Annotated in this window: 57 protein-coding genes and 1 tRNA gene (2 of these 58 cut by a window edge); 29 read left to right on the top strand and 29 right to left on the bottom strand. The window is 61.4% G+C overall.

What is annotated here, in order from left to right; all coding sequences use genetic code 11:
• Positions 1-951 carry the 5' portion of a glutamate-1-semialdehyde 2,1-aminomutase gene (hemL, locus tag P3T16_RS23325; protein WP_429344036.1) on the bottom strand. Its footprint begins 360 nt before the window's first position, so the window shows 951 of its 1,311 coding nt (coding positions 1-951); the start codon lies at positions 949-951; the stop codon falls past the left edge of the window.
• A 169-nt stretch (positions 952-1,120) separates the two neighbouring features.
• Entirely contained in the window at positions 1,121-1,627 is a 507-nt protein-coding gene (locus P3T16_RS23320) for a hypothetical protein (protein WP_429344035.1), read from the bottom strand.
• A 216-nt stretch (positions 1,628-1,843) separates the two neighbouring features.
• Here P3T16_RS23320 and P3T16_RS23315 point away from each other — a divergent pair, with 216 nt between their 5' ends.
• On the top strand, positions 1,844-3,067 hold the full coding sequence (locus P3T16_RS23315; protein WP_429344034.1) for a Bcr/CflA family multidrug efflux MFS transporter: 1,224 nt from the start codon (positions 1,844-1,846) through the stop codon (positions 3,065-3,067).
• A gap of 114 nt (positions 3,068-3,181) precedes the next feature.
• On the opposite strand, the gene P3T16_RS23310 is transcribed toward P3T16_RS23315, so the two are convergent.
• The 3 genes from P3T16_RS23310 to zwf form a co-directional block, all read right to left on the bottom strand.
• The gene (locus P3T16_RS23310) at positions 3,182-5,101 is read right to left on the bottom strand and encodes a bifunctional transcriptional regulator/glucokinase (protein ID WP_429344033.1); all 1,920 of its coding nucleotides are present in this window, start codon (positions 5,099-5,101) and stop codon (positions 3,182-3,184) included.
• Entirely contained in the window at positions 5,079-5,783 is a 705-nt protein-coding gene (gene pgl, locus P3T16_RS23305; protein ID WP_429344032.1) for a 6-phosphogluconolactonase, read from the bottom strand. Before pgl ends, P3T16_RS23310 begins: the two co-directional genes overlap by 23 nt.
• Positions 5,784-5,981: 198 nt before the next feature.
• Positions 5,982-7,445, bottom strand: a complete 1,464-nt coding sequence (gene zwf, locus P3T16_RS23300; protein WP_429254534.1) for a glucose-6-phosphate dehydrogenase — start codon at positions 7,443-7,445, stop codon at positions 5,982-5,984.
• Positions 7,446-7,961: 516 nt separating this feature from the next.
• Between zwf and P3T16_RS23295 the strand changes: the two genes are divergently transcribed.
• The 5 genes from P3T16_RS23295 (at position 7,962) to P3T16_RS23275 (ending at position 13,239) form a co-directional block, all read left to right on the top strand.
• The gene (locus P3T16_RS23295) at positions 7,962-9,209 is read left to right on the top strand and encodes an ABC transporter substrate-binding protein (RefSeq protein ID WP_429344031.1); all 1,248 of its coding nucleotides are present in this window, start codon (positions 7,962-7,964) and stop codon (positions 9,207-9,209) included.
• 171 nt (positions 9,210-9,380) lie between these two features.
• On the top strand, positions 9,381-10,322 hold the full coding sequence (locus tag P3T16_RS23290; RefSeq protein ID WP_429254532.1) for a carbohydrate ABC transporter permease: 942 nt from the start codon (positions 9,381-9,383) through the stop codon (positions 10,320-10,322).
• Positions 10,312-11,169 (top strand): carbohydrate ABC transporter permease, encoded by an 858-nt coding sequence (locus P3T16_RS23285; protein ID WP_429254531.1) that lies wholly within the window; start codon positions 10,312-10,314, stop codon positions 11,167-11,169. The genes P3T16_RS23290 and P3T16_RS23285 overlap by 11 nt, the downstream gene beginning before the upstream one ends.
• A gap of 132 nt (positions 11,170-11,301) precedes the next feature.
• On the top strand, positions 11,302-12,420 hold the full coding sequence (locus P3T16_RS23280) for an ABC transporter ATP-binding protein (protein WP_429254530.1): 1,119 nt from the start codon (positions 11,302-11,304) through the stop codon (positions 12,418-12,420).
• Positions 12,421-12,885: 465 nt separating this feature from the next.
• Positions 12,886-13,239, top strand: coding sequence for a hypothetical protein (locus P3T16_RS23275; protein WP_429344030.1), 354 nt, complete (start codon positions 12,886-12,888; stop codon positions 13,237-13,239).
• Between the two features lie 469 nt (positions 13,240-13,708).
• On the opposite strand, the gene P3T16_RS23270 is transcribed toward P3T16_RS23275, so the two are convergent.
• From P3T16_RS23270 to trxB, 6 genes are all read right to left on the bottom strand, one after another.
• On the bottom strand, positions 13,709-14,788 hold the full coding sequence (locus P3T16_RS23270) for a hypothetical protein (RefSeq protein WP_154562604.1): 1,080 nt from the start codon (positions 14,786-14,788) through the stop codon (positions 13,709-13,711).
• A 69-nt stretch (positions 14,789-14,857) separates the two neighbouring features.
• On the bottom strand, positions 14,858-16,033 hold the full coding sequence (locus P3T16_RS23265) for a porin (RefSeq protein ID WP_168435791.1): 1,176 nt from the start codon (positions 16,031-16,033) through the stop codon (positions 14,858-14,860).
• A gap of 412 nt (positions 16,034-16,445) precedes the next feature.
• A complete protein-coding gene (locus tag P3T16_RS23260) occupies positions 16,446-16,718 on the bottom strand; it encodes a hypothetical protein (RefSeq protein WP_154562600.1) in 273 nt (90 codons plus the stop codon).
• 185 nt (positions 16,719-16,903) lie between these two features.
• Positions 16,904-17,524 (bottom strand): trimeric intracellular cation channel family protein, encoded by a 621-nt coding sequence (locus tag P3T16_RS23255; RefSeq protein WP_429344029.1) that lies wholly within the window; start codon positions 17,522-17,524, stop codon positions 16,904-16,906.
• A gap of 13 nt (positions 17,525-17,537) precedes the next feature.
• Entirely contained in the window at positions 17,538-18,323 is a 786-nt protein-coding gene (locus tag P3T16_RS23250) for a Smr/MutS family protein (protein WP_429344028.1), read from the bottom strand.
• A 186-nt stretch (positions 18,324-18,509) separates the two neighbouring features.
• Positions 18,510-19,511 (bottom strand): thioredoxin-disulfide reductase, encoded by a 1,002-nt coding sequence (trxB, locus tag P3T16_RS23245; RefSeq protein WP_429344027.1) that lies wholly within the window; start codon positions 19,509-19,511, stop codon positions 18,510-18,512.
• A 336-nt stretch (positions 19,512-19,847) separates the two neighbouring features.
• Here trxB and P3T16_RS23240 point away from each other — a divergent pair, with 336 nt between their 5' ends.
• Complete coding sequence (locus P3T16_RS23240) at positions 19,848-22,163, top strand: DNA translocase FtsK (protein WP_429344026.1); 2,316 nt, start codon at positions 19,848-19,850, stop codon at positions 22,161-22,163.
• Between the two features lie 112 nt (positions 22,164-22,275).
• Positions 22,276-22,992, top strand: coding sequence for an outer membrane lipoprotein chaperone LolA (lolA, locus tag P3T16_RS23235; RefSeq protein WP_429259611.1), 717 nt, complete (start codon positions 22,276-22,278; stop codon positions 22,990-22,992).
• Here the strand turns inward: lolA and P3T16_RS23230 are convergent.
• The gene (locus P3T16_RS23230) at positions 22,982-23,911 is read right to left on the bottom strand and encodes a LysR family transcriptional regulator (RefSeq protein ID WP_429344025.1); all 930 of its coding nucleotides are present in this window, start codon (positions 23,909-23,911) and stop codon (positions 22,982-22,984) included. The genes lolA and P3T16_RS23230 overlap by 11 nt on opposite strands.
• A gap of 197 nt (positions 23,912-24,108) precedes the next feature.
• Here P3T16_RS23230 and speB point away from each other — a divergent pair, with 197 nt between their 5' ends.
• Positions 24,109-25,101 (top strand): agmatinase, encoded by a 993-nt coding sequence (speB, locus tag P3T16_RS23225; RefSeq protein ID WP_429259613.1) that lies wholly within the window; start codon positions 24,109-24,111, stop codon positions 25,099-25,101.
• A 147-nt stretch (positions 25,102-25,248) separates the two neighbouring features.
• Here the strand turns inward: speB and cytX are convergent, their stop codons facing one another.
• Positions 25,249-26,565, bottom strand: coding sequence for a putative hydroxymethylpyrimidine transporter CytX (cytX, locus tag P3T16_RS23220; RefSeq protein ID WP_429344024.1), 1,317 nt, complete (start codon positions 26,563-26,565; stop codon positions 25,249-25,251).
• Between the two features lie 246 nt (positions 26,566-26,811).
• On the opposite strand from cytX, the gene P3T16_RS23215 reads away from it, so the two are divergent.
• The 12 genes from P3T16_RS23215 (at position 26,812) to P3T16_RS23160 (ending at position 38,167) form a co-directional block, all read left to right on the top strand.
• The gene (locus P3T16_RS23215; RefSeq protein ID WP_429344023.1) at positions 26,812-28,125 is read left to right on the top strand and encodes a replication-associated recombination protein A; all 1,314 of its coding nucleotides are present in this window, start codon (positions 26,812-26,814) and stop codon (positions 28,123-28,125) included.
• A gap of 90 nt (positions 28,126-28,215) precedes the next feature.
• Positions 28,216-29,514, top strand: a complete 1,299-nt coding sequence (gene serS, locus P3T16_RS23210) for a serine--tRNA ligase (protein ID WP_429344022.1) — start codon at positions 28,216-28,218, stop codon at positions 29,512-29,514.
• A 154-nt stretch (positions 29,515-29,668) separates the two neighbouring features.
• Positions 29,669-29,759 (top strand) — tRNA-Ser (locus P3T16_RS23205).
• A gap of 232 nt (positions 29,760-29,991) precedes the next feature.
• Positions 29,992-32,346: an EAL domain-containing protein gene (locus P3T16_RS23200; RefSeq protein ID WP_429344021.1), complete on the top strand. Its 2,355-nt coding sequence runs from the start codon at positions 29,992-29,994 to the stop codon at positions 32,344-32,346.
• Between the two features lie 100 nt (positions 32,347-32,446).
• A complete protein-coding gene (locus P3T16_RS23195; RefSeq protein ID WP_429344020.1) occupies positions 32,447-33,550 on the top strand; it encodes a DUF2817 domain-containing protein in 1,104 nt (367 codons plus the stop codon).
• A gap of 328 nt (positions 33,551-33,878) precedes the next feature.
• A complete protein-coding gene (map, locus tag P3T16_RS23190; protein WP_429344019.1) occupies positions 33,879-34,664 on the top strand; it encodes a type I methionyl aminopeptidase in 786 nt (261 codons plus the stop codon).
• 119 nt (positions 34,665-34,783) lie between these two features.
• Entirely contained in the window at positions 34,784-35,317 is a 534-nt protein-coding gene (locus P3T16_RS23185) for a GNAT family N-acetyltransferase (RefSeq protein WP_429344018.1), read from the top strand.
• On the top strand, positions 35,314-35,508 hold the full coding sequence (locus P3T16_RS23180; protein ID WP_429259621.1) for a hypothetical protein: 195 nt from the start codon (positions 35,314-35,316) through the stop codon (positions 35,506-35,508). The genes P3T16_RS23185 and P3T16_RS23180 overlap by 4 nt, the downstream gene beginning before the upstream one ends.
• Complete coding sequence (minC, locus tag P3T16_RS23175) at positions 35,480-36,313, top strand: septum site-determining protein MinC (protein ID WP_429344017.1); 834 nt, start codon at positions 35,480-35,482, stop codon at positions 36,311-36,313. Before P3T16_RS23180 ends, minC begins: the two co-directional genes overlap by 29 nt.
• Positions 36,314-36,416: 103 nt before the next feature.
• Positions 36,417-37,232: a septum site-determining protein MinD gene (gene minD / locus P3T16_RS23170; RefSeq protein ID WP_429259623.1), complete on the top strand. Its 816-nt coding sequence runs from the start codon at positions 36,417-36,419 to the stop codon at positions 37,230-37,232.
• A 14-nt stretch (positions 37,233-37,246) separates the two neighbouring features.
• Entirely contained in the window at positions 37,247-37,501 is a 255-nt protein-coding gene (gene minE / locus P3T16_RS23165; RefSeq protein WP_228874964.1) for a cell division topological specificity factor MinE, read from the top strand.
• Between the two features lie 354 nt (positions 37,502-37,855).
• Positions 37,856-38,167, top strand: coding sequence for a YXWGXW repeat-containing protein (locus P3T16_RS23160; RefSeq protein ID WP_429259624.1), 312 nt, complete (start codon positions 37,856-37,858; stop codon positions 38,165-38,167).
• A gap of 246 nt (positions 38,168-38,413) precedes the next feature.
• On the opposite strand, the gene P3T16_RS23155 is transcribed toward P3T16_RS23160, so the two are convergent.
• Entirely contained in the window at positions 38,414-39,805 is a 1,392-nt protein-coding gene (locus P3T16_RS23155) for a chloride channel protein (protein WP_429344016.1), read from the bottom strand.
• Positions 39,806-40,005: 200 nt separating this feature from the next.
• Here P3T16_RS23155 and waaC point away from each other — a divergent pair, with 200 nt between their 5' ends.
• Both waaC and P3T16_RS23145 read left to right on the top strand, forming a co-directional pair.
• Positions 40,006-41,010 (top strand): lipopolysaccharide heptosyltransferase I, encoded by a 1,005-nt coding sequence (gene waaC, locus P3T16_RS23150; protein WP_429344015.1) that lies wholly within the window; start codon positions 40,006-40,008, stop codon positions 41,008-41,010.
• Positions 41,011-41,310: 300 nt separating this feature from the next.
• Complete coding sequence (locus P3T16_RS23145; RefSeq protein WP_429344014.1) at positions 41,311-41,454, top strand: hypothetical protein; 144 nt, start codon at positions 41,311-41,313, stop codon at positions 41,452-41,454.
• 92 nt (positions 41,455-41,546) lie between these two features.
• Here P3T16_RS23145 and P3T16_RS23140 read toward each other — a convergent pair whose 3' ends face one another.
• From P3T16_RS23140 to P3T16_RS23125, 4 genes are all read right to left on the bottom strand, one after another.
• Positions 41,547-41,726, bottom strand: coding sequence for a hypothetical protein (locus P3T16_RS23140; protein WP_429259628.1), 180 nt, complete (start codon positions 41,724-41,726; stop codon positions 41,547-41,549).
• 220 nt (positions 41,727-41,946) lie between these two features.
• A complete protein-coding gene (locus P3T16_RS23135) occupies positions 41,947-43,254 on the bottom strand; it encodes an MFS transporter (protein ID WP_429344013.1) in 1,308 nt (435 codons plus the stop codon).
• A 419-nt stretch (positions 43,255-43,673) separates the two neighbouring features.
• Positions 43,674-44,144 (bottom strand): energy transducer TonB family protein, encoded by a 471-nt coding sequence (locus P3T16_RS23130; RefSeq protein WP_429344060.1) that lies wholly within the window; start codon positions 44,142-44,144, stop codon positions 43,674-43,676.
• Positions 44,145-44,816: 672 nt separating this feature from the next.
• The gene (locus tag P3T16_RS23125) at positions 44,817-45,290 is read right to left on the bottom strand and encodes a hypothetical protein (protein ID WP_429259630.1); all 474 of its coding nucleotides are present in this window, start codon (positions 45,288-45,290) and stop codon (positions 44,817-44,819) included.
• Positions 45,291-45,899: 609 nt separating this feature from the next.
• Here P3T16_RS23125 and P3T16_RS23120 point away from each other — a divergent pair.
• From P3T16_RS23120 to P3T16_RS23105, 4 genes are all read left to right on the top strand, one after another.
• The gene (locus P3T16_RS23120; RefSeq protein WP_429344012.1) at positions 45,900-46,301 is read left to right on the top strand and encodes a DUF4145 domain-containing protein; all 402 of its coding nucleotides are present in this window, start codon (positions 45,900-45,902) and stop codon (positions 46,299-46,301) included.
• A 609-nt stretch (positions 46,302-46,910) separates the two neighbouring features.
• Positions 46,911-47,315, top strand: a complete 405-nt coding sequence (locus tag P3T16_RS23115; protein ID WP_429344061.1) for a hypothetical protein — start codon at positions 46,911-46,913, stop codon at positions 47,313-47,315.
• Positions 47,316-47,337: 22 nt separating this feature from the next.
• On the top strand, positions 47,338-47,799 hold the full coding sequence (locus tag P3T16_RS23110) for a helix-turn-helix domain-containing protein (RefSeq protein WP_429344059.1): 462 nt from the start codon (positions 47,338-47,340) through the stop codon (positions 47,797-47,799).
• Between the two features lie 29 nt (positions 47,800-47,828).
• The gene (locus P3T16_RS23105; RefSeq protein ID WP_429344011.1) at positions 47,829-48,143 is read left to right on the top strand and encodes a hypothetical protein; all 315 of its coding nucleotides are present in this window, start codon (positions 47,829-47,831) and stop codon (positions 48,141-48,143) included.
• Between the two features lie 153 nt (positions 48,144-48,296).
• Here the strand turns inward: P3T16_RS23105 and P3T16_RS23100 are convergent, their stop codons facing one another.
• Together P3T16_RS23100 and P3T16_RS23095 are read right to left on the bottom strand one after the other, a co-directional pair.
• The gene (locus P3T16_RS23100) at positions 48,297-48,551 is read right to left on the bottom strand and encodes a hypothetical protein (protein WP_429344010.1); all 255 of its coding nucleotides are present in this window, start codon (positions 48,549-48,551) and stop codon (positions 48,297-48,299) included.
• 18 nt (positions 48,552-48,569) lie between these two features.
• Positions 48,570-49,964: a glycine-rich domain-containing protein gene (locus P3T16_RS23095; protein ID WP_429344009.1), complete on the bottom strand. Its 1,395-nt coding sequence runs from the start codon at positions 49,962-49,964 to the stop codon at positions 48,570-48,572.
• Positions 49,965-50,002: 38 nt separating this feature from the next.
• Between P3T16_RS23095 and P3T16_RS23090 the strand changes: the two genes are divergently transcribed.
• Positions 50,003-50,680: a DUF2971 domain-containing protein gene (locus P3T16_RS23090; protein WP_429344008.1), complete on the top strand. Its 678-nt coding sequence runs from the start codon at positions 50,003-50,005 to the stop codon at positions 50,678-50,680.
• Positions 50,681-51,416: 736 nt separating this feature from the next.
• On the opposite strand, the gene P3T16_RS23085 is transcribed toward P3T16_RS23090, so the two are convergent.
• Complete coding sequence (locus tag P3T16_RS23085) at positions 51,417-51,644, bottom strand: hypothetical protein (RefSeq protein WP_429344007.1); 228 nt, start codon at positions 51,642-51,644, stop codon at positions 51,417-51,419.
• A gap of 562 nt (positions 51,645-52,206) precedes the next feature.
• On the opposite strand from P3T16_RS23085, the gene P3T16_RS23080 reads away from it, so the two are divergent.
• Positions 52,207-52,680, top strand: a complete 474-nt coding sequence (locus tag P3T16_RS23080; RefSeq protein ID WP_429344006.1) for a hypothetical protein — start codon at positions 52,207-52,209, stop codon at positions 52,678-52,680.
• 247 nt (positions 52,681-52,927) lie between these two features.
• On the opposite strand, the gene P3T16_RS23075 is transcribed toward P3T16_RS23080, so the two are convergent.
• The 8 genes from P3T16_RS23075 to P3T16_RS23040 all read right to left on the bottom strand — a co-directional run.
• A complete protein-coding gene (locus P3T16_RS23075; protein WP_429344005.1) occupies positions 52,928-53,038 on the bottom strand; it encodes an HNH endonuclease in 111 nt (36 codons plus the stop codon).
• 16 nt (positions 53,039-53,054) lie between these two features.
• The gene (locus P3T16_RS23070) at positions 53,055-53,252 is read right to left on the bottom strand and encodes a hypothetical protein (protein WP_429344004.1); all 198 of its coding nucleotides are present in this window, start codon (positions 53,250-53,252) and stop codon (positions 53,055-53,057) included.
• Between the two features lie 119 nt (positions 53,253-53,371).
• A complete protein-coding gene (locus P3T16_RS23065; RefSeq protein ID WP_429344003.1) occupies positions 53,372-54,028 on the bottom strand; it encodes a hypothetical protein in 657 nt (218 codons plus the stop codon).
• 11 nt (positions 54,029-54,039) lie between these two features.
• The gene (locus P3T16_RS23060; RefSeq protein ID WP_429344002.1) at positions 54,040-54,234 is read right to left on the bottom strand and encodes a hypothetical protein; all 195 of its coding nucleotides are present in this window, start codon (positions 54,232-54,234) and stop codon (positions 54,040-54,042) included.
• 2 nt (positions 54,235-54,236) lie between these two features.
• Positions 54,237-54,458 (bottom strand): hypothetical protein, encoded by a 222-nt coding sequence (locus tag P3T16_RS23055; protein WP_429344001.1) that lies wholly within the window; start codon positions 54,456-54,458, stop codon positions 54,237-54,239.
• Positions 54,459-54,637: 179 nt separating this feature from the next.
• The gene (locus P3T16_RS23050; protein ID WP_429344000.1) at positions 54,638-54,943 is read right to left on the bottom strand and encodes a hypothetical protein; all 306 of its coding nucleotides are present in this window, start codon (positions 54,941-54,943) and stop codon (positions 54,638-54,640) included.
• A complete protein-coding gene (locus tag P3T16_RS23045; protein WP_429343999.1) occupies positions 54,940-55,428 on the bottom strand; it encodes a hypothetical protein in 489 nt (162 codons plus the stop codon). Before P3T16_RS23045 ends, P3T16_RS23050 begins: the two co-directional genes overlap by 4 nt.
• Positions 55,425-55,560, bottom strand: partial view of an AAA family ATPase gene (locus tag P3T16_RS23040; RefSeq protein ID WP_429343998.1) — the final stretch only. It continues 2,234 nt past the right edge of the window; the window shows 136 of its 2,370 coding nt (coding positions 2,235-2,370); its start codon lies beyond the right edge, outside the window; it ends in the stop codon at positions 55,425-55,427. Before P3T16_RS23040 ends, P3T16_RS23045 begins: the two co-directional genes overlap by 4 nt.

The following is a 55,560-nucleotide window of genomic DNA, read 5'->3' as shown; positions in this document are numbered from 1 at the left end:
GCCCGCGGCAACCGCGATCGGATTACCCGACAGCGTGCCTGCCTGATACACGCCGCCGAGCGGCGCGAGGTGGGCCATGATGTCGCGGCGTCCGCCGAAAGCGGCCGCCGGCATGCCGCCGCCGATCACCTTGCCGAGACACGTGAGGTCCGGCGTGATGCCGTAGACCTCTTGCGCGCCACCGAGCGCCACGCGGAACCCGCACATCACTTCGTCGAAAATCAGCACGGCGCCGTATTCGGTACAGAGACGACGCAGCGCGGTCAGGAATTCGGGCGTCGCGCGCACGAGGTTCATGTTGCCCGCGACCGGCTCGACGATCACCGAAGCGATCTCGTTACCGAACGCCTTGAACGCCTCTTCGAGTTCAGCGACGTTGTTGTATTCGAGCACCGTGGTGTGCTTCGCGATATCGGCCGGCACGCCTGCCGACGTCGGATTGCCGAACGTCAGGAGACCCGAGCCGGCTTTCACGAGCAGGCTGTCCGCGTGGCCGTGATAGCAGCCTTCGAACTTGACGATGCGGCTGCGGTTCGTGAAGCCGCGCGCGAGGCGCAGCGCGCTCATCGTCGCTTCGGTGCCGCTCGACACCATGCGGACCTGTTCGATCGACGGCACCAGCTTGCAGATTTCTTCGGCGATTTCGATTTCGGATTCGGTGGGCGCGCCGAACGAAAAACCCTTTGCCAGCACGCGCTGCACGGCTTCGAGCACTTCAGGATGCACGTGACCGAGAATCATCGGTCCCCAGGAGCCGATGTAGTCGATGTAGCGCTGACCGTCAGCGTCCCAGAAGTACGCGCCTGCTGCGCGCTCGATGAAACGCGGCGTGCCGCCAACCGAGCGAAACGCGCGCACGGGCGAATTGACGCCGCCCGGGATGGTGCGCTGGGCGCGTTCGAAGAGCGTCTCGTTTCGGGAAGGGCTGGCGGTGCTGGATGCGCTGGACATGAACTTTGGACCCGCTGAAAGTGATCTGCCTGATCGTGAAGCACGGACGCGCGGTGCGGAAACGGCGACTTGCCCGCTCCGTGCTGGCGTCGCGGCGGCTGGATGGTTATGAAATTGTACCGGAGTCGGGCTTATCAAGCCTTGCGCGGGGGCAGGGCGGGGTATCGTCTCAGGACGCGCTGGCCTTGAGCTTCGACGAACGCGCGGGGCCTTTGGGCGTGGGCGGTTCTGGCCGCGGCCGTCTGCCGGTGAGTTCGGCCCAGCGCTTTTCCAGCGCGCCTTCGGCCATCGGCTTGATGGACGTGCCCGAACTTTGCGCGTCCCACGTCTGGACCGAAAAAGGATGCGTGCGCAACGCCTCGCGCGGGATCACGACACCTTGATGTGCGTCGACCAGCCAGTCGTAGACGAAATCGATGCACAGCCGGTAGCCGCGCTTTGTCGCCGGATCGGGGACTTCGTAGGGCGCGCGCATCACGTAGCCCGAGCCGAAGATGCCCTTCGGCTCCTGCGCCACCCGATGCAGGAAGACACGGTCGCCAGGCTGGATGCCGCGCGCGAAGCCGCAGCCCCAGACGTCCAGCACGGCTTCGCCGGCGGCGACCCGCTTCGCCACGCTGGGCAGTTCGGGCCACGGCCACTTTTTGGGGCTCCAGATCAGCAGGAAGGCGGTCATGGCGGATTGGGTTCAAAGGGGGCCGACGTGCTGGCCGGCGGGAAAGAAAGGCACTTTAACCGATCGCCGGCGCGGGCTGAATCCCGTACGTCGCGTCGATTGAGGGGCCGGACCGCGCACGGCGCTTTTAAGCGTCGCGTATAATGTTGAGACCCCTAACCCCGTCGTACCCGCTGTTCGCCGATTCCTGCGGCGAGCCGCTTCATCCGGATTCCCATGTCTCACGCTGCCAGAAGCGGGCACGATCGCCGGCTGATTCTGTTGCTCGGTGCGCTCGCCGCATGCGGGCCGATCTCCATCGACATGTATCTGCCGAGCCTGCCGTCGATCGCACACGCGTTCGCCGTCAGCGCGGGCGCTGCGCAGTCGACATTGACCAGTTTCATGCTGGGCTTTTCGATGGGCATGCTGCTGTATGGCCCGCTGTCGGATTCGTTCGGGCGGCGGCCGGTGCTGCTCGGCGGCATCGTGATGTACGTGCTCGCGAGCGTCGCCTGCGCGCTGTCGTTCTCGATCGGCTCGCTGATGACGTTCCGCTTCGTGCAGGCGCTGGGCGCGGGCGCTGCATCGGTGCTGGCGCGCGCGATTGCCCGCGATGCCCACGAGCCCACCGAAGCCGCGCGCGTGCTGTCGATGCTGGCTATCGTCACATCGATCGGGCCGCTGCTCGCGCCGCTGATCGGCGGGCAGTTGCTGCTGCTGGGCGGCTGGCGCGTCGTGTTCATCGCATTGACGACGTTCGGCACGGTGTGCGCGGTGATGGCGTTTCTGCGCGTGCCGGAAACCTGGCCGCGCGAGAAGCGTGCGAGTTCGGCGGTGCTGCAGTCGTTCGCGGCTTACGGCAAGCTGCTGCGCGATCCGGTCGCGTGGGGGCACATGCTGTGCGGCGGGATGGCGTTTGCTTCGATGTTCGCGTACATCACCGCGACGCCGTTTGTGTACATCGAGTACTTCCATGTATCGGCGCAGCATTACGGCTTTCTGTTCGGCCTGAACATCATCGGCATCATGTTCGGCAACTTCATGAATACGCGGCTCGTCGGACGGCTGGGGCCGCTGCCGATCATCTCGGTTGCCGCGGCTATCAGCTGTGGCGCGTCGCTGTTCGTTGCACTCGTATGTCTGACGGGGTGGGGCGGTTTGTGGTCGATCGTCGCCGGACTGTTCTTCGTGGTCGGCGTGGTGGGTGTGCTGTCGGCCAACTGCACGACTGAGTTGATGCATCGCTATCCGCGCAACGCGGGCGCGGCTGCGGCCGTGTTCGGCGCGATGCAGCTGGCGCTCGGCGCGCTGGCGAGTTTCGCGGTCGGACTCTGGCAGGGCGGCACGCCGAAGGGAATGGGCGTGACGATCGGCGTGACGGGGCTGCTGTGTTTTGCGGGCCGGTGGCTTGTGTTGCGCTGGCACGGACGGCCGTTGCCTGGTGTGCGCGCGGCCTGACATGCGAAGGCTGCGAGACAACACGACTCGCATCTCGAACGCACAATAAAAAACGCCGGTCTCTCACGAGACCGGCGTTTTTTCACATCGGCACCGAACGTGAACTGCTAAAAGTCAGTCCTTCGCCGAAGACGCCGCGCCGTGACTCAACCAGTCGAGCACAGCCGTCGAATCATCATCTGCACGCTCGCGTACCTTCGCGACCGCTTCGCTGACTTCAGGATTCGGCATTGCGCGACGGATCGCCACGCCCACCGCCAGAATATCGATCATCACCAGATGCAGGATGCGCGAGATCATCGACAGCTGCGATTCGCGGATCTCGATGTGATCGGTTTCCAGCGCCACCGTCGCGCGCTTCGCCAGAGGCGTGTTGCTCGACGTGATCGCGATCACCTGCGCGCCCGCCTGCATCGCCACGTCGAGCACACGCAGCAATTCAGGCGCGCGGCCCGACTTCGATACCGCGACGATCACATCGCCCTTACCCAGCAACGCAGCCGAAGCGGCCTGCATATACAGGTCGCCATAAGCGATCGTCGGAATGCCGAAGCGGAAGAACTTGTAGTGCGCGTCCTGCGCGACGATGTTCGAGTTGCCGAGGCCGTAGAACTCGATCCGTCGCGCGCCGTTGAGCAGATCGATCGCCTGTTCCACATGATCGAAGTTCAGATGCTCACGCAACTGAAGAATCGCCGACACGGTGTTATCCAGCACCTTCGCGCCGAAGTCCGTTGCCGTATCGCCGAGATGCACCTGGCTGTGGCTCACCGGAATCGTGCCGGTCAAACCCGTCGCGAGCTTCAGCTTGAAATCGGACAGACCCTGGCAGCCGAGCGAACGGCAGAAGCGGATCACCGTCGGCTGGCTCACGTCGGCCTTGCGCGCGATGTCGACAATCGGGTCGTTGATGATCGAACGCGGATGATTCAGCGCGAGATCAGCGACGCGGCGTTCAGCCGGCGTCAGCGCATCGCGCATCTGGCGAATACGCTCGAACACCGCCGACGAACTGCCGCCCGCGCGATTCGACAGTTGCTCCGCGAGAATCGCCGACACGCCGAGGAACGCCGGATACTGCGCCGTGATCACATACGTCGGCACATTCGCGAGATACGCCTCGAAGCGGCCTTTCGCCTCGAAGCGCTTGCGGAACGACGACTTTGCGAAGTGTTCGCCGAGGCGCGGCACAACGCCGCCGCCAATATAGATGCCGCCAAGCGCGCCGAGCGTCACCGCGATATTGCCGGCGAAGGTGCCGAGAATGCCGCAGAAGCAGTCTACCGTCTCAAGCGCGAGCGGTTCGTCGTCTTCGAGCGCGCGCCTCGTGATCTCGGGCGCATCGACCGATGCCGCGACGCGCTTCTTGTCGCGTGCCGCCAGCGCGCGATAGATCACTTCAAGACCCGGACCCGCGACGACCCGTTCAAACGACACATGCGGCCACTTCTTGCGTGCGTATTGCAGCACGATGTCTTCGCGTTCGTCGGCCGGGGAGAACGTCGTGTGGCCGCCTTCGCTGCCGAGCGCGATCCAGCGGTCATCCGCCGGAATCAGGCCGGATACGCCGAGGCCCGTACCCGGACCGAGCAGGCCGATCACGCTGTTCTGCCGACGCTGGCCGCCGCCCACCTGCACGCGTTGCGTGTCGGTGAGACCCGGCAGCGCCATCGCGAGCGCGGTGAAATCGTTGACGACGAGGAGCGTGTCGAAGCCGAGCGCGCGACGCGTCGCTTCGATCGAGAACGTCCAGTCGTGATTGGTCATGCTGACCTGGTCGCCATCGACCGGGTTCGCAATCGCGATCGCCGCATGGTTCACGCGGCCGATCTTCGTGTCCTTCAGATACTTCTTGATGACGTCGGCGACGCCCGGGTAATCCGCGCACGGATACACGAGCACCTGCGCGATCTCACCGGGACCGGTTTCAAGCGCGAAACGCGCGTTGGTGCCGCCGATGTCTGCGAGTAGCCTCGGTCCATCGGCGTGCTGACCCGCAACCGGGACAGCCTTAGTTTGCACACCAGTAGACATCGAGTTTCACTCCCTTGTCGTTTGCCAACTTCGAGATGGCATTTTTTTGTGGCGCAGCGGCGGCCTGTTGCAGCACGTCCAGCTTGCGCGGTCCGGCGATCAGCAGATACAGATGTCCCACCTGTTGCAGCGCGGAAAGCGACCAGCTCACGCGCGCGTGCGGCGCGTTGCCCGGATGCACGGCAACGAAGTGCTCAGTCGTCGTGATGGCGTGGTCCCACTCGGGCGCGTCGGCGAAGATCGAAGCCGTGTGGCCGTCTTCACCCATGCCGAGAATCGCGACATCCGGCACGCGACGAAGAGCGTCAGCGTTGAGCGCGGCGATGTGGGCCTCGAGCGTCTCTGTGGTGTCGACCAGCGGCCAGAACGTGGCGGCGGCCGCGGCGTTCTGCAGCAACGTCTCGTGCGCGAGGCGCGAGTTGCTGGCGGCGTCGGTTTCCGGCACCCAGCGGTCGTCGACCAGCGTCACATCGAAGTGCGCCCAGTCGAAAGGTTGTGTCGACAACGTCTGCAGGAACGGACGCGGACTGGAGCCGCCGGAAACTGCAAGCGTCGCGCGGCGCGCGCCGGTCTGGGGCGCGGTCGCCTGTGCGGCGAGTGACGCATGTAACGCGTCGCCCACCGCTTTCGCCAGCGCGTCGGATTGGGCGCGTTGGTCGTCGAAAGCGTGAAGCTCGATCACTTCTCCTCCATGCTGCTTTCTTGTAGGTTTGCAGGTCGTACAGCGACCGGTTTGATGCCGTCGCCCATGAGATGCGATGCATTGCGTCTCATGGGCGGCTGCACGGTCCGGTCAACCCGGTTCAATACTTCCCAAAATGCGGCGTTGCAACGGTAAAAGGCGCGTGGACCTCCACGCGCCTCTACCGGGAATGCGACGTCAGTTCTCTTCTTCCAGCCAGCACGTGCCATGCTGCGCGAGCATCGCGCTCGACGCCGCCGGTCCCCACGTGCCAGCCGCGTACGGCTTGGGCGGCTTGTTCGAGCTGCTCCACTCATTCAGGATAGGCTCCACCCAGCGCCATGCAGCTTCCTGTTCATCGCGACGCACGAAAAGGGCGAGGCGACCGTTGATCACATCGAGCAGCAGACGCTGATACGCCTCCATCTGGCCTTCGCGGAAGAACTGGTCGAACGCGAGGTCGAGGTGGACGCTGGCGAGGTTCATCCCTTCGCCCGGCTGCTTGGCAAGACAGTACAGACGAATCGTTTCGTTCGGTTGCAGGCGGATCACGAGACGGTTCGCGCCCGGACGCAGCGCCGACGAACCCAGCGCCGAATGCGGCACCGGCCTGAAGTTCACGACGATTTCCGCGACGCGATCCGCCAGCCGCTTTCCGGTACGCAGGAAGAACGGCACGCCCGCCCAGCGCCAGTTTTCGATTTCCACCTTAAGCGCCACAAACGTTTCCGTCGTGCTGTCCGGTTTCACGCCCGGCTCGGTTGCATAGGCCGGCACCGGCGTACCGCGGATACCGCCCGCATGATACTGGCCGCGCACGGCGACCTTGCCGATTTCGCGTTCATCGACCGGTTTGAGCGCGCGCAGCACGCGCAGCTTCTCATCACGGACCGAATCGGAATCCATCGAATGCGGCGGCTCCATCGCGACGATCGAAAGCAGCTGCAGCAAATGGTTCTGCACCATGTCGCGCAGCGCGCCGGTGTTGTCGTAGAAGTCGCCGCGCCCTTCGACGCCGAGTTCTTCAGCGATCGTGATCTGGATGCTCTCGACCCACTCACGACGCCACAGCGGTTCGAACAGCGCATTGCCGAAACGCAGCGCGAGCAGATTCTGCACCGGCTCTTTACCGAGGTAGTGGTCGATCCGGTAGATCTGTTCTTCAGCGAAGATCTCGCCGACTGCATCGTTGATCGCATTCGACGAACGCAGGTCATAGCCAAGCGGCTTCTCAAGGACGATGCGGGCGTTCGCGTTCAAGCCGACCGAAGCCAGCGCATGACAGATCGGCACGAAGAGCGACGGACCCGTCGCGAGATAGAACACGCGGATGCCGGGCAGGTCTTTCACCGCATCGCGCAGCAGCACGAAATCTTCGGGTTTGCCCAGGTCGAGCTTCACATAGTCGATGCGCGCAACGAAGCTCGCCCATGCGGCTTCATCGAGGCCATTCTTCGAGACGTACGGCTTGACGTGTTCGTTGACCCACTGCAGATAACCTTCACGGTCTTCCTCGTGACGCGCGACCGCCACGATCTTGCCACTCTCGGCCAGCATGCCACCTGCACGGTGCGCTTCATACAGTGCCGGCAGGATTTTTCGCATCGACAGATCGCCGGTTCCGCCGAAGAGAACGAAGGTGAAACTTGAATCGGTTTGCATGAGTCTCCGTCGATGTCATGGGGGCCGCCAGTGGTGCGAAAAGGGCGACCGTAGTCCGATAAAATTTTTTTTGACACTGAATTGTAGTTTAACTACAATCCAAATCAAGAGGTAACGCTAATTCGATAAAAAAAGCGTGCGCTGTCGAGAGAGATGCGCGTTTTCCCGAATAAGCGAAGCGTCCTTGCATGTTAACGGACATCGTGTTTTCGCATCGCCGGCCGGGCTTTCCTGGCGGGCTTGCGGCGGCGGATGTCCGAAGCCTTGCGCGGTCCGCCCTCGAGTCTGCAGCGCGCCACAGCGGGCAGGCAAAAATCAAAAGAGGAGACAGTCAGTTGCATCCCGAACCACTCATCTTCTGAGCGTCCAGCGGCCGGATACCGGCGCGCCGGCGATGTACAAACACATCGGCTGCCCGACGTTCGACCGCCCTGTTTTGCCTGTTTGACCAAACCACCGCACCCTGTCTCTACAGGGGCATTCGTTTTTTGTTCAGGTGTCTGGAGGAGATAAGCAATGAAATTTCGCGCGATCATGGGCGCTCTGTGCGCCGCAGGTCTGATGTGTGGCGTGTCGGCAGTTCAGGCGGCCGAGTCGGTCGAAGTTCTGCACTGGTGGACTTCGGGCGGCGAATCGAAAGCCGTTGGCGTCCTCAAGGACGACATGCAGAAGCAGGGTTACACGTGGAAGGACTTCGCGGTTGCGGGCGGCGCAGGTGCGGCTGCCATGACGGCACTCAAGACGCAGGTGATTTCGGGTAATGCGCCGAGCGCAGCCCAGATCAAGGGCCCGCTGATCCAGGACTGGGCCGCTCAAGGCGTGCTGGTACCGATCGACGCAGCGGCTGGCGACTGGAAGAAGAACCTGCCGCCCGAAATCGACAAGATCATGCACGCGGACGGCCACTATGTTGGCGCTCCGTTCTCGGTCCACCGCGTGAACTGGCTGTACATCAACAAGGCAGCGCTCGACAAGGCAGGCGGCAAGGCGCCGACCACGTGGCCGGAATTCTTCGCACTGGCTGACAAGATGAAGGCCGCGGGCATCCAGCCGATCGCGATGGGTGGTCAGCCGTGGCAAGACCTGACGCTGTGGGAAGACGTGGTGCTGTCGCAGGGCGCGGATTTCTACAGGAAGGCGATCGTCGACCTCGACGAGAAGACGCTGACGTCGGACAAGATGGTTGGCGTGTTCGATACGGTTCGCAAGATCCAGGGTTACTTTGACGCGGGCCGCACGGGCCGTGACTGGAACCTGGCAACGGCGATGGTCATCAACGGCAAGGCCGGCATGCAGTTCATGGGCGACTGGGCGAAGGGCGAATTTGCCAACGCCGGCAAGAAGTCGGGCACGGACTACGTCTGCGCCGCTGTGCCGGGTACGGAAAAGTCGTACACGTTCAACGTCGACTCGTTCGTGTTCTTTGCCCAGAAGGGCCAGAAGGCTGCAACGCCGGGTCAGGTGGCACTGGCGAAGACGATCATGTCGCCGGACTTCCAGGAACAGTTCAGCCTGAACAAGGGTTCCATCCCGGTTCGTCTGGGCGTGTCGATGGACAAGTTCGACGATTGCGCGAAGAAGTCGTACGCTGATGAACAGGTGTCGATCAAGTCGGGCGGCTATGTGCCTTCGCTGGCACACGGCATGGCTCAACCGGACGCAGCAGCAGGCGCGATCTCGGACGTCGTGACGAAGTTCATGAACTCGACGCAAGATTCGAAGAGCGCAGTTGCAGCGCTCGCGAAGGCAGCGAAGACGAAGTAAGCGAAGTGATGCGCCCGGTACCTGTCCACGCAGGCGCCGGGCGTATCCTTCTGTAGCACGGTTTGTGAGTGGTTTAGCTGTGCTTCACCCTGAGTCACCTCTATGCTTGCCAGACATCGCGCGTTGCCTGCGTGACGTACCCGGCGGCACAGTTTCAGCAGGAGTCGAGTAGTGACTGCTTCTATCAGCGGAAACGGAAAGAAGACGCCTTCCGTGACCCGCCGCACGTCGCCGATGGCGGCGCTGGCCGATCGCTATATTCCGAAGCTGGTGCTCGCACCCAGCGTCCTGATCAGCCTTGTTTTCGTCTACGGTTTTATCCTGATCACCGGCTTTCTGTCGCTGTCCAATTCGCGACTGATGCCACGCTACGAATTCGTCGGTCTTGACCGATACCGCGAACTGTTCGAGAACGACGTGTTCTGGACGTCGGCTGCGAATCTTGGCTGGTTCGGCATTCCGTTCATCGGTATCTGTATTGGACTCGGTCTCTTCCTCGCCATCCTGCTCGATCAGCAGATCCGCAACGAAGGCGCGCTGCGCGCCGTGTTCCTCTACCCGATGGCGCTGTCGTTCATCGTGACGGGTACCGCATGGCAATGGATCATGACGCCGAGCGTCGGCCTCGAAAAGGTGTTCCACGACTGGGGCTGGACGAGCTTCTCGTTCAGCTGGCTCGGCGATCCTGACAAGGCGATTTTCTGCGTCGTGGTGGCGGCGGTGTGGCAATCCACTGGGTTCGTGATGGCGCTGTTCCTGGCGGGTTTGCGTGGCGTTGACTCGGAAATCTTCAAGGCAGCGCAGATGGACGGCGCAGGCTTGCCCACCATCTATCGAAAGATCGTGATTCCGAGCATGCGTCCGGTGTTCTTCTCCGTGCTGCTGATTCTCTGCCACATCACGATCAAGACCTTCGACCTGGTCGTCGCGTTGACGGCGGGTGGCCCGGGTACTTCGTCGTCGTTGCCGGCTATTTTCATGTACACGTTTTCGTTCAATCGCGGGCAACTGGGCGTCGGCGCTGCGTCGTCGATGATGATGCTTGCGACTGTTGTGGCCGTGCTCGTGCCGCTGATGTATCTGGAATCGAGGAGCACCCGCAATGCAGCCTAAGATGACGATCAGCCGCGCCGTCATTTATGCGGCCCTGGTTCTGTTTGCCTTGTACTTCCTGTTCCCGCTGTACGTGATGCTGTCGACGTCGTTCAAGGACATCGACCAGCTGCGCACCGGCAACCTGCTGACGCCGCCGACCCACTGGACGATCGATCCGTGGATCAAGGCGTGGAGCGGCGCGTGTACCGGTGTGCGTTGCGACGGCATGCAACCGTTCTTCATGAACTCCGTGCGCATGGTGATTCCGGCCGTGCTGATCTCGTCGATCGTCGGTGCGTTCAACGGTTATGTGCTGACGCACTGGCGTTTCCGTGGTGCGGATCCGATCTTCACGATGCTGCTGGTCGGCTGTTTCATTCCGTTCCAGGCGATCTTGCTGCCGATGGCGCGTTTCGAAGGTTTCCTTGGCCTGTCGAATACGACGTCGGGTCTCGTGCTCGTGCACGTGATCTACGGTATCGCGTTCACGACGATGTTCTTCCGTAACTTCTACGTCAGCATTCCGGCTGAACTCGTGAAGGCGGCGCGGATTGACGGTGCGGGTTTCTTCACGATCTTCACGAAGATCCTGCTGCCGGTTTCGCTGCCGATTTTCATGGTCTGCCTGATCTGGCAATTCACGCAGATCTGGAATGACTTCCTGTTCGGTATCGTGTTCTCCGGCGTCGATTCGATGCCGATCACGGTGGCGCTGAACAACCTCGTGAATACGTCGACGGGTGTGAAGGAATATAACGTCGATATGGCGGGCGCGATCATCGCCGCGCTGCCTACGTTGCTCGTCTACATCGTCGCCGGCCGCTATTTTGTGCGCGGTCTGACGGCAGGTGCAGTGAAGGGCTGATCGATCGGGAATTATGCATGCTGCCTTTGCGCGCGTTGCGCGCGGGTGGCCCGAACAAGGCGTTTTGCCAGTGCAGTTTGAGTGGCTGGCGGGATGCACAGGACGCAGTACAGAGACTAGAGGATTCACAGCATGGCAAGCCTTTCTATCCGTGACGTGTTTAAGACCTACCCGAACGGGGTGCCGGTTCTGAAGGGTGTCAACATCGACATCGAAGACGGCCAGTTCCTGATTCTGGTGGGCGGCTCAGGCTGCGGGAAATCGACGCTGCTCAACATGATCGCCGGCCTCGAGACCGTGACGAAGGGCGAGATCCAGATCGACGGCAAGACGGTGAACAACCTGTCGCCGAAAGATCGCGACATCGCGATGGTGTTCCAGTCGTACGCGCTGTATCCGTCGATGACGGTGCGCGAGAATATTTCTTTCGGGTTGGGTATCCGGAAGGTGCCTAAGGCTGAGCAGACGCAGATTGTCGATCGTGTGGCTAATACGCTGCAGATTACGCATTTGCTGGATCGGAAGCCTGGGCAATTGTCCGGTGGTCAACGTCAGCGTGTGGCGATGGGGCGTGCGCTGGCTCGTGATCCGGTGATGTTCCTGTTCGATGAGCCTTTGTCGAACCTGGATGCGAAGCTGCGGATTGAGATGCGGTCTGAGATCAAGCTGCTACATCAACGTCTGGGTACCACCATCGTTTATGTGACGCATGATCAGATCGAAGCGATGACGCTTGGGGATCGGATTGCTGTCATGAAGGATGGCGTGGTGCAGCAGTTTGGCGCGCCGCAGGAAATTTATGATTCGCCTTCTAACCTGTTTGTTGCCGGGTTCATTGGCGCGCCGCCGATGAACTTCATTCAAGGCAAGCTGGTTGAGAATGGTTCGGGTATGGGCATCGAGCTTGATACCGGCGCGACGCGCGGTGTGCTGAATCTGCCGTTTGATTCAGGTAAGGTCAAATCGCACGTTGGGCGTGAGGTTATTTTGGGCTTGCGCCCCGAGCGCATTACCGACGCCCGTCACGCGCATAACCTCGAAGGTGGGAAGCTGCAGCCTATCGAAGTTAAGGTTGATGTTATTGAGCCTACGGGTCCGGATACGCTGGTGTTTGCTCAGGTGAACGGCAAGCGGATTGTTAGCCGCGTGCATCCGGCTTCGAATCCGCAGCCGATGGCTAATACGACGTTGTTGTTTGATGTTTCGAAGGCCGTGTTGTTTGATCCTTCGAATGAAGAGCGGATTGCCTAAGTAACGGCTATCGCTTCAAGCTTTCGCGAGAAGTAAGCACAACCCCGATGCGTTCCAAGGCGCATCGGGGTTGTGTCTTTTTGGGTTAGGCGTTTGTTTGGTGACGTGGGTTGAAATGGGGATAGCTCCTTGCGTTGGCAGACGTTTTGGGGCCTTTGCTTTTGGTCAAGGGTTGGTCGATTTAGCTTGTGCGGGCGAACGGTGGTCTGCGGCGCGTATTTATACTTTTGATGCCATCGACACAGCGATGGCCGGGTTTGACAGCCTGAGCTAACCTTACCGGCGCACGGACGTAAGTAGCCTTCGTGTGTCTTTGCCTCTGCACGTCTATGGGCGGGCCTTGGCGAGGAGACCCCAGTGGTCTGCCGGGATTGGTAGGTGACCGGTCTGTCAACCTCGTCTTGTGCCCGCTCACCCGATTGACAGCGGAGGCGGGCTTTTGATAACCCTATCAAAGGCACATCCATGACATCAAACGCTACCTTCTCTCGCCAAAGAGTTCTCGCTCACGAGAACGCCGATCTGCTCGGAACGCTGATCGAAAAGGCGTTGCTCGCCGGCGAGCGTTATACCAAAGAGTTTTCTAAAGTCGCGGCGCTAGCACGCACGATCGGCGAGTGCGAATTGACCGCGCCGGATCGCGCGCGATTGCTGCTGACAATCGAAGAGATCGCAAGCGATGCCGAGACGAACGCGCAATTGGACGTCGATCTGTTTCAGGGTCTGCTTGCCGGGCAATTGTTGGCGGAGAACGCCGTGCGCGGAAAGAACGGGTCGCGGGAGGTTGTCGTCGGGCCGTCTACGGATACGAGGCATTGATACTGCGATGGCGGCTTCGCCGCCATCGCCACGGTTCGCAGTCTAGAGGAAAGCGATGTCGTGTTGGCGTGCGGGATGGCCCTGCGCCAGATCCGTTGGCGGGTCTGAAGTAGGGTCTCGCCGGAACCGAAAGGTAGCGGCGTGGACGCCAATTGTCCGTCCACGCCGAACGATTTCACCAATCTGTTGCATCCACCGGTTGAATCCGCAGGCCATTGCGGACGTTCGCAAGCCGTCTTGTCCCGCGCTCGGTGAAGGGGCGCTTACGAGCGAGACCTGAGACCGGAGTCAACCCGGAGCAGACGGTCGAGTTTCTTGAATTCCATACCCGATTGCTTCACACAATGGCCCAAGCGTGCCCAAGCGCGGGGCTCGCCTCGAGCGTGTCATCTGATACGACGCGAGGTCCGAGTCGGCTGCCCATCCAGCGCACTGCATCGCGTGCGCCGAATGGACAGCAGTGGGCCGGCTACTGGCCTACAAAGATCATTCCGTGCGGGGAACCCATCCCGGTATAGACCGGCGTCATTGCCCCCGTCGAAGTGTTGAGCTGCAACAGCGTGCCCTGGCCGGAGGCGTACGCCGTTCCGGCCGTAAAGCCAGCGCTTGCATCGATGCGATAGATCAACTGAGTTTTATTGTCCGACACCAGCATGAACGAACTGCCTGAAGGTGCCCAACGCGTGTCGTCCACCGGTGCAGCGTTGCCGGACAACATAAGCGGCAACACGCTCACCGACTGACTCGCACCAGGGTTCTTCAGGAACACGAGTTCGGCGTCAGCCTGACTATCGACGACCACGTTGCCGGCCGGGTCGATTGCCATCGAATCCGGATCGGTCATGTTAAGCATGACTTGCGTATTCGTTGCAATGTTCGTCGCTGCCGCATTGCCCATCAGAGCGGGCGTCAGATGAAACGTCTTGTTGTCCGGATTCAGGGTGACGGTATAAGCCGACGGCACCGAACTCACGCCTTTAGGCGCCGTTACAGTAGCGGCTCCCAGTGTAGGATGCGATGCGGACACATACACCACCCCGTTGAGCTGCTTCATGTCATCGAGTCCGCCACCATGTGCCGGCGTAACGTCAGGCGCGAGCGTTGTCTGGGTATTGGCCGTGGTATCGATCACGATCAAAAGCGGGTTCGCGTCTTCATTGGTGCTGACCCACACCGTGTGCGAATCGAACTCCATGATGCCGTCCGGGTGTCCCGGTACGTTGAACGTCTTGACGACATTGCCGTTCAGATCGTACTCGATCACCTGGCTTTGCGGCGACGTACCCGCGACTGTCGTTCCGTCCGGATTGTTATTGCTGTCTTGCGCAACGGCGAAGATGTTGCTGCCGTGCTGGACGAGATCGTCGGGCAAAAGCGTGCCGGGCGCCTTGGCAAAGACCGAAATCTTGTAGCCCGACTGAGCGGCGGTCACTGAAGCAGGGACGGCTATAGACGCGGGTGTCGCGGCGGGCGTCGATGAACTGTTGCCGCCGCATGCGGATAGCGTCGCGGCCAGACTCAGCAGGGTGACTAACTTTTTCTGAATCATTTGCATTTTCGATGATGAGATATCTTGAGGAAGTGCGGCGGGACGGCCGCGTCTTGTCAGGGCTGGGAGTTAGAAGCGGGTGCGAATGCCTGCGGTGACCGCAACTTGCGTATTCGTCGCCGACTGCGCGCCAATACCGTTGATCAACGCACCGTTCAACACGGTGCCGCTCGCGCCGTTGACATGTTGATACACGCCTTCGAGATAGAGATCCGTCCGCTTGGAGAGCGCATAGTCGCTCAGCAGGCTGATCTGGTTCCACTTGGGTTTGGCGTTCGTTGTCGCGTTGCTCAGGCGGCCATCGGTAAATGTATAGGCGCCTGAGATACGCCACGCCGGCGTCAGGTCGTAGCGCGCATTGAGTTCATAGTTGTTGAAGCTAAGGCCGCTTGCATTGCCGAACTTCGTGGGGCTCGATGGCGAGCCGGTGCTGATTGTGGTCGCACTGTCAAGCTTCGTCTGGGTCCATACCAGTCCGACGGTTGCGGCGCCAAACGAATAGTTCGCTCCCGCGCCCCAGACGCGCTGACGTTGCGCGGTGAACGGTGCGTCGGCGGACGTGCTGGTGCCGTCCAGGGCGCCGCCACTATTCACCCCGGGCTGATTGATCTCCATGTAGGCCGCCGCGACGTTCAACGGACCGGTGTTGTATGACGCGCCCAGGCTGTACAGACGGTTGTTCGCAAAGGCGCCGGCCTGGTTTGAAAAGCCATAGACGCCGCCGAACTTCAGGCCACTATAGTTCGCGCTCGCATACTTGATCGCGTTGTCGACGCGAAACGAGTTATCGAGATTATCGTTGTCAAACGGGTGAGCGAACTGGGTGCCTCCATACTGCGTGCCAGTCAGGCTCATGGGTCCAAGATAGTCGACTACCGAATCGTATTGGCGCCCTAGTGTCACTGAGCCGTACTGGTCTGTCGCGAGGCCCACCCAGGCCTGACGGCCGAACATACGGCCACCCTGGCCCAATTTTCCGTTGGTGATGCTGAAACCGTTCTCCAACGTGAAGATGGCATGCATACCGGAGCCGAGATCTTCGCTGCCGCGCAGTCCCCATCTGTCGGAATTGAGATTGCCACTGGTCGCCTGCACGTTGCTGTGACCTGTCGTGCCGCTGACATGTTGATTGTTCGTATACGTGACGCCGGCATCGAGAAGACCGTATAGCGTCACGCTGCTCTGCGCATGGGCCACCGTGGCCCACATTGCTGCAGACGCGAGAATTAGAGAATTGACTTTCACTTGATCATCCATCGGAAGTGGGGGAATTCGGCTCCTCTGGGTCATAGGAACCGCACGTCCCTTCCGGGCCCCGCCGCTGCGTCTGGTGCCTCGCCGCAAGATCCGGTAAGGGATCGAGCGAGTCTATCTTTGCAGTCCGCGCAATTTTGGAGCAACATTGAATTGCTCGATCGCCAGCAGCACCGGATTTCCACCGAAGGCTTGTACCGCTTGGCTGATACGATTGTGCGCCGTGGGAGATAAGAACTTTTTATGACGTCGCGTATCGGCTGTTCACCAGGCGCAACGCATTCAGTTCCGACAGACGAAATCGCCAATCCCGTGAACGCGCGCAGACGACAGCGCGTCATGCACTGACGGGTATGCGGCGAAATAGTGAAAAAGGCCCGCCGTGCGGCGAGCCTCCCTGACGTTACGGAGTGCGCGCGTATGCAGCTTGTGCGGCATCGTTGAGCGCCTGCCAGTTGAATCCTTCAAGCAACACCGCGAGCTGCAACGAGGACAGCGGCGCATTGCCCGCGTCCATCGGCGATCCCCTGGCGTCATCCGTGAGAGTCGTCTGCGTCTGCTTGGGCGCACTTACGGAACTGCGGTGTGATGTGACGGCCTGATCGATGGCAACGAGGCCAGTCAGGGTGGTGATGGCAAGAACGGTTCGGGTAGTGGCAGTAATGTGACGCAACATGTCAGGCCTCCATTCAAAAAAAGGGAAGTGAGCGAATTGCTTTCGCGTCATCATCAGGATAAGAGACCCAAGCTTATTGTCAGCTTAATAGCTGTAGATTTATTTCACTGCCGTCTGTGAGACCGGCGAAATCCTGCTTTCGTGAGTGACCGCTTCGGCCGAAAAGCAGTCCATCTGCCCGCCCCTCAATGCGGCAACCGTACATTCAACTTAAACGTCGCAAGCCGTGCGATGAGGATGAACCCAGTCCCGATCAACACGCTATAAACCGTATCGAAGCTCACGTAATCCAGCAGCACATAGATCCAGCACCCAACAAACGCGCAGGTAGCATAAGGCCTTGAATCCCGCAAAATCAACGGCACCTCATTGCAAACCACATCACGAATCACGCCACCGAAGACCCCAGTCAAAACCCCCATCATCACCGACGTGAACCAAGGCATCTGAGCGTCTAAAGCAAGCGACGTCCCCGACACGCTAAACAACCCCAACCCAATCGCATCTGCCACGAGCAGCACGCGCTCGGATATGACCCGCGATATCGCCTTAAAAGTCACAGGCGCAAACAACGACATCACAAAGATCACAACCACGTAATACTGATGATCGACCCAGTAAAACGGCCGCCTCTCGAGCAGCACATCCCTCACAGTCCCACCACCGAAAGCCGTAGCAATCGCCACCAAAAAAGTCCCAACCGCATCAAGCCGCCGCGTCCTCGCCTCAATAAACCCGGAAATTACATAAGCCATAATCGCCAACGCTTCCATGATGGTCAGCGCGAGCGTGAGCCTCGGATGCATCAATGACGCTCCATCACGTTTTGAGTTGATTGGGATGATAGTGATGCGCGGGCATCGCGCCCGGCTGCAGCAGCACGAGCACCGCACCCGCGCCGCCATCGTGCGGACGGGCCTGACAGAACGCGATCACTTCCGATTTCTGGACGAGCCACGCGCGCACCTTGCCCTTCAGCACCGGCTCCTTGCCGACCGAGCCCAACCCTTTGCCGTGAATCACGCGCAGACACCGCAGCCCACGCTTCACCGATTCGCGGATGAACTCAGTCAGCGCCTCACGCGCCTCTTCACGACGCATCCCATGCAGATCAAGTTGCGCCTGCACGATCCAGGCACCGCGCCTTAACTTGCGCACGACTTCCTGGCTCACACCAGGCCGACAGTAGGAAAGCGTCTCATCGGTCTCAAGAAGCACTTCAGGATCGTATTCGTCGGAGATCGCTTCATACAGGACAGCTTCTTCATCGAGCTTCGTCTGGACGGGCAGCGGGGGAGGCGGGTTGCGCGGCAGCGTCGCGCGCGGCGGCACGGCGAGCGGCGCCACCGAGCCGATCTCGCGGCGGAACAGGTCGGCATCGGCGGACGCTTCGCGCTTCGCCTGTACGGCCTCCGCGCGCGCGAGCTCGCGCTTTTGCGTGTCGACCTTCAACGCGTCACGCAACGCGCCGAGGCCGGCCAGCCCGGCAGCAGGCTCGACCAGCGGTTTTTTGGACGCAACCGGCGTTTCCACCGCATGCGGCGCGGCGGCACTAGCAGAACGTGAGCGTTTCGGTTCGTTCGGATGGGGCAGATTTTTCGGCATGACGGTAAGTCGCGCGGCAGGTGCGGTTAAGTCATCATCGTGCGATGCCTCCACGAGGGACGGCATCGCGAGGCGTTCGCAACAGACATGCAAATGACGCCAGCAGGGACGCGCCAGATGCAAAAAGGGCCGCGTGCCTCGCGGCCGCGGCCCTTGATCTGCGTCGGGTAGCGCCCTGACGCTATTTTACCGGTCTGCTTCGGCGCTCATCACATGTTCGCCGATCGTTTCGTCGTGGATGCTTTCCAGATAACGCTGCGCATCCAGTGCGGCCATACAGCCCGTGCCGGCGCTGGTGATCGCCTGACGGTACACGTGATCCTGCACGTCGCCGGCGGCGAACACGCCCGGCACGCTCGTGCCCGTCGCGTTGCCGGTCAGGCCGCCGTTCGTGATGATGTAGCCGTTCTTCATCTCCAGCTGGCCTTCGAAGATGTCCGTATTCGGCTTGTGACCGATCGCGACGAACAGCCCCTGCAGTTCGAGATCGGTCGTTTCATCGGTCTTGATGTTCTTGATGCGCAGACCGTTCACGCCGCCTTCGTTACCCTTCACTTCGTCGAGCACGTGGTTCCACTTGATGTCGACGAGGCCTTCCTTCTGCTTTTCCAGCAGACGGTCGATCAGGATCGGCTCGGCACGGAACTTGTCGCGGCGATGGATCACGGTCACTTTCTTCGCGATGCCGGACAGATACAGCGCTTCTTCAACGGCCGTATTGCCGCCGCCGATCACGGCGACGTGCTGCTGCTTGTAGAAGAAGCCGTCGCAGGTCGCGCAGGCGGACACGCCGCGGCCCATGAACAGTTCTTCCGAAGGCAGGCCGAGATACTGCGCCGACGCGCCGGTCGCGATGATCAGCGAATCGCACGTGTATTCAGCCGAATCGCCGATCAGGCGAATAGGCTTTTCGTCCAGCTTGGCAGTGTGAATGTGATCGAAGATGATTTCGGTGTTGAAGCGCTCAGCATGCTCCAGGAAGCGCTGCATCAGCTCCGGACCCTGCACGCCGTTTCCATCGGCCGGCCAGTTTTCGACGTCGGTCGTGGTCATCAGCTGGCCGCCCTGGGCCATGCCCGTGACGAGCACCGGCGACAGGTTGGCGCGTGCGGCGTAGACAGCGGCGGTGTAGCCGGCAGGGCCGGAACCGAGAATCAGAACCTTGGCGTGTTTGGTGGGTGCGGGCATGATCGAAATCCGTAAAAAGCGTCGGGCTCGCCAGTGCGATGCCGGGTGACTTGTCGAAACAGTAGATGGGTGTTCGTCCGGCATTATAAAGGGCGGGGCAAGGGGCTGCTTCATGAAGCTTTGTCATCGGCGCGATAGCTTTCTGCGCTTTTTGACCCCTTTCCGCCCGTTTCCGGCGATTTTCCTGACCGTTGCGCCCCGTGAACGGCTCCCGTGGACGGTTACCGTCATTTACAGCCGTGCGTGCAACACTGCGTTTACAATAGGCCGCATCGAATGAACGGCGGCCGGAGCGTCTCCGGCAACCCGTTCCGGGCCGCACACGCTACAGGATCAATGGCAAAAGCTACCTATTCCGCGAACGCGCAGGCATTGCCGCATCGCATGTCGCGCCTCTTCACCGAAATCCGCTGGATCTTGCAGGTCGCGCTCGGCGTCTTCCTCCTGATGGCGCTCGTCAGCTATACCCGCCGCGATCCCAGCTGGACCCACGCCGCCCAGGTCGACCATATCGCCAACTGGGCGGGCCGCGTCGGCGCCTGGACGTCCGATATCCTCCTGCTCCTCTTCGGTTTGTCCGCGTACTGGTGGGTCGTCCTGCTGGCGCGGCGCATTTCCGCCAACTATCGCCGCATCACCCAGCACGAAACCATCGACGAAGACGCGCCGCGTGACAACAGCTGGCTCGCCGAAGCGTTCGCCTTCGTGCTGGTGCTGCTCGCCTGCGACGGCATCGAGGCGCTGCGCATGTGGTCGCTCAAGGTGCAGTTGCCGCGCGCGCCGGGCGGCGTGATCGGCGAAGCGGTCGCGCATGGCGTGTCGCACGCGCTCGGCTTCACGGGCGGCACGCTCGCGCTCCTGATCGTGCTCGCGATAGGGTTGTCGCTGTATTTCCGCTTTTCGTGGCTGTCGGTATGTGAACGCGTCGGCGAATCGATCATTTCCGCGGTCACGTTCGCGAAGCTGCGCCGCGAAGCGGGCCGCGACCGCAAGCTCGGCGAAGCGGCGGCCGTCAAACGCGAAGGCAAGGTCGAGCAGGGCCGCGTGCGCATCGAGGAACACGAGCCGGTGATGATCGTGCCGCCGGTCGTGAAGCCGGAGAAATCGGAGCGCGTCGAGAAAGAGCGTCAGGTGCCGCTCTTCACCGATCTGCCGGGCGATTCCACGCTGCCGCCGATCTCGCTCCTCGACGCCGCGCCGGTCGCGCAGGAAACCATTTCCGCCGATACGCTCGAATTCACGTCGCGGCTGATCGAGAAGAAGCTGAAAGACTTCGGCGTCGATGTGAGCGTGGTCGCGGCTTATCCGGGGCCGGTCGTCACGCGCTACGAAATCGAGCCGGCGACGGGTGTGAAGGGCAGCCAGATCGTCGGTCTCGCGAAGGATCTGGCGCGTTCGCTGTCGCTGGTGTCGATCCGCGTCGTCGAGACGATTCCGGGCAAGAATTTCATGGCGCTGGAATTGCCGAACCAGCGCCGCCAGACGGTGACGCTGTCCGAGATTCTCGGCTCCGCGGTGTACGCCGACGCGGCTTCGCCGCTGACGATGGGCCTCGGCAAGGACATCGGCGGCAAGCCAGTCTGCGCCGACCTCGCGAAGATGCCTCACCTGCTGGTGGCCGGCACGACCGGCTCGGGCAAGTCGGTCGGGATCAACGCAATGATCCTGTCGCTGTTGTACAAGGCGAGCGCCGACCAGGTCCGCATGATCCTGATCGATCCGAAGATGCTCGAAATGAGCGTCTACGAAGGTATTCCGCATCTGCTGTGTCCGGTCGTCACGGATATGCGGCAGGCCGGCCACGCGCTGAACTGGGCGGTCGCCGAAATGGAGCGCCGCTACAAGCTGATGAGCAAGCTCGGCGTGCGCAATCTCGCCGGCTACAACAACAAGATCGACGAAGCGACGAAGCGCGAAGAAAAGATTCCGAATCCGTTCAGCCTGACGCCGGACGACGCCGAACCGCTGACGCGGCTGCCGAACATCGTCGTCGTGATCGACGAACTCGCTGACCTGATGATGGTGGTCGGCAAGAAGGTCGAAGAACTGATCGCGCGGATCGCGCAGAAGGCACGCGCGGCCGGTATTCACCTGATTCTTGCTACGCAGCGTCCGTCGGTCGACGTCATCACCGGCCTGATCAAGGCCAACGTGCCGACGCGGATGGCGTTCCAGGTGTCGTCGAAGATCGACTCGCGCACGATTCTCGACCAGCAGGGCGCGGAATCGCTGCTCGGTATGGGCGACATGCTGTATCTGCCGCCGGGTAGCGGGCTGCCGGTGCGCGTGCACGGTGCGTTCGTGTCGGACGAGGAAGTGCATCGCGTCGTCGACAAGCTCAAGGAGCAGGGCGAGCCGAACTACATTGAGGGCATCCTCGAAGGCGGCGTTGGCGGCGAGGGCGATGAAGGTTCCGCAGGCGCTGCGGGAACCGGAGCGGCCGGCGGCGAGTCGGACCCTCTTTACGACCAGGCGGTCGAAATCGTCACCAAAAACCGTCGCGCGTCGATTTCGCTGGTGCAACGGCATCTGCGCATCGGCTACAACCGCGCCGCGCGGCTACTCGAACAGATGGAGCAGTCGGGGATTGTCTCGGCGATGTCGTCGAACGGCAATCGCGAGATTCTCGTGCCGGTGCGCGAGGCCGATTGAGCCTGTTCTGATCCGCTTATCCGCGACAATCGATATGCGGCGTGGCGCTGGCATGACGCTGGTTGTGCCGCCACCGCCGCGTCGGCTTCCGGTTCCTTCCATGGAGAATGATATGCAGCACAACGTCGGGCTGAATGCCCGTCCTCGGGGTTTGGGTTCGTTGATTCGCGGGCTGGTTAAAGGCGTCGGCGGCGTCGCGATTGGCGCGTCGATGCTTTTCGCGTCGCAGGCGTTTGCGAGCGGTACGGAGCAGCTGAAGGCGTTTGTGGCGCAGGTCCACGCGGCGCGCGGCACGTTCGTCCAGCGCGAAGTGAAGGCGCCGAGCAGCGCGCAGGGCGCGAGCGGCGCGATGACGATGTCGAAGTCGGGCGGCACGGCGAGCGGCACGTTCCTGTTCGCGCGGCCCGGCAAGTTCATCTGGTCGTACGAGAAGCCGTATGAACAGGTGCTGCAGGCCGACGGCGACAAGCTCTACGTCTACGACAAGGACCTGAACCAGGTCACGGTGCGCACGCTGGGCGGCGCGCTCGGCGCGAGCCCGGCGGCGATCCTGTTCGGCAGCAACGATCTGGACAAGAACTTCACGTTGCGCGACGCGGGCGTGAAAGACGGCATCGACTGGCTCGAACTGACGCCGAAGTCCAAAGACACGCAGTTTCAGCGCGTTGGTATCGGCTTTCGCGACGGTAATCTCGAAGCGATGGAACTGCACGACGTGTTCGGCAACGTCACGTTGCTGACGTTCTCGAATATCCAGAAGAATCCTCCGCTGTCGCCGAACCAGTTCAAGTTCACGGTGCCGAAGGGCGCGGATGTGATCAACGGCTGATCGGGTTTTCCTGCGCGCCGCTCGACGGATGGGCGGCGCGCATATCGTCGATGAACGCCTCGACGATATCCGTCCGATGCTGCCGTGCCCGCGTGACCATGTGAAACGCGACGCGGTAGCGCATCTGCTGCGGATTCAACGCGGCGAGCAACCCTTCCTTCAGATACGGCGCAGCGTAGTGCTCAGGCAGATAGCCGAGATGGCAGCCTGACAGCACGAGCATCGCGACCGCCTCCATGTTGTCGGCGACGGCCGTCACGTTCTGCGACGTGGTCGAACTGCCTGCTTCGGGCAGTGGATAACTGCGCCACGCCCATTCGTGCTGCGCCGCTTCGGCCGGATCGACGTGGCCCGCCTGCGCGAACAGCGGATGATCTTTCGCGCAATACGCGAACTGGTCTTCAGCGAAGATTTCCGTGTATTCCAGCGATGGCACGCGGTGCCAGAAATAGCCGATTCCTACCTGAATGCGGTCGCTGAGCAGCAGTTCTTCGAGTTCACCCGGCGAGCGCACCAGAATCGAAAACCGCACCGACTCGTCGCGCGCGCGGAATCGCCGGATCGCCTCGCTGATCCGCGCGCTCGCCGCCACCGGCGTGTGACCGATCATGCCGATTCCAAGCGTGCCGACCAGCTTTCTGCCGACGTTGCGCGCCTGCATCCCGAACGTTTCCATCGCCGACAGCAGCGTGCGCGACGCGTCGACAAACTGCTCGCCCCGCGCGGTCAGGCTGAAGCCGCCGCGTCCGCGGTCGCACAGGCGGTAGCCGAGGCGCGTTTCGAGCGTCGCGAGCTGGGTGCTGATGGTCGACTGGCCAATGTTGAGTGAGGCCTGCGCGGCTGTGACGCCGCCGGCGTCGACAATCGCAAGAAACACGCGAATCAGGCGCAGATCGAGGTCGGTGAGTTGCGAGAACATGGGTTTTGCCGTGTGTGGCGCTGGCCTGGCGATTAAACATCGATGGAGATCGATGTGAAGTTTATTCTGTTCGTATTTTATCTTCCTGAAAAGTGCACAAGAATGAAGAATCAACCGGGTTCTGGCTTTATCGGGTTTGCCCTATGTAAATCGGATCCCTTTCGTTTCTTTTGTATCTCTTTCATTGGCGAACCACGATGAAACCTTCTGCCTTCGTTTTCCCCGACGCCAACGTCGACCGCCCGCAACCGCTCTCCGGCAACCAGATGGCCCGCTGCGGCGGCATCACGACGATGATGCGTCTGCCGTACGTCGAGTCGGCTGAAGGGCTGGATGCATGCTTCGTCGGCGTGCCGTTCGACCTTGGTACGTCGAACCGGACGGGCGCGCGTTTTGGTCCGCGTCAGATCCGTTCCGAATCCGTGCTGCTGCGTCCTTACAACATGGCGACGCGCGCTGCGCCGTTCGATTCGCTGCGCGTTGCGGATATCGGCGACGTGGCGATCAATCCGTACAACTTGCTCGATTCGATTTCGCGCATCGAGACTGCATACGACGAGATTCTTCAGCACGGCGCGAAGCCGATCACGCTGGGCGGCGATCATACGATCACGCTGCCGATTCTGCGCGCGATTCATCGCAAATACGGCAAGGTCGGGCTGATTCACGTCGACGCACACGCGGACGTCAACGACACGATGATGGGCGAGAAGATCGCTCACGGCACGCCGTTCCGTCGAGCGGTGGAAGAGGGTTTGCTGGATACGTCGCGTGTGGTGCAGATCGGTCTGCGTGGCACGGGCTACGCGGCGGAAGATTTCGACTGGTGCCGCGATCAGGGATTCGAAGTCGTGCAGGCGGAAGCGTGCTGGAACCAGTCACTGGCGCCGTTGATGAATCGCGTGCGCGAACGGATGGGCGATGGGCCCGTGTACATCACGTTCGATATCGACGGTATCGATCCGGCGTTTGCGCCGGGTACGGGCACGCCGGAGATCGCCGGGCTGACTGTGCCGCAGGCGCTTGAAATCATCCGCGGCTCGCATGGGCTCAACATTGTCGGCGGCGATCTGGTTGAGGTTGCGCCGCCGTACGATCCGTTCGGTACGACCGCGCTGCTCGGTGCGAATCTCGCGTATGAGTTGCTGTGCGTGCTGCCAGGCGTTGAGTATCGGCCGGCGACGCGGTGAGGTTTGCGCTGATGTTGCATTCAGGGTTGCGCGCGGCGAGGGCATCTGTGGTTATGGATGCGTTTGTGGCGTAACGCGAGCGCGTGCTTCATCACACCCGCTGCAGAAGCAGAAAGGCCCGCATCGAGCGGGCCTTTCTGCTTCTATTTACGCGTACGCTTCGCGCCGCGCCGACACAAACGCGAGGTAGCACAGCGCGCCGATCGCGAGCGCGGGCAGCGTCGCGCCGAGATTCGGCAGCCATTGATTGATCGCCTGATAGGCGGCAATGCCGATCGCCCACGCGATAAACGCGCTCACGTGCCATCCGCCCGAGAACCCGTAGCGGCCATGCATATCGCCGATCACGGCGGCATCGATACGACGTTTCCGGACGATGAAGTGATCCACCAGCACCACACCGAACAGCGGCGCAAATACGGAGCCGATCAGCAGCAGGAAGTTCTGGTACTTCGCCATCGGGATGGCCAGCGCAATCAACGTACACACTGCGCCAAACGCAGCCGACAACACAGGCACGCTCATGCGTGTCCAGAACGTGCCGGTTGAGACGGCCGCCGAATGAACATCGGCGAACGCGTTGTCGATTTCGTCGATCAGGATCAGCAGCAGCGCGAGCCCGCCGCCAGCCTGCGCGAGCGCCGTGGTCAGCAGCGCGTCGCCGCCGCCGGCCGCGAGGCCATAGATGGCGCCGAGCGCATAGAACCAGATATTCGCAATGCCAAAACCGAGCAGCGTGCCGCGAAACGTTTCGCCTGCCCGACGGCCAAAGCGCGTGTAGTCCGCGATCAGCGGCAACCACGACAGCGGCATCGCGACGACAAGATCGATCGCGCCGCCAAACGGCATCTCACCCGTGCCCGGACGCCGCATCAACGCGGCAAGATCCTGCTTCGCGAGCAGATTCCACGTGAGCCACACAGCGCCCGCGAGCAGCAGCCAGATGCCCCACGTGCGCAGGAATCGCCGCACGAACGAAAGCGGCCCGCTGATCGCGAGCAGCGTAGCCATCACGCCGAAGATCACGGTCCAGATGAGCGGCATCGAAAAACCGAATGACTGTTTGGCCAGCGCTTCCGCCGAATCGCGCATCACGATGATTTCGAACGAGCCCCAGCCGACGAGCTGCACCGCGTTCAGCACGGCCGGCACCGACGCGCCGCGTACACCGAGCGTGGGCCGCAGCGACGACATGGCCGCCAGCCCCGTATCCGTGCCGATCACGCCAGCCAGCGCCAGCAGCACGACACCGATCGCGCTACCGATGACGATCGCGGCCAGCGCCTGCGGCAGCGACAACCCGGGCACGAGCAACGCGCCCGCCTGCGCGACCAGCAGGCCGATGCCGAGCGAAAACCACAGCGCGAAGGCATCGCCGGTGCGGAACGCGCGCCGCGAATCGGGCACCGGTGTAAGCGGAGCGTAAGTGGAGCCGGCTTCGCCGGTGAGTGGATCGTTTGCCATCGAGTGATGTCCCTCTGTGTCGCTGATTTGTAGTGATGTGATTGTGTACTGCGCGCGCTTCGATTCGAAACCGCATGACTGTATTGTGCCGCGCGCGGGCGGCGCTGTGACCCTGGCCGGATGGCTAACGTCGTGCCCGTGCATCTCGCCACGGCCTGGCGGCTGTCATAATGCAGGACCGCGATGGAGCGCGACGCCCGTGCACGCGCCTTGCTGTACCGAATGCGAGATTATCCACAAAACGCCATGTTTGAAGAAACCCGTGCCAACGTGCCGCTCGCTGAGCGCCTGCGCCCCCGCACTGTCGACGAAGTGATCGGACAGAAGCATCTGCTTGGTCTGAGCAAGCCGCTGCGCGTCGCGTTCGAATCGGGCGAGGCGCATTCGATGATCCTCTGGGGCCCGCCCGGCGTCGGCAAGACGACGCTCGCGCGCCTCATGGCCGATGCGTTTCATGCTGAATTCATCGCGTTGTCGGCGGTGCTGTCGGGCGTGAAGGACATCCGCGAGGCCGTCGAAACCGCGCAGGTGCATCGCGCGCATGGCCATCAGACGCTCGTGTTCGTCGACGAAGTGCATCGCTTCAACAAGAGCCAGCAGGACGCGTTCCTTCCGCACGTCGAGTCGGGGCTGTTCGTGTTCGTGGGTGCGACCACCGAGAATCCGTCCTTCGAGGTGAACAGCGCGTTGCTGTCGCGGGCGGCTGTTTACGTGCTGAAGAGTCTCGACAACGACGAGCAGCGCGAACTGCTGGATCGCGCGCAGAAAGAACTCGGTGGCCTCACCTTCACCGACGAAGCGCGCGCCGCATTGATCGGCTCCGCCGACGGCGACGGACGCAAGCTGTTGAACAACCTGGAAATCGTCGCGCGGGCGGCTGCGCAGCAGAAGACGACGGAAATCGATGGCGCGTTGCTCGGCAGCGCGCTCGCGGAAAACCTGCGCCGCTTTGACAAGGGCGGTGACGCCTTCTACGACCAGATTAGTGCGCTGCATAAATCGGTGCGCGGCAGCAATCCGGACGGCGCGTTGTACTGGTTCTGTCGCATGCTCGACGGCGGCGCGGACGCGCGTTATCTCGCGCGGCGCATCGTGCGGATGGCATGGGAAGACATCGGCCTCGCCGATCCGCGCGCCGCGCGCATCGCGCTCGACGCCGCCGAAACCTACGAACGTCTCGGTACGCCGGAAGGCGAACTGGCGCTCGCGCAGGCGATCATCTATCTGGCGGTCGCGCCGAAGTCGAACGCGGGTTACATGGCGTACAACGAGGCGCGTCGCTTCGTCGGCAAGGACCAGTCGCGCGGCGTGCCCGTGCATCTGCGCAATGCGCCGACGAAGCTGATGAAGGAACTCGGCTACGGTCACGACTATCGTTACGCGCATGACGAACCGGACGCGTATGCGGCAGGCGAAACCTATCTGCCCGACGGCATGCGCGAGCCGCACTGGTATGAACCGACGCCGCGTGGTCTCGAAGGCAAGATCGCCGACAAGATGTACCGTCTGCGCGAACTCGATGCGCAATGGCGCAGCGAGAACAAGCCGAAGAAAGACTGACGAGCCGCACAACACCGCGCCGCGTGGCTGATGCGCCGGCCGGTTGCGCTAAAATCGCACCTTCACACAACGAATACCCGCCCCAATCCCATGCTCGACATCCAGCTGCTGCGCAAAGACCTCGAAGGCGTCGCGAAACGCCTCGCCGACCGCGGCTATATCCTCGACGTGGCGGCGTTCTCCGCACTCGAAGCGGAACGCCGCGCCATCCAGACCCGTACCGAGGAGCTCCAGGCCCGTCGCAACAGCCTGTCGAAGCAGATCGGCGGGATGAAGGGGCGAGGCGAGGACACGTCGGCGGTGATGGCCGAAGTGGGCGGCCTGGGCGACGAGATGAAGGCGTCGGCGGCGCAGCTGGAAGACATTCAGAAGCGTCTGTCAGATCTGCTGCTCGGTGTGCCGAACCTGCCGCACGAAAGCGTGCCAGCCGGCCGGGATGAAACCGATAACGTCGAGGTGCGTCGCTGGGGTACCCCGCGCCAGTTCGATTTTGAGGTGAAGGATCACGTCGACATCGGCACGCCGCTCGGCCTCGATTTCGAGACCGGTGCGAAGCTGTCCGGTACGCGTTTCACGCTGCTGCGTGGACAGATTGCTCGCCTGCATCGCGCGCTCGCGCAGTTCATGATCGACACGCATACGCAGCACCACGGTTACACCGAGGTGTACACGCCGTACATCGTCAATCCGGAAATCCTGTACGGCACCGGCCAGCTGCCGAAATTCGCCGACGACATGTTCCGCGTCGAGAAGGGCGGTGGCGAGAACACGGTCACGCAGTATCTGATTTCGACGTCGGAGATTTCGCTGACGAACACGGTGCGCGACAGCATCCTCGAAGAGGGCGCGCTGCCCGTTAAGCTCACCGCGCATTCGCCGTGTTTCCGCTCGGAAGCGGGATCGTACGGCCGCGACACGCGTGGTCTGATCCGTCAGCACCAGTTCGACAAGGTCGAGATGGTGCAGATCGTCGCGCCGGAAACGTCGTATGACGCGCTGGAGCAGATGGTCGTCCATGCTGAAACGATCCTGCAAAAGCTCGAGTTGCCGTATCGCGTCATCACGCTGTGTACCGGCGACATGGGTTTCTCCTCGACCAAGACCTACGACCTCGAAGTGTGGGTGCCTGCGCAGAACACGTATCGCGAGATTTCGAGCTGCTCGAACACGGAAGCCTTCCAGGCGCGTCGCATGCATGCGCGCTATCGCAATGCGCAGGGCAAGCCGGAACTCGTGCACACGTTGAATGGCTCGGGCCTCGCAGTCGGCCGTACGCTGGTCGCGGTGCTGGAAAACTTCCAGAACGCGGACGGCTCGGTGACGGTGCCGGCAGCGCTGCGTCCGTACCTGGGTGGAGTGGAGCGGCTGGAAGTGCCCGCGGCCGTCTGAGATTAGCGAGCGAGTAGATCGCATCAGGTCCCAGTGGGTTTTTGCAAAAAGGGGCTTGGAAAGCGGTTTCAACTGTTCTATAATCTTCGCTTCCCCAAGCAGCGACCCGCTTGGAGTGACGCAGCAGCGTAGTTAGCCGAGCGTCAACAATGCCGGAAAGGTGGCAGAGTGGTCGAATGCGCCGGACTCGAAATCCGGTGTACAGTTATGCTGTACCGTGGGTTCGAATCCCACCCTTTCCGCCAGAATTCTTCAAAAACCCCGCAGAACGAAAGTCCTGCGGGGTTTTTGTTTTTCCGGCGCCATGTTTTTGTCGGACGACAATGGCCAGCCGAGTGGCGACCCCGCGTGTCCAACACGTGCAAATCGCGCCGTGCCATCTCGCCGTCGCATCCCAAGGTTCCGCGCCGCTCAACTTCCGACATTTTCTGCCGTTAACCAATGGCAAAGTGACCGGAGCGGCCTGACCCCCTCAATATGCTTTCCTCCACCACGCGACAGATTACCGATGCCGGCTTTCGTCGCCGGTTCCATCAGCGTTCGCTGGAACATCAGCGCCCGCTCTCGACGATCACGATGGCGTTTACCGTCGTGGCGTACCTGTCGTTTGTCGCGACGCGTAGTTTTGTCGGCGGTCCGGTGGTCGCGCTTCAATATCGGCTGGCCTGCGGACTGTGTCTCGCGCTGCTCGTCATGGCGATTCCCCGCACGAAGACGACGTGGGCCTTCGGCGCGATCGGCGTCGCATACACGCTGATGTTGCAGGCGGGCATCGCGCTCAATGTCGCCGGTCTTGCGTCGCCGCTGCTGTGGACGTTGCCCGCGATGGTGATGGTCGTGATGGGCGCGGCGCCGCTTTGGCTCACACCGACTCACTTTCTCTTCGGCACCCTGGTGTTTTATGCGACGGGGCTGCCGGTTCTGCTGAATCTGCCGCAGACGCATGGTGAGACCCTGCTCGTCTGCTGGATGTGGATGGCAATCAGTGTCCCGTCAGCGGCCGTTTTTCATTTCGGTTTTTACCGGTTTCGTCGCAATCACTTCCTGCTCGAAGACCGGCTCGTGGAGCTCGCCGCGACCGATCCGCTCACCGGTTTGCAGAATCGTCGCGCGTTCAAGGAAGGCGCGGAGAAACAGCTGTCATCGCCCGACGACAGTGCAAAATTTAGCGCGATCTTCGTCGATATCGACTACTTCAAGTCGCTGAACGACCGCTTCGGCCACGCAGTCGGCGACCAGATGCTCCATGACGTCGCGCAGGTCCTGAAAGCGAAAACCGGCGCGGACGACAACGTCAGCCGTATCGGTGGCGAAGAGTTCGCGTTGCTGCGGCGTGGCGGGCTGCGCAGCGCGGTTGAGTTCGCCGAGACGCTGCGTGTCGCGATCTCGGGCATCGCGCGGCCCGATGGCGCACTGACGGCGAGCTTTGGCGTCGCGGAATACCGCGCCGGCGAAGGCATCATGTCGCTTCTCGATCGCGCCGACGAAGCGTTGCTGCGCGCGAAGCATTCCGGGCGCAACCGCGTGTGCGCCGAGCGCGTCGCGCAGGATGACGTCGCGCGACTCAAGACGCTCCAGGCGCCGCACGCTAACGCGAACGCGCCTTCGATCCGCGAACCAGTTCGCCAGCCCTGGGACGATCACTATCTGACGTCGCATTTTCAACCGCTCTACAGTCTTTCGCATCAGAAGCAGGTCGGCTTCGAGGCGCTGCTGCGCGGCGAGCGCGACGACGGTTCGATGATTCCACCGGTCGTCCTGTTTGCACCCAAACCTTTCACCAGCGAAAGCGACCTGGATCGCGCGAGTCACGCGCTGCATCTCGCCAACGCGGCCCGCGTGATTCCCGACGACGCGTGGGTGTTCCTCAATATCCTGCCTGCATCGTTTGTCGCTGAAGGCTACGCTGACCAGCTCGCCGAGGTTGCGCGTTCCGTTGGGCTCAGCCCGGAGCGCGTTGTCCTCGAGCTGCTGGAGTCGCATGGCGGCAGCGTGGACGATCTGTCGCGCGCTGCGGCGCAGTATCGCGAGCACGGCTTCCTGATCGCGGTCGACGATTTCGGTGCAGGGCACTCGAACCTGGATCGCCTTTTCCAGATCCGTCCGGACCTCGTCAAACTCGACGGCGAACTGATCCGCGCGACGAGTCCCGGCGCGCAGCAGCCGATTCTGCCCAAGCTCGTGTCGCTGTTGCATCAGGCGGGCATGCTGGTCGTCGTCGAGGGTGTTGAGACGACGGATGAACTGATTCTTGCCGTCGAATCGAATGTGGATTTTGCGCAGGGCTATCTGCTCGGGCGGCCCGCGGCAACGATCACGCCGCCCGAGCCGGTGAATCGCCGCATCGATCACGCCTTCGATGTGATCGCCGAAGGGCGCACGCATCAGCACGCGCAGTTCGAATCGGAGGTGCAGCCGTACCGGCTCGCGCTCGACCTCGCGGCGCAGGCGTATTCGGGCGGTGCGTCGCTTGATGAGGCGTTCGCCCAGCTCGCGACGCTCGAACTGTGCATCAGCTGTTTCATCCTCGATGAAACCGGCCGTCAGGTTGGGCTCGAAGTGAATGGCATGGCGTCGGCTAAAGCGGGCGATTCACTCCAGCCGGTCGCGGATCCGCGCGACGCGCGCTGGGATCACCGGCCGTATTTCAGGAACGCGGTGCTGCGGCCGGGCGTGGCGGTGACGAGCAGCCCATATCTGTCGCTGGCGAGCGGCCGGCCGTGTATCGCGGTGACGGTCTCGGTGCCGTCGGAGCAGGGACGCTGCGTGGTGGGCGTGGAACTGGACTGGTCGCTGGACCGGCTGCCGTGGCCGGCGGCGGACTCGCTGTAGTAGCGGCGGGGCGGATATCGCCAGACAGGCGCGTCGAAAGCTCGCTTTCAGGCGCGGCGCGCGGCATCATTTCGTTTTCGCCTACGTTTCAGGATCTGCCATGGCCTCCGCTTTCATCGAAACCCCCAGTTACGCTGACCAGCGCCAGCGCTTCGCGCAGGCGGTGGCCGACGCGGGTGGCGAACGCATCGAATATCCGCATCCGTTGAAGGGTCCGCGCGGCGAAGCGCTCGCCACCGATGTCGCGCTGCTCGGCGAGCGCAATGCGCCGAAGCGGCTGGTCGCGATTTCGGGCACGCATGGCATCGAGGGCTATTACGGCTCCGAATGCCAGATCCGCCTGCTGCACGATCTGCGCGGCCGCGAACTGCCGAAGGACGTATCGATCGTGCTCGTGCACCTTGTCAATCCGTGGGGCACGGCGTGGATGCGTCGCGTGAACGAAGACAACGTCGACGTGAACCGCAACTACGTGAACTTCGACGCCGCGCTGCCGGCGAACGCCGCGTACGAGACGCTGCATGAAATCTATCTGGCCAGAGACCTCGACGGTCCGGGGCGTCGCGCTGCCGACGAGTTGTTCGCCACGCACGCCCGGAACCTCGGCCATACGCCGATGATGAACATCGTCGAAGCCGGGCAGTACGTGCACAGCAACGGTCTCTTCTTCGGCGGCAAGACGGCCACGTGGACCAACCGCACGGTGCGCGCGATCATGAAGGAACACGTCGCGGGCGCGCGCACGGCGATGAGTTTCGATCTGCACACGGGCGCGGGTCCGTTCGGCTATCCGCTGCTGATGACGATCGCGGAGCGCAGCTATCCGGCGCACGAGACGGCGCAATCGATCTACGGCCCGTGGCTGCACACGATCATCACAGCCGCGGACGCCACGTCCGACACCGGCATTGCGGCGACCGCGACCGGCTACACGTCGCAGGCGCTGCTCGACCAGCTTGCCGATGTGCATCTGATGCAGTTCGTCATCGAATGCGGGACGTACGACGGTCACGTCGGGCATGCAATCCTGCGCGACGATCACTGGCTGCATCTGCACGGCGATCCGCTCGACGCGACAGGCCGGAAGATCAAGGCCGCGATGCTCGAACATTTCTATCCCGCCGATGCGGACTGGCGTGAACTGACTAGTCTGCGCACGCAGCAGGTGTGGCGGCGCGCGCTGGAGGCGCTCGCGCAGATATAAGCGCGTCTGATAGTCGCCAGACACATGAGCGTGAATCGCGTTGAAACGCGTTTCAAACGAACGCAACGAGACGCACGCTGGGTAAATAGTTCGAATGCCTGATTGATGCGGATTTAACGTGCTCGAAATGCGCGGAGTGATTTTTTGCGCCGTGCCCTTGCCGCATGCGCGATTCGCATCATCTGTACAATTGTCCGATCGACAACCTGGGCGGCGGCGTTTTCAGGTCAGGTCTGCCGGTTGCTACTGCGCAGGCGAACGCGCGGTGCAACGCGCAGGTTCATGACGTGTCCGCTGCCCCGCATTGAACGGAACGCGTACTCACGATATGGCCATCACCTACAAGACTCCCGACGATATTGCCCGGCTGCGCATTTCTGGCCGTCTCGCGGCGGACGTCCTTGCGATGATCGGCGAACACGTGAAGCCTGGCGTGTCGACGGATCATCTCGACGCGCTGTGCAACGACTTCATCGTCAATACGCTGAAGGTGATTCCGGCGAACATCGGCTACATGGGTTTTCCGAAGACGGTCTGCACGTCGGTGAATTCGGTGGTGTGCCACGGCATTCCCGATCGCGGCGAAGTGCTGAAAGACGGCGACATCATCAACATCGACGTCGCCATCATCAAGGACGGCTATTTCGGCGACACGAGCCGCATGTACTGCGTGGGCGAGCCGAGCCCCGTCGCGCGCGAACTGATCGACACGACGTACGAATCGATGATTGCCGGTATTCGTCAGGTGAAGCCGGGCGCGACGCTTGGTGACGTCGGCCACGCGATCCAGCAGACGGCGCAGAAGAAGGGCTTCTCGATCGTGCGCGACTACTGCGGGCACGGCATCGGCAAGGTGTACCACGAGGACCCGCAGGTGCTGCACTACGGCCAGGCGGGGCAGGGCATGCGTCTGAAGCCGGGCATGGTGTTCACGATCGAGCCGATGGTCAACGCCGGGCGCGCCGGCACGACCGTCATGCGCGACGGCTGGACCGTGGTCACGAAGGACCGCTCGCTGTCGGCGCAATGGGAGCATATGGTCGCTGTCACGGACGACGGGTTCGAGCTGCTGACGCCGTGGCCGGACGGCACCGGCGCCTACGAAGCGCCCTGAGCTGCCATGGGCCGCCTGGATCTGGGTGGCCTGTCGTGCGCGTCGCGAAAATAAGGATTTGACTCGCGCGCCGGTTCGGTTAAAGCTACGCGTTAGCGCTCCAAGGGGTATTCGTCTGCATGAGTCCGTCACTGACCGTTCGCCGTATTGCTGCCGACCAGGGCGCCGTTTTCCGCGAACTTCGCACGGCGTCGCTGCGCGAAGCACCCTACGCATTTGGCGAAACGCTCGAAGACGCGCTCTCCGCCGACGCCACCACTTTCGACACCACGGCCGTCCATCACTCCTGCTCCGACGAGGCCACCTCGTTCATTCTCTATACGGAAGGCCATCCGGCCGGTCTGATCGGCGCATGTTTCGAGGAATCGGCGTTGCACCGCGCCTTCGTCAACGAGTTGTGGGTGGCGCCCGCGGTGCGGCATCTGCGCGGCGGCGAACTGCTCGTGAACACGGCGAGCGAATGGCTGGGAGCCCAGGGCGCGAAGGAAATCTACGCGTGGGTCGCCGATGCCAACCGCACGGCAATGCGCTTTTACGAGCGTCTGGGTTTCGGTCCGACCGGCGAGCACACGCGCATCGCACGCACGGCGGACGCATGGGAAACCCTGCTGGTGCGTCACGTGCCGCCGCCAGCGGAGCCCTCAGTTCCATGATGCATCCGGTGGTGCTGCCGGGCGCCGCCGTTCAGGCTTTATCCCCGTCGCCGCGGCGTTCGCTGCGTCTGATTTTTCTTCCGTCTCGCGTCCTTTATTGCCAAAAAACCTGGCTGTGCGCGTGGACGCCTGTAAAATACGCAAAATTTTTTACCGAACGCTATGCCGCCCAGGAAATCGCCTTTTTTTGAACTGCGCAGTGGTTCTGTCGACACGTTGCTGTTCGTGGTCAAGACAACCGACCTCGACGCAATCCGTGCCGAGCTGACCCGGCGCTTCGAGGCGACCCCGGAATTCTTCGCCAACGATACCGTCGCGATCGACGTGCGCCGGCTCGCCGCCGACGAACGCGTGCCGCTCGCCGATATCGCGCAACTGCTCGATAGCGTGCGCATGCGCCCGGTCGGCATCGTCGCGGATGCTGCGCAGCAGTCGTGGGCGACCGAAGCCGGCTTGCCGTTCCTCGAAGCGCGCGACCCTCGTGGTGCGAAAGCCAACGGCGGCGAAGCAGGCGACGAAGCAGGCGACAGCGCCGGCGCATCGGAACCTGCGCAAGGCAACGCGCAGACGCAGGCGCAGGCAAGTCTGGCGCTGGATGCTGCGAGCAATACAGCTTCCGCTGAAACGCAACCCGCCGAACCGGTGCGCGTGGCGACGTCGGCGCAGACGCTGGTGATCGAAAAGCCGTTGCGCTCGGGGCAGCGGATCTACGCGAAGGGCGATCTGGTCGTGCTCGGCCTCGTGAGCTACGGCGCGGAAGTGATCGCCGAAGGCAACATCCATATCTATGCGCCGTTGCGCGGCCGTGCGCTCGCCGGCGTGCAGGGCAATCACGACGCGCGCATTTTCTGCACGTGTCTGGAGCCGGAACTCATCTCGATCGCGGGCATCTATCGAACGACCGAGAACCCGCTTCCCGCGGACGTGTTGGGCAAGGCGGTGCAGATCCGGCTCGACGAAGAAAAGCTGATGATCGAACCGCTGCGGCTCACCTGACGATCGAACGTGTGCGCCGGGTTTCGATCGCGCACCGTCGACCAGGCTGCCGCCGGACTTACACAAGAATCTGAACGAATTTGACGGACACAAGGTAAGGGTTATGGCAAAAATCATTGTGGTGACTTCGGGCAAGGGTGGCGTGGGCAAGACGACCACGAGCGCGAGTTTTGCATCTGCCCTCGCGTTGCGTGGCAGCAAGACGGCCGTGATCGACTTCGACGTCGGCCTGCGTAACCTCGACCTGATCATGGGTTGCGAGCGCCGCGTGGTGTACGACCTGATCAATGTGATCCAGGGCGAAGCGAACCTGAACCAGGCGCTCATCAAGGACAAGAAGTGCGAGCACCTGTTCATCCTGCCGGCCTCGCAGACGCGCGACAAGGACGCGCTGACGATGGAAGGCGTCGAGAAGATCATCAACGATCTGATCGCGATGGACTTCGATTACATCGTCTGCGATTCGCCGGCCGGTATCGAATCGGGCGCGCTGCTCGCGATGCACTTCGCCGATGAAGCGCTGATCGTCACCAACCCGGAAGTGTCGTCGGTGCGCGACTCGGATCGTATTCTCGGCATCCTGTCGTCGAAGACGAAGCGCGCGATCGAAGGCAAGGAGGCGATCAAGGAGCATCTGCTCATCACCCGTTACAACCCGAAGCGCGTGAGCGAAGGCGAAATGCTGTCGCTGACCGACATCCAGGAAATCCTGCGCATCGACCTGATCGGCGTGATTCCGGAATCGGAAGCTGTGCTGCATGCGTCGAACCAGGGTCTGCCGGCGGTGCACCTCGATGGCACCGACGTGGCTGAAGCCTATAAGGACGTAGTGTCGCGTTTCCTCGGCGAACAGAAGTCGCTTCGCTTTACCGATTACCAGAAGCCGGGCCTGCTGCAGCGCCTCTTCGGCACCAAGTAAGGGGAGCGCACGTTATGTCCATTCTCAAGTTTTTGCTGGGCGAGAAAAAGCGATCGGCTTCGGTCGCGAAGGAACGCCTGCAGCTGATCATCGCGCACGAGCGCGCCGGGGGCCACGCGCCCGCGGATTATCTGCCGGCGTTGCAACGTGAACTCGTCGCGGTGATCTCGAAGTACGTCAAGATCTCGGATGACGATATCCGCGTGAGCCTCGAGCGTCAGGACGATCTCGAAGTGCTCGAAGTGAAGATCGAGATTCCGCAGGCCTGATCGTCGGGTTGGTGTTGCGTTGCAGGCGGCCCGGCGTTCGGGCCTCGCTGCAGGATTGTTCTTCCATGTTGCGCGCGCCCGTCTGGTGCCTGGGCTGCGCGTAGCGTGTCAAATGGCGTCTGGCATTGCTGCCTGCTGGCTGTCCAGGGGTTATGTCCGCCGGTTCCGTTTTGCTGTCGATATCGCGACGCGCGCGCGTGCTCCCGTTCGTCGGCGCGAACGTTTTCGTCATCAAGGTCGAAATATCCCGTTGCACTTCAGGCATCGCCGTAACACTGGCGTTGTCAGCGAAGTGCGCACCTCACGCATTGAACGGATATCGCCGTCATCGGCACTTTCGTCCAGAGGTGAACCATGAAAATGTCCCTTCGTCTTCTCGTCGCACAGGCTGCGCTCGTCGCGGCTGGCGCATGCACGGTCATGGCGGCTTCCGCTGCGGAGGTCGCTATTTATGCGCCGTCCGCGCCGCCCGCGGTGCGTTACGAGCCGGTGCCGGAACCGCGCCCGGGCTACGTCTGGGATCACGGACACTGGCGCTGGGAGCGCGGCCACTACGTGTGGATAGCAGGTCACTGGCAGCCTGAGCGCGTGGGCCATCACTGGGTGCCCGGCCACTGGGTCGCGCATGGTCCGAACTGGCGCTGGATCGAAGGGCGCTGGGCGTAATCCGGTGCGCGTTCGATGCATCGATGCCTCGGCGCGCCAATGCGTCAATACGCGGCCATTCTCACAAATATGAAGCGCGACGGCGACGGGCGGGCTGCGTCCAGAGGGCGCGGATGTTGCCCGCCTCCCACAGGAGCATCTAATGAAAAAAAGACTCATCGCCGTGGCGCTGCTTGCGCTCACGCTGGCCGGCTGTATCGTTGTACCTGAGCATCCGGCCTACTACCGGCCGGCGCGCGTCGTCATTTATTGACGTGTGGTATCCGCCGACGGCCCGCCCGCTTCGTCTTCGACGATGACTTCCGGCACTTCGGGAACCGGCGCGGGCGTCGGCTGCGGCAGCGGCGTCATGTAGCGCTGCGCGAGCGTCTCATAGAGTGGCGGAGCGAAAAGGCGTGACACGCGGCTCGAAATCAGCGCCGTCGCCATCAACGAAATCACGAGTGCGTGGCCGTTGATCATCTCCATCACGATCACGAAGGCCGTAATCGGCGACTGCGTGACCGCCGCCAGATAGCCGACCATCGCGAGCGCGATCAGCATCTGCAGTTCCAGGCTGCCGAACACCCTATGCAGCACATTGCCGAAGCCCGCGCCGATCGACAGCGACGGCGCGAAGATACCGCCCGGAATGCCCGGCAGATACGAGCCGACCATCGAGATCATTTTCAGAAGTGGATAGAACATCGACAGATGTTCGGTGCCGTCCAGCAAGCCGCGTGCTTCGGCGTAACCGCTGCCGAACGTTGTTCCGCCGGAAATCAGGCCGACGACCGCGATCACGAGCCCGCAGACCGCCGCAAACGCCAGCGGCCGCTCGCCGTGCAGCGCGCGCAGCGGCGCGGGAATCCAGCGCCCGGTGTTGAGCAGCAGCCAGCAGAAGACGCCGCCCGCGATGCCGGTGACGATCGCGGTCAGCACTACGGCGACGGCGAGCAGATCCGGGAAATGCGCGCCGATCTGGATCGTGCCGAAATAGGTGTAGTTGCCGTTCAGGCCGAGCGCGATCACGCCCGCAATGATGATCGCGGTAATCAGCACACCGCTCGCACGCGCCTCGAAGCTGCGCGTGAGTTCTTCGATGGCGAAGACGATACCGGCGAGCGGCGTATTGAACGCCGCCGACAGGCCCGCCGCCGCACCGGCCAGCACGAGTTGCCGTTCGATATGCGCGTTCGAGCGCGGATAGAGGCGCCGCAGGTTGAACATGAGGGCCGCGCCGACCTGGACGGTCGGGCCTTCACGCCCGATCGTCAAGCCGCCGAGAATCGCGAGAAACGACACGGCGATCTTGCCCGCCAGGATCCGGAAGGTGAGCAGACGCGAGCCGGTTTCGCTGGTGTTCGTATGCAGCGTGGCGATGACCTGCGGGATACCGCTGCCTTCAGCGCCGCGGAAGAACCTGCGCGTGAGCCAGACGGACAGCGCGGCGACAGCGGGCGTCACGATCAGCGGAAGCCACGCATGCGCGTGCTGCATCGTGTTGAACGCCGCATAACCCCAGTCGATGAGCCGTGCGTAGAGCACCGCGATCAGGCCGACCGCGATCGCGCCGAGCCAGAAAATACCGAACTGGCGCCACAGACGTTTTGCGCGTCGCACAACGTTTGAAGTCAGGGGAGGCAATGCCCGGGACATGGCGGTCTGTGGAGGCAAAGACTGGATTATAGCGGCGCACTATTCGCGCAGATTGAGCGCGCCGGAGCGGCTTCCTGGCCGCAAACGGTGACGAAGGGTTACAGCGATCGGCGCGTCGGCCACGAGTTCCGTAGAATGCACGTTTTGTACGGTGGAATCGGCCTAAAATCTCGATTCCCGATAAAAGTGACGAATTTCACATGAAGCGCATCCTGATCGTCAAGGTCACCTCGCTCGGCGACATTATCGAGGCGCAACCCGTCGTCGCCGACATCAAACGGGCTTTTCCAGGCATCAAGGTCGACTGGGCCGCGGATGAGATGTTTGCCGATGTCGCGCGCTGGAATACAGGCCTCGACCGCGTGCTGTGCGCGCCGTTGCGACGCTTCAAGAAGGCGCGCAGCCTGGCGGATTTCCGCTCGATTGCGGCCTCGATCGCCGAGTTGCGGGCCGAGCGTTACGACGTCGTGATCGACATTCACGGTGTCTACAAGAGCGCGATCATCGCGTTTCTGACGCGCTCGTCGCGCCGTCTGGGGTATCGGTCGCACGATCTCGGTGAGCGCGGTGCCGCGTTTGCGTACACGGGCCGTCTTGCACCGCGCCTCGCAGGGAACGCGTGGCACGGCATGCGGGTCAGCGTGAGCGAAGCGCTCGGCTACCCGCTCGAAGGGCCGCCGGTTTTCAATCTGCAGGTGCCGTCCGGTTCGACATTGCCGCCCGCCGGCGTCGCACCCCTCGCCATGCTGTTTCACGCAACCTCGAAGGACGACAAGAAGTTGCCCGCGACGCACTGGGCAGCCATCGCGCGCGAGGTGATAAGCCGTGGCTACGAGGTCGTGCTGCCGTGGGGATCGCCCGCCGAGCGCGTCGAAGCCAGCGAGATCGCTGCGCTGGTGCCCGAAGCGTCGTTGCTGCCGCCGCTGGACGTCGCCGAAATCGCGCAGATGATCGATCGTGCTGCGCTTGTCGTCGGCGTCGATACCGGCTTCGTCCATCTCGCGCATGCGCTGCAGAAACGCACCATCATGATTTTTGTCGCGACCTCGCCGGAGCTCTTCGGCATCGAGTCACCGTTCCGGTCGATCACCATCGGCGACGGCCGGAGCGTGCCGCCGGTCGAAGAAGTGTTGCGCGCGATCGAGTACGTGCATACCGAACCGGGCGCAGCCGCGGCTGGCGATGCGAGCGTGGCGACCGCCTGAACGACGCGCCAGGCGTGATGAAAATGCGGCGGCAAGCAGGCGGCAAGCAGGCTGATCCCGGGCTGAAAACCGCCGCGATCATTACATGCCTGTTAAAACTGTCGCGCTTTTGCAAAGGCCGCGCGGGCTTCGCGCCCGCGCAGCCCTGCTGGCGTTAGGCCAGCGCCTTCCACGGTCCCGGAGCGTGTAACACGGCGCTCATCTCCCCTTACAAATTGCAACGGTTGCGCGGGTCGCCGTCGTGTTCAATCAAGTCATTCGAGATGGCTCGAATAACTACTGACTCGATGGGAGAACGATGTGAAACGCTTGACGCTGACTTTGATCGCGGGCGCGTTCCTGGCTGCTGCTCTGGGCGGATGCATTGTCGTGCCGGCGGGCGGCTACTACGGTGGTGGCTACGGTGGTGGCTATCACCACGGCGGCGGCTACTACTACCGTTGACGGGACGCGTCGACCTGCGCGGCTGTGCCGTGCTGTCGATGCGAGTGGGGGGAAGTCGCGCATCTGCTTCGGCAGATTGCGCGACTTTTTTTTCAGGCGAGCAGCATTTCGAACGCAATGACCGCGGCGATGGCGGCCAGGTTCGCAGCGATGGCTTCAACGACGATGCCTTTCCACGTCGCTGGCCTGAAACGGACTGCGAGCAGCAGCGCGCCGAGCAGCGCGAGGGCAATGATCATGACGACGTCTGCATTGTGCAGGTGAATGTTCATCGTCGACTCCTGTGGGCATCGCGGATGGAAGACGCGTCTGGCCGTGGCTTTACGCTCCGATTCCAGACTTTGATTCAGGGCTGTGATTCGGGCGCGGTGAGACGAGTATATGCAGGTCAAAAACCCGTGCAAAGGCAGGGAAAGCGCGACCTGAATCACGGTCGGCTTTCCCTGCCGGTGCAGACCATCCCGACGCTTGTCGCGGCGGCCTGCGCGGCGCTTACATCAACTCGGTATGACGCGTCTCGCGCATGCACAGCACGCCGAGCAGGCTGACCGCGGCGGCGATCGATACGTACGCGCCGACCCACGACAGCCCGCCGTGCGCGGCGAGCACCTGCGCGATGTACGGCGCGACCGACGCGCCGAGGATGCCGCCCAGGTTATAGGACACACCCGCGCCGGTGTAGCGCACGTTAGTCGGAAACAGCTCGGGCAGCAGCGCGCCCATCGGCGCGAACGTGACGCCCATGAGGAACAGTTCGATGACGAGGAACAGCAGCACGAGCGGCATCGATCCACTGCCGAGCAGCGGTGCCATCGTGAAACCCGACAGGATCGCCGCGATGATGCCGACGATCAGCACCGGCTTGCGGCCGAAGCGGTCGGCGGCCCAGGCGGACAGCGGCGTCGCGAGCGCCATGAACACGACGGCGATACACAGCATGCCAAGGAACGTCGGACGCGGAATGTGCAGCACCGAGACGCCGTACGAGAGCGAGAACGTCGTCGCGTTGTAGAACAGCGTGTAGCACACCACCATCGCCAGCGCGCCGAGCAAGGTGGGCATCCAGTGCTGCGACAGCAGCGTCGCGATCGGCACGCGTACGCGTTCCTTGCGTTCGATCGCCGCGCGGAACGCCGGCGTCTCCGCGATCTTCAGGCGCACATACAGGCCAAGTGCAACCAGCACGGCGCTGACGAGGAACGGCACGCGCCAGCCCCAGCTACGGAACTGCTCGTCGGAGAGCGACAGCGCAAGGCCGAAGAACAGGCCGTTCGACGCGAGGAAGCCGATCGATGGTCCAAGCTGCGGGAACATGCCGAACCAGCCGCGTTTGCCGGGCGGCGCGTTTTCGGTGGCGAGGAGCGCAGCGCCACCCCATTCGCCGCCAAGGCCGATACCTTGCCCGAAGCGCAGGATGCACAGCAGGATCGGCGCGAGGCTGCCGATCGAATCGTAGCCGGGCACAAAGCCGATAAGCGTCGTCGACAGACCCATCACGAGGAGCGACCCAACCAGCGTCGATTTGCGGCCGATGCGGTCGCCGAAGTGGCCGAACAGAAACGAGCCGATCGGCCGCGCGACGAACGCGATGCCGAACGTGACGAACGCCGACAGCGCCTGCGCCGTCGCCGAGCCGTGTGGGAAGAACACCGGGCCGATGACAAGCGCGGCGGCCGTCGCGTAGACGTAGAAGTCGTAGAACTCGATGGCGGTGCCGATAAAGCTCGCGAAGATCACTCGCGAGGTGCTGTTCTTTCCGGCCACGTCGGGCGGGGTCGCGGAAAGCGATGAGGTGGACATGCAGGGTCTCCAGTTGAGTTGTCGTGACCCGGTCGCGTGCGCGAAACGCATTCGGCGCGTCGATGGCGCAGAGCCGGGCTGGGTCTTTGTTTGAAATCAGTGCGGGCCGCGAACGTAAAGCGTCCGACGGTCGCGCGGCACGTTGCATGACGTTGCATATGCAACGATGCGCGAGCTTGCTTCGCCACGTGAGCGCCGGTGCGTAACGCGGCGGCACCTGTGGCGATGCAGTCCGGACGGTCGCGCGAGTCGCGCGGCGACGCCACGGTCAGGCTTTCAGGCGCAGGCGGATGGACATGCGGCGAAAGCGGTGCCGGAGGGCTCCGGCAGGGCGTATCCGAAAATTATAACGAGCAGGCGCGTCACGCGGCAACCGGACGCAGCAAGGCGACTGAAAGGCGCGGTTTCAATCGATCGTTTCAATTGATCGTCTGCGCCTGTGGCGAGGCGAAGGTGCGCAGCTGGAATTTACCGTCGTCGTTGAAAAGCCAGTCTTCCATCAGTTCGAGATGGCCGCGACTATCGAGCAGTTTCGCCGGCGGCTGCGGCAGCGGCGACGCACGACGCAGCGTCGCGAGTGCGGTGCCTTCGGCTTCGTCGTCGCCGTTCGTGCGATAGACCGACGAGGCAACCAGCCGGCCATCCCGGTCGACGATAAACGACACGACGACGAGTGAGCGCAGCATCGCCTGCGGCGTGCCGCGCAGCACATACGACGGATTGCGCTCGATGATGCGCTGCGCGACGGAACTGCGGTACTGGTCGAGCGTGACGCTGTTAATGGCGGCAGGCGGGATGAACGTCGTCGGCCCTGGTGGTGCCGGTGGCGTGATGGTGCAGGCGGCCGTGCTGGCAAGAAAGGTCCATGCGGCGATGCGCGCGAATGGCATGAGCCGGATACGACAGTGCATCCAGTGGTGAGTGCGGATGGGCATCGCAGGGTCAAGCGCGAACGCTTGTGAGCAGGACGTGTTTTTATCCTAGCGCATATGTGGGGGTTTTCAATTGGCGTTGGCCCTGCTTTTGGAGTGGCCATGACGGCAGTAAAAAACTGGCCGGACCATCAGGCGTTGCGCTTGACCAGGCGTGTTATCGCGAGCTATTGTTTTACTCATAAATGGGTTGCGACTACGCGGCCGGCGTCTGGCTCCAGAGGCTACGTTGGGGCCTTTCGCTTTTCTAGGGGAACACTTTCAGCCCATGTCCAATCGCGACGTTGCCGCGCGGCCTGCGTGCTCGCAGTCAACCAAAGGACCGGTAAGCAAGAGAGTCTGCTTCGACTCACCCAGATCCGAATAGCCCGGTCCGGTTCGCATGTTTAGCGTAAAGCGCGCAAAGGTTTCCAACGTGCCAGGAGCGACATTGCTTGTCGATCGCGACCCGTTCCAGATTCGTTGCCGCCCTACGGGATAGAAACTTCCTGAGCGTTCCGACGACGTAGGGAAAATTCCAGCGACGTGTACAACGAAGCCGAGACGGCCATCACCAGATCTTTACGTGAGCGGAGCGGCAGCATCGACGATTCAAGGGCGAGCCTTGGCGTGATGATGGGCTAGCTGGCGCTAACTCTGATTTCTGAGCACGAGCAGCAAATACACCCACGCAACCCCCACCACAAGAGGCAGGAAGTTCCATACCGTCAAAAACGGTGCCCATCGATGCGTCGGCAGCGCCCAACCGATGACGCCCGGTCCGTCGTAGGCCGCGGGCGCGTTCGCGTTCCACCAGGAGAGGAGGCGGTCAACAGCTATCGCTGAGGCGATCAAGCTAAGCAAAGAGATAACGGCGACGCCCAAACCTGTAAAACAAATGGCTTCGACGATCTGGATGTTCTCCCAAGGCTTTCCGTCTTTGGGCGCCATGCCGCCGAAGCCGGCGAAGAGAAACCCTTCGAAGGCCGTCAACCAGCCTATACGATTATTCAAGACGGTATTCTCATGCTCAAGTAACTTGCGTACGTCCTCCGCTAGTTCACGCGCTTTCGCTCGCTCGTTTAGGCGTTCGGGGGCGTCCGGCGCTTGATTGATCGCGTCCATGGGTGGCGTGCCTCCTCGATGAACCACGTGGATCGAATGTTCAGGAGTTTGCCACTGTCATGACTGGTCGAACGCGTGCTGCCGCTCATTTAATTGTGGGCGGAACGATGGCGGGTTCTTTGGCGGGTAGAAACGACAAACGGGCCGACAGGCCTGTGTTCATTGAGTCTCTTGGCGGAGGCGGTGTCCGCCAATCAAGACGGCAAATTGGGACTTTTGGGCGAGTTTGTGATCGCGGTCCACCATCCAGTCCACCATAGGGTGATGTGGGGCGAACTTGCCTATGCAGAACGTTTACGGGACCCTACGTCTGCCAAAAATCGTATCCTCGGGGAATAGAAATAAATGAAGTGCCCACATTGCTTGGTCGAGATTCATGCTGGATTCCGGGGGGAGCGCCTGTCTTTGGCCGGAATTGCAGGTGGCGGGATGCACCACAATGCAATTGGCGGTCGTCGCTGGTCAGTCTCGTATATGAGTTGTCCGGCGTGTGATGAGCCCATCATCTATCTGACCGGTGATTCCGCGCCAAAAAGTACAGTCGGTAATTTCATGGCGTACCCTTCCACGACCGGTCGCGCGCCGGCGCCGACAGAGGTGCCAAAACACATGGCAGAGGACTATCACGAAGCGTGCGCTGTGTTGAAGCCCAGCCCCAAGGCATCGGCAGCACTGAGCCGGCGTTGTCTGCAAGCGATATTGAGGGAGAATGGGTTCGCCCAGAAAGATCTGGCACCAGCCATACAAGCCGCCCTCGATTCGAAGCAATTACCTGGTGCGATTGCCGATAATCTGGATGCGATTCGGAACATCGGAAACTTTGCGGCACATCCGATGAAGGACACGAGCACAGGACAGATACTGCCGGTTGCACCTCACGAGGCAGACTGGAATCTGGACGTTATCGAGGAGCTATTTGACTTCTACTATGTCCAGCCGGAAAAAGCTCGGCAACGAAGGGCGGCACTTGACGCAAAGCTTGCAGCTGCAGGCAAGCCGCCGATGAAGTGAGCAGTACGATATAGTTTTGATGTAGAAATAAATACCATTTAAATTCAATAGTTTACTTAAATATTTTCCTTCAAAAATTCAGTCTGGCTACCCATCTGGCTACCCATCAGTCATGGATACTCACCTCGACGACACCGCTCGAGCCGAGTTGCTTTGCTATCTCGTCGTCGGGCAACTGATCGCAATGGCTCGTACCGGCGAGTGGCTGCGAACAGACCACCTCATAGAATCCGCGCGAAGCTGGTTGGCATCAAACGGCGCTGCCTGCGAATGGCCGGAACGACTAGAGCTGGCAGAGGCGTCTCGCGTGCTGGCGCCCAACGTTTTGGCGTTACCGCCCTTTCGAGACTCGCGACTACTCGCAAACTGTTCACGGACGGATGGCGACTGGATTACCGCTTATCGTTCGTGCGCGGCCTTTATGACGTCTGCGTAGATCATTTGTCGCACTACAGCCATCGAACAAACGATGAAAACTCCGTGCTCATCGAGATGGCCAAACGTCGATCTGGTACGATTTCCCGTTGCCTGCGGCATAGCTAGGACCGATACCCCATGGAAAGCGGTGGTTGGAATATCACAAATTTGTGCTACAGTTTCGGGTGAGACATGCGTTACAAGATTATGGCGTGGATGGATCCGAAATCGGGCCAATGCGAATTCACCCAGAAATACGGGAAATTGGGGGAGGCCGGCCAAGCCAAATGTGACGAGCGCCTACGATACCTACGAGATCAACCGCCGAGCGGCTGGCATGACCCGCATGCAAAGAAACTTGACTCATCCCGCGATCATGACTGCAAAGACATCTACGAAGTTCGATTCAAAGCAAATGGCATCCAGCACCGTCCAATGGGCTATTTCGGTCCAGCCGCTGACGAGTTCACTATTGTCATCTGGGCAACTCATAAAGGAAGTCAATACGACCCTTCCAATTTCTGCGAGCGCGCAAAGCGGCGATGGGACGAACATCGCGCTGGTGGATGTACAACTCAAGAGATTGAGATCGACTAAACCAAGCAAACGGCTTACTAAGATGCGGTCGAAAGCTTATCGCTCGGCCATGTCCGAGGCGAACGCTGGCAATCGGATTGCAACCCAAGTGAGACTACTCCGTGAGACAGCCGGTCTAACGCAGACACAAATGGCGAAGAAACTGGGGACTCGGCAGAGCGCCATTGCGCGAATGGAAGATACCGAATACGGGAAGTTCTCCGTTGCGCAACTTCACCGTATCGCCAAGCTTTTCGACGTTGCCCTTTGGGTGGAATTTGCGCCTTTTAGTGCGGTGCTACAGCGGACCGGGGATCTGTCCCCGGGGAAATTGACACCACTTCCTTATGACAAGGAATTCGATGAGACCGGAGAGCCGCTTCCACACGTACCTCTAGCATTTGATGGAAGTGCGATTGCATTGGACCACTACGTCACCAAGGTTGGTGGAGCTATCTCGCAGGCTTGGTTTCCTGCTCCAGGCACGAAAGCCCTCGAGAAATAACCCAGTATTCAAATTGTTCGGATCATAAAATGCGCACCCTTACCGCTAACGACCCCAATGGGCAGACCGTTATAACAACACTCCCTGATGGGATGATCGATTTGGTTGCTGATGGGTTCGGCCCTGCATTGATTGGCTTTCCGACAACCAAAATGACGTTAGTTCAACAGAGAATCAACGGCGACGGCGAATCCAACGTACATCGAGAGGTAGTGGCGGTGGTCTCTATCTCTACTGCCTCTATTTTGGAGTTCGCCAAGATGGTGCAAGACACGATAGCCGGGAATAAAGATGCGGTGGTGCAGGCATTCGCTCAGATGCAGCAGATCGTGGACCAGATTTAGCTGGTCAAGAGAGCAATTCTTCAAGCAGCCCCGCCCTGAGCGGGGCCTTTCGATTCTAGCGCTCAGGTTTTCAATGCCCGTGACGCATCCAATCCACGTGATGCGTATCAAGCTACGTCAAACTGCGCCCGACAAGTTGGGCTTTCACGGGGCTCAGTCTCCGAACGGATCTCGAGGGCCGTGCGCATCGTCGATCGCACGTTTAGTGCGCTCCATTGCCTCGTCGACCGCAGCCGGACCCGAATGGAGGGAGTGGTAGCGCTCCGGCCTTGGAGCAGGATCTGAGCTGCCCGCGCCGCCATCCTTCGGCACGCGCTCCATCAACAGAGTAATCGTCGATCCGCCCGCGCGATCGTCGCGGGTGCTGAGGGTAATCACGAAACCTTGGTGCTCCTGCTTCTCTTCCATAGGGACCTCCCGTTTCGTCTACGCGGTGACAACCGTAACATCGATCGTCAATTGGCCGAAAACATGATTGCCCGACAAGACCGAAACGGTCCAAACGCCCTCGGAGTCTGCCGCAAAGTCGATGGGAATCCAGAAGAGAGGACGGGCGACGGAACGCTCAGGTCCGCTGAAAACCGAAAAGGGCTGCTCGGACACGACGGTCCCGTTGGGGCCGGCCGTCGCTGCGACAAACCTGAACTGCGTTTGCGAATCCGCGCCTCCTACCGTGACGGTTCCGACGAGTATGAACGCGACTCGTCCCGGGAGCTTCGGAAACGAAAAGTGCTCGTAACCAGCAGCAAGTAGATAGGCAAGACCGTTACGCTGGTAGATGACCTCTGTTGTAATCAACGCGCTGATATGAAGTCCTTTGGCGCGGTCTTCTTCAGTTACTTCTCGTTCAGTGGTGCTGCCAGATCCTGCCTTTCCGCCTTTTCCGCCCTTGGCCACGATAAGGTCGCCGAACTCCGTATCCCCGCCGTCCTCGCCGTCTCCGCCGTACGGATTCGGACTCCCACCAGTGCCAATCTTGATCGGAATTGCTTGCCCGGGCGTCAGGCGCACATTGGTGGCGATCACGCGCTCACCACCCCCGCCGCCACCGCCCCCTTTCGATCCCGGACCCGTAGCTCCGGCACCCCCGCCGCCAGCGCCCGGAGCTGTCCCGTCCATTCCGTGTAAATGTATGGTTTTGCCTCCGGGGCCGCCCTCGCCACCCTGAGTGCGTTCGCCCATCGCGCCGCCGCCACCCCCTCCAGCGCCTGGTGCGTTGCCGCCATGTCCGCCGAGATGATTTACTAGTTGAGTATCTGTATCGATGTCCAGGAACTGCCTCCTGACAGCCGACATGCTCGGCTTGTCCAAAATTGCCGTAATTCTTTCGAGGTGGAAAATCTCTAGAGCTAGGGGATGAGTCTCCGCGATGAATCGCTGTCTTTCGGAAAGCGTCAGCTCTTGATTTGTCACGAAAGCGACGCCCACCGCTTGACCAGCAGGGACCTTAGCTAGGTCGCCCTTTAGCTTCTTTGCAAAGTGCTTGATAGCCTGCTGGCCACGCGGGAAGTAGACTGCCATTGTCCAAGGCTTGCCGTCGCGTGTGCATGCCCCGTCGCGGCCACCATCCTTGCCACCCAATGGATGGCTCGGATCGATGTCGGAAAACCCATCGGCGAGTAAAATCTGCGCTGCGAGGCGCTCCGAAGGCGCCTGCCCGTTTGTCCATTCGCGCAACCGATGCCACGTTTCGTCCCAACGGTTTGTCAAAAGTGTCTCCCATACTCGTCGACGTATCGAATCTGACGTATGGCACGATGTTAAGCCACGTTGCCCGTCGAAAAGTTTTGAAAGGCGCGGCTGCCCGGAATAACCTGCCATGCTCCGCGTACTCCATACAGAAAAACGAGGTCTAGCAGATGCGTCTTTACTACCTGACCGCGCAGCGATGGGCCGAAAAAATACTGCAGGAACAGCGCTTTAAGCTTTCAACAATAGGCGAATCGAACGATCCGTTCGAATTGCTCGGCGCGTCAGTCGGCGAGGCCAAAGCTCGACGGGCCTTCAAGATTCTGCACGATCACTGGAGCCGGACTATAGGAATGTTATGCACAAGCAAGGTCTGGGATAGTCCGGTCATGTGGGCTCACTACGGCGACAAACACAAAGGCGTCTGTCTTGGGTTCGACGTCATTGGAGCAGAAGCGTACCAGGTCACCTATCAATCGAAACGGCTGAGTGGACTACTTGAGCATATCGGTTCCGGTCAACCGTTGATCGAAGCGCAGATGCATGCCATTCTTACAACCAAGTTTCGAGACTGGTCCTACGAGCGCGAGTGGCGCATGTTTGGCAATCTGGACCAACGAGAGGCAACGGATGGCAAGTACTATCTCAATTTCGACCCGCACATCATTTTGCGCGAAGTAATTCTGGGCTCCAGATGTAGCGCCAGCCCGCGCGATATTGCAGATAAAGTGGTGCCGTCGAAAGCTCGTGTAGAGGTCTTCCAAGCAAGGCCAGCATTTCAGAGCTTTCGAATCGTCCGTCAGAAGGATGAGCCCTCTGTGTTCGTCGCACCCAAAACATCGAACTGATGTCAGTGCGGTCTCTTTCTTGGGTAAGCATCCGATGACCCAGAGTCCCGCATGGCCCGCGCGGATTGCTCCGCCGGCCTTTCTCTACGTGTTTAGGCCTAATCGCACCATGGGCATCCGGGCGTGACTGAGATCGGGCAACAATTGATACCGATAGCCGTCACAAGGAGTGGAACGGCGCTGATATGGGCACGCATCCGGTATTTCTCAAAGAACCGCGCTTCGTAACTCAGTCGGAAGTCCGTATTGCGTGGTCGCCTTTAGAGCCAGCGGACAAACTTGATCATTTCATCCTTGAGCGCAGCGACGCGGGACGTTTCTGTCAAATTGTAGAGATCCGGCATGATCATCCTCAAAGCGAGCCCCGTTCTGGCTGCGCTTTAGCACCTTTAACAAGCCGACCGTCGCTTTAACACTCAGCCATCGGGCTCAAACGCTTGATGGGGGCGGTGTTGCGCGGTTTAATGGCATGTTAAAGCGCTTTAACAAAACCGCCAAAAAGGGAAAAATTCTGCGCGTGCGAGAACGGTCGGTTTCCGGCCTGCACGGCCCCAGACTTTTACATCCCCCCCGGTCTAAACTGCCTCGCCAAGCCGCCTATAAGGCCGCAGGTCTGTACGCTTTAACGACCTGCTCGTCCCGGGGTGGCCTCCAGACATGGGCTGCGCCTCGTCGCACGAATTACACAAACGTGTGAGGCTCTACGATCGAGTGGCAGCCGGTCCGGCTGCGTTGGTCATTCCATCGGCGGAGGTTGCATCGGTCCAGCAAACAGTGCGCGGTCGAAGAACGGATCGTCCAATTCCAATATTTCGTCGTCGCCGAGAAGGACCACAACTAATTGCCGTGAACCGTTCCCGGGCACGTCTGCGACTTCCCCGATGGTTTGCTTCGGCGATCGGTCGTCGGTAAATCGCACCCAGTAGTACCCCGCCACAACGGGTCGTGTGTCCGTCCATTCCATGACTGTTACTCCTGAGACCCCGCGTAGCTGATCGTTACCGCATCGCCGATTGTATGCCGCGGCGCCGGCGGCAGTTGCGCGGCAAAATCAGCCAGGAACCGCTACCACGCAGTACAGAAGAGCGTCCTGCTCGTCGACGCGATCACGCTCGCGTCGGCGTCGCCGAACAGATGACTCACAGGAAATTGTCCCTCTCAGCATTGGCACGGGTTTGCGAGATGGTGCACGCCACTTCTTCGCCACCGCGATACGCTACCCCGTCCTGAACCAGGTAACGCCATCGGCTCAGAGCGCCTGTGGCAAGCGACTGGTTACGGAACGTGAGTCAGTGCCGGCCGGTCGGATGCTATCGATGAACGATGCGGTCTATGCCGGCGGCTGGCGTGCGACGGCGTTGGAGAGGCAGCCATCGACCCAAAAAAGACATTCAATACTTCGGGATGACCGTCCGCACACTGGTTCGAGTCGCACCGCCGACGAAAACGGTTGCGGCTGGTTGACTGCCCCATGCTATCGTTAGAAGCAGAGGGTCCGAAGCACGCTAAAGATCACGAGGGCTGAAATGAGCGATCTTGATGAACTGACTGGCGGCACTGGAACAAAAACGGATGGGTCGACCGCGCGGGAATTGGCTGATGATGTGCGCAAGCTGCTTGAGCATGAGTCGAACGTCGTGAGCCAAAGACTCGGGTGGCTTTCAGCCTTTGAAGGGCTTCTTTTCACGGCGTTTGGGCTTCTTGGGACGAAGGATGCCGGTTCTATTGGTATTTCAGAACTGCCGAAGATTATCTGCTGGGGAGGCTTAGGCGTCGCCTTCATTTCCATCCTTGGCTTGGGCGCATCGGCAATCGCGACTAACAGGTTGCTTAAATGGTGGGAAGCTAATAGGCCTGCCACATACGATGGTCCCGGAGTGATTGGCTGGGCCCTTCCGAAGCGACCATGGGTCAGTTATGTGACTGCGTGGAACTTCTTGCCGGTAATTATCGGTGGCATCTGGGTTGTATTGCTCATGAGACTTCCGAGTCAACATTAATCCCCGTTTCAACTTCCTTATGGCGTTGTAAAGTCGTGGGCGTCCCCCCTTTCTGCGAGTGGGCCCGCGGATAGAACATCGGGTCAGTCGTCTTGCTCCTCGTCGTCCACAAGCCTGAGATTGAAGTAAGGCGTCAACGCTTGGCCGCTTCGATCCGATCCTCAGCGCCGATCCCGAGGGTGCTCATCGTTGATGCCCCTCTTGTCATCACCGTCAGCGGCACCAGAAGGCCGCGGGAGCGGCCCGTTCAGCCTCTCGCGCGCGCCGCCGCCTCTTGCGCTGTCTTCGCGTTGTGGCACTCCACGCACAATAGGTTGAGATTCCCGTCATCGTTACTCCCGCCTTGCTCGAGCGGCACGTCGTGGTCGACCTGATCACGCCACGGGCTGCCAGACGCATCCGCAGCCTCGCCAGATGAACTGCTGCTCGACCGCAATGCGCTTGCGAGTTTCGACCCACTTTCGACCGCGCACACGCGGCGTGGTCCCAGCCTTGGCTTCCAATGTCGGAATGCGGTTGGCGTTTACCGCCGGCACGCGCGGCTTGAGCGTTTTGAGTTTCGGTCTATTCATGACGTGATTTGCTGGTAGTTTGACGCGGAGTCGGACAACGCCACCCAAGTTGAACGCGCGCCCCGTGCGGGGCGGGGTTGGCGCGCATCACATTCGCGCGATGCGCACCACTATCGGGATCAGGTCAGCGCTGCCAGCTTACGGCGCCGGCCGTCCGCCGCCGCGTTGTCTGCCTTCGCCTGCCGCTCCTCATCGGTCATCACATACTCGATCGCATCCCGATACCACGCCGGCGCATATCCTCCGGTTTGATCTTGTGGGTCCAGCCCGCACCCCGGCGGAGCGAAGCGCATTGCTGGCAGCTTTTGACTGTATCCAAGGCTGTCGATGAAATCGTGCAGGCCGATTTCGCTCTGGGTCGCAGTGTGCAGTTCGATCAAGGCATCTGCTACGCGCTTAACCCGGTTCTTGTGTTCCGCTTCGAACCGCTCGGCTGCCTTGCGTGAAAGGTCGTACGCCAGATCGCGCACCACAAGCGATTGCGACGAGATCGCGCGCCGCAGGCTGTCCGCAAGCGTCATGTTCTGCTTGATCTGGTCAGGAAGGTCCAGCACGGGCTTACCGTCCAGCAGGCGCTCTGCGGCTGCAATGCGCTCGGCGTCGGTCTGCTGTGACTTGCTCTCCTGCTCAGCCATCCAAGCCGCGTGCAATTCGACGTTGCGCGTTTCGCATTTGGCAAGCTCGGCGTGAAAGCGCCCTAGCTTGTCGGTTTCCGCCCTGTACTCGGGCAGAGCGTTGATATGCGGATAGTCGAGATTCTCAATAACGGTTTTCATCTGCTGTCACCTCACTTGTGGTTATTCAGGTTGTCCATCTGCATCCGGCGAACAATGCGGCGCTTCTCATCGAGACTCGTGCTGCCGTTCACCAGTGCGCTCACTGCCTTCGCCGTGGGGTTGGTTTTCCCCATCTTCTCCAGCACCTCGCGCGGCATTCCCATCGGTCGGCCGATCATTCCGGTCTTGGTCAGGTTGTCTTTCATCTTCATGCTCCGGAAGCCGACTCGGGCTCTGCCACGACCATGGTCAGCGCGGCCGCCTGCACTGCGTCAATGCGTGCGTTCATGTCGTCCACGAGCTGCCTAATGACGTGTTCCTGAGAATGGGCCTTGTCCCCGAAATCCCGGGCGCGCATCAGGGCGTCCGGAACCGTGCGAATCTGCTCCAGGGTTTCGTGGATGGCCTGGCGTGTCTCTGCTGTGTTCAAGTGACTCTCCTGTGTGGCATTGCCACGTTGCGGTTAGTACTACTTAGGTCACGACTCGGTTCATTGGTTTCACTTACCCGGGCCGCCGCCTGCTGTCCTGCATCTGAGTGTGTCGACCTCCTTTGTGCGATCACTGGAGCACGACCGCGCCGCCTATCCGTCGGGTGCGCGACCGGGCGTCAGAACACTCCGTAAAAGACGTACCCGGTGATCGGATTCGGGTTGTTCATGCCCGCCGTCGAGCTGTATACCCAACTGATACCGTTCGCGTTAATCGTGAATATCGGCGGAGGCGTCTGGTTGCTGATGTGCGCGAACAGAAAGTCCGGCTGAAACGAATAGAACGGCGTGCCGTCCGACAGGTCCGCTGCCTTCGCTCCAGCGAAGCCCTCCACACGCGCATTCCCCTTGATACGCCCGAGACGGCTTGTCGCGTCGAGGATCAGTACGCCATCCGCATTCCAAATGCGCAGTCCAGCAGTCATCGGGCATACCTCCATGTGCGAGCGTGGACAGCAACGCGCGCCGCCGCTGCTGCGTTCGCCTCCGTCAATCGTTGGTTGAAGTGGTGCAGATTCGGCAGCAAGTCACTCAACGGGCCGCGTATCGCGCGAGACAGCACGTCTTCGCGATGCTCTTCGGGCCAGACCTCCAGTTGAGCCAGATGCTCAATGATCCAAACCAGCTCGACGTGCATCACGCGGATGTTGTCGGCAGTGAGGTACGGTCCCCACGGCAGATAGAATCCGCCGTCTGCCGACTGCAAGGCGCCCGCGCAATCCTCGGGCGGCTGCTCGGCCAATCGATTCTCGGCTTGCAGATACGCTCGAATCTCGTCACGGTGCGGTGCCAGCGATGGTCTCAATGCCTCCTGCGCTTCGACCGGACCACGCATCTTCACCTTGCCGTCTTGCAGGCACAGGCTGACGCCAGCGGCGCGAGCTTCTTCGACGAGGGTGGCAACGTTCACAGTTCACCTCCATCGTCGGAATCGCCCTCAAGTCCGCACTGCGGAGTTGATTGCGGAGTTGAATCCCTTGCTGGGTAAGGGTTTGCTGGCAAGTCCGCAACTCCGCAATGATTTTCGGATGCTGCGGAGTTG

This window comes from Paraburkholderia sp. GAS42 (assembly GCF_050436565.1).
GTDB lineage: Bacteria > Pseudomonadota > Gammaproteobacteria > Burkholderiales > Burkholderiaceae > Paraburkholderia.
The sequence above is the reverse complement of the archived record's forward strand: the minus strand, read 5'-3'. Positions and strand labels throughout refer to the sequence as shown.

Excerpts from the sequence above, each read along its gene's own strand:
- P3T16_RS23270 (WP_154562604.1), bottom strand. The coding sequence starts at position 14,788 with ATGATTCAGAAAAAGTTAGTCACCCTGCTGAGTCTGGCCGCGACGCTA.
- P3T16_RS23280 (WP_429254530.1), top strand. The coding sequence starts at position 11,302 with ATGGCAAGCCTTTCTATCCGTGACGTGTTTAAGACCTACCCGAACGGG.
- cytX (WP_429344024.1), bottom strand. The coding sequence starts at position 26,565 with ATGGCAAACGATCCACTCACCGGCGAAGCCGGCTCCACTTACGCTCCG.
- P3T16_RS23155 (WP_429344016.1), bottom strand. The coding sequence starts at position 39,805 with ATGTCCCGGGCATTGCCTCCCCTGACTTCAAACGTTGTGCGACGCGCA.
- P3T16_RS23240 (WP_429344026.1), top strand. The coding sequence starts at position 19,848 with ATGGCAAAAGCTACCTATTCCGCGAACGCGCAGGCATTGCCGCATCGC.
- P3T16_RS23130 (WP_429344060.1), bottom strand. The coding sequence starts at position 44,144 with ATGCCATTCGCGCGCATCGCCGCATGGACCTTTCTTGCCAGCACGGCC.
- P3T16_RS23070 (WP_429344004.1), bottom strand. The coding sequence starts at position 53,252 with ATGAATAGACCGAAACTCAAAACGCTCAAGCCGCGCGTGCCGGCGGTA.
- P3T16_RS23085 (WP_429344007.1), bottom strand. The coding sequence starts at position 51,644 with ATGGAATGGACGGACACACGACCCGTTGTGGCGGGGTACTACTGGGTG.
- P3T16_RS23250 (WP_429344028.1), bottom strand. The coding sequence starts at position 18,323 with ATGCCGAAAAATCTGCCCCATCCGAACGAACCGAAACGCTCACGTTCT.
- P3T16_RS23110 (WP_429344059.1), top strand. The coding sequence starts at position 47,338 with ATGCGGTCGAAAGCTTATCGCTCGGCCATGTCCGAGGCGAACGCTGGC.
- P3T16_RS23050 (WP_429344000.1), bottom strand. The coding sequence starts at position 54,943 with ATGACTGCTGGACTGCGCATTTGGAATGCGGATGGCGTACTGATCCTC.
- P3T16_RS23185 (WP_429344018.1), top strand. The coding sequence starts at position 34,784 with ATGAGTCCGTCACTGACCGTTCGCCGTATTGCTGCCGACCAGGGCGCC.
- P3T16_RS23125 (WP_429259630.1), bottom strand. The coding sequence starts at position 45,290 with ATGGACGCGATCAATCAAGCGCCGGACGCCCCCGAACGCCTAAACGAG.
- P3T16_RS23115 (WP_429344061.1), top strand. The coding sequence starts at position 46,911 with ATGCGTTACAAGATTATGGCGTGGATGGATCCGAAATCGGGCCAATGC.
- P3T16_RS23200 (WP_429344021.1), top strand. The coding sequence starts at position 29,992 with ATGCTTTCCTCCACCACGCGACAGATTACCGATGCCGGCTTTCGTCGC.
- P3T16_RS23120 (WP_429344012.1), top strand. The coding sequence starts at position 45,900 with ATGGCAGAGGACTATCACGAAGCGTGCGCTGTGTTGAAGCCCAGCCCC.
- P3T16_RS23260 (WP_154562600.1), bottom strand. The coding sequence starts at position 16,718 with ATGTTGCGTCACATTACTGCCACTACCCGAACCGTTCTTGCCATCACC.
- waaC (WP_429344015.1), top strand. The coding sequence starts at position 40,006 with ATGAAGCGCATCCTGATCGTCAAGGTCACCTCGCTCGGCGACATTATC.
- P3T16_RS23285 (WP_429254531.1), top strand. The coding sequence starts at position 10,312 with ATGCAGCCTAAGATGACGATCAGCCGCGCCGTCATTTATGCGGCCCTG.
- P3T16_RS23275 (WP_429344030.1), top strand. The coding sequence starts at position 12,886 with ATGACATCAAACGCTACCTTCTCTCGCCAAAGAGTTCTCGCTCACGAG.
- P3T16_RS23060 (WP_429344002.1), bottom strand. The coding sequence starts at position 54,234 with ATGAAAGACAACCTGACCAAGACCGGAATGATCGGCCGACCGATGGGA.
- P3T16_RS23230 (WP_429344025.1), bottom strand. The coding sequence starts at position 23,911 with ATGTTCTCGCAACTCACCGACCTCGATCTGCGCCTGATTCGCGTGTTT.
- trxB (WP_429344027.1), bottom strand. The coding sequence starts at position 19,511 with ATGCCCGCACCCACCAAACACGCCAAGGTTCTGATTCTCGGTTCCGGC.
- lolA (WP_429259611.1), top strand. The coding sequence starts at position 22,276 with ATGCAGCACAACGTCGGGCTGAATGCCCGTCCTCGGGGTTTGGGTTCG.
- P3T16_RS23195 (WP_429344020.1), top strand. The coding sequence starts at position 32,447 with ATGGCCTCCGCTTTCATCGAAACCCCCAGTTACGCTGACCAGCGCCAG.
- P3T16_RS23255 (WP_429344029.1), bottom strand. The coding sequence starts at position 17,524 with ATGCATCCGAGGCTCACGCTCGCGCTGACCATCATGGAAGCGTTGGCG.
- P3T16_RS23140 (WP_429259628.1), bottom strand. The coding sequence starts at position 41,726 with ATGAACATTCACCTGCACAATGCAGACGTCGTCATGATCATTGCCCTC.
- P3T16_RS23160 (WP_429259624.1), top strand. The coding sequence starts at position 37,856 with ATGAAAATGTCCCTTCGTCTTCTCGTCGCACAGGCTGCGCTCGTCGCG.
- zwf (WP_429254534.1), bottom strand. The coding sequence starts at position 7,445 with ATGCAAACCGATTCAAGTTTCACCTTCGTTCTCTTCGGCGGAACCGGC.
- P3T16_RS23065 (WP_429344003.1), bottom strand. The coding sequence starts at position 54,028 with ATGAAAACCGTTATTGAGAATCTCGACTATCCGCATATCAACGCTCTG.
- P3T16_RS23310 (WP_429344033.1), bottom strand. The coding sequence starts at position 5,101 with ATGTCTACTGGTGTGCAAACTAAGGCTGTCCCGGTTGCGGGTCAGCAC.
- P3T16_RS23320 (WP_429344035.1), bottom strand. The coding sequence starts at position 1,627 with ATGACCGCCTTCCTGCTGATCTGGAGCCCCAAAAAGTGGCCGTGGCCC.
- P3T16_RS23090 (WP_429344008.1), top strand. The coding sequence starts at position 50,003 with ATGCGTCTTTACTACCTGACCGCGCAGCGATGGGCCGAAAAAATACTG.
- minE (WP_228874964.1), top strand. The coding sequence starts at position 37,247 with ATGTCCATTCTCAAGTTTTTGCTGGGCGAGAAAAAGCGATCGGCTTCG.
- P3T16_RS23095 (WP_429344009.1), bottom strand. The coding sequence starts at position 49,964 with ATGGCAGGTTATTCCGGGCAGCCGCGCCTTTCAAAACTTTTCGACGGG.
- P3T16_RS23135 (WP_429344013.1), bottom strand. The coding sequence starts at position 43,254 with ATGTCCACCTCATCGCTTTCCGCGACCCCGCCCGACGTGGCCGGAAAG.
- P3T16_RS23315 (WP_429344034.1), top strand. The coding sequence starts at position 1,844 with ATGTCTCACGCTGCCAGAAGCGGGCACGATCGCCGGCTGATTCTGTTG.
- speB (WP_429259613.1), top strand. The coding sequence starts at position 24,109 with ATGAAACCTTCTGCCTTCGTTTTCCCCGACGCCAACGTCGACCGCCCG.
- serS (WP_429344022.1), top strand. The coding sequence starts at position 28,216 with ATGCTCGACATCCAGCTGCTGCGCAAAGACCTCGAAGGCGTCGCGAAA.
- minD (WP_429259623.1), top strand. The coding sequence starts at position 36,417 with ATGGCAAAAATCATTGTGGTGACTTCGGGCAAGGGTGGCGTGGGCAAG.
- P3T16_RS23100 (WP_429344010.1), bottom strand. The coding sequence starts at position 48,551 with ATGGAAGAGAAGCAGGAGCACCAAGGTTTCGTGATTACCCTCAGCACC.
- P3T16_RS23295 (WP_429344031.1), top strand. The coding sequence starts at position 7,962 with ATGAAATTTCGCGCGATCATGGGCGCTCTGTGCGCCGCAGGTCTGATG.
- P3T16_RS23105 (WP_429344011.1), top strand. The coding sequence starts at position 47,829 with ATGCGCACCCTTACCGCTAACGACCCCAATGGGCAGACCGTTATAACA.
- P3T16_RS23180 (WP_429259621.1), top strand. The coding sequence starts at position 35,314 with ATGATGCATCCGGTGGTGCTGCCGGGCGCCGCCGTTCAGGCTTTATCC.
- map (WP_429344019.1), top strand. The coding sequence starts at position 33,879 with ATGGCCATCACCTACAAGACTCCCGACGATATTGCCCGGCTGCGCATT.
- P3T16_RS23080 (WP_429344006.1), top strand. The coding sequence starts at position 52,207 with ATGAGCGATCTTGATGAACTGACTGGCGGCACTGGAACAAAAACGGAT.
- P3T16_RS23215 (WP_429344023.1), top strand. The coding sequence starts at position 26,812 with ATGTTTGAAGAAACCCGTGCCAACGTGCCGCTCGCTGAGCGCCTGCGC.
- minC (WP_429344017.1), top strand. The coding sequence starts at position 35,480 with ATGCCGCCCAGGAAATCGCCTTTTTTTGAACTGCGCAGTGGTTCTGTC.